At 66.3% G+C, this 56,571-nt stretch carries 50 protein-coding genes and 2 pseudogenes (2 of these 52 only partly in view); 32 read left to right on the top strand and 20 right to left on the bottom strand.

The window, feature by feature from the left end:
* The 3 genes in view from ACODSM_RS05200 to ACODSM_RS05190 are tightly spaced (each overlapping or abutting the next) and all read left to right on the top strand, a layout consistent with a single transcriptional unit that may run on beyond the window.
* Positions 1-228, top strand: partial view of an ABC transporter permease gene (locus tag ACODSM_RS05200; RefSeq protein ID WP_488804545.1) — the end only. It extends 624 nt beyond the left edge of the window; only the last 228 of its 852 coding nucleotides appear in the window; its start codon lies off the left edge, out of view; the stop codon is at positions 226-228.
* Positions 225-740 carry a hypothetical protein gene (locus ACODSM_RS05195; protein WP_488804544.1) on the top strand — a complete coding sequence of 172 codons (516 nt, stop codon included), beginning with the start codon at positions 225-227 and terminating at the stop codon, positions 738-740. The genes ACODSM_RS05200 and ACODSM_RS05195 overlap by 4 nt, the downstream gene beginning before the upstream one ends.
* Positions 737-2,089 carry a GAF domain-containing protein gene (locus ACODSM_RS05190; protein WP_488804543.1) on the top strand — a complete coding sequence of 451 codons (1,353 nt, stop codon included), beginning with the start codon at positions 737-739 and terminating at the stop codon, positions 2,087-2,089. The genes ACODSM_RS05195 and ACODSM_RS05190 overlap by 4 nt, the downstream gene beginning before the upstream one ends.
* A gap of 27 nt (positions 2,090-2,116) precedes the next feature.
* Here the strand turns inward: ACODSM_RS05190 and ACODSM_RS05185 are convergent, their stop codons facing one another.
* Complete coding sequence (locus tag ACODSM_RS05185; RefSeq protein WP_295944309.1) at positions 2,117-2,854, bottom strand: hemerythrin domain-containing protein; 738 nt, start codon at positions 2,852-2,854, stop codon at positions 2,117-2,119.
* Between the two features lie 188 nt (positions 2,855-3,042).
* Positions 3,043-4,632, bottom strand: coding sequence for a GMC family oxidoreductase (locus ACODSM_RS05180; protein ID WP_291442124.1), 1,590 nt, complete (start codon positions 4,630-4,632; stop codon positions 3,043-3,045).
* 129 nt (positions 4,633-4,761) lie between these two features.
* On the opposite strand from ACODSM_RS05180, the gene ACODSM_RS05175 reads away from it, so the two are divergent.
* The 11 genes and pseudogenes from ACODSM_RS05175 (at position 4,762) to ACODSM_RS05125 (ending at position 14,029) form a co-directional block, all read left to right on the top strand.
* Positions 4,762-5,610 carry a 3-hydroxybutyryl-CoA dehydrogenase gene (locus ACODSM_RS05175; RefSeq protein ID WP_015012375.1) on the top strand — a complete coding sequence of 283 codons (849 nt, stop codon included), beginning with the start codon at positions 4,762-4,764 and terminating at the stop codon, positions 5,608-5,610.
* Between the two features lie 81 nt (positions 5,611-5,691).
* Positions 5,692-6,510, top strand: coding sequence for a crotonase/enoyl-CoA hydratase family protein (locus ACODSM_RS05170; protein ID WP_488804542.1), 819 nt, complete (start codon positions 5,692-5,694; stop codon positions 6,508-6,510).
* Positions 6,511-6,778: 268 nt separating this feature from the next.
* Positions 6,779-7,243 (top strand): MarR family winged helix-turn-helix transcriptional regulator, encoded by a 465-nt coding sequence (locus tag ACODSM_RS05165; protein WP_488804541.1) that lies wholly within the window; start codon positions 6,779-6,781, stop codon positions 7,241-7,243.
* 82 nt (positions 7,244-7,325) lie between these two features.
* Positions 7,326-7,742, top strand: coding sequence for an organic hydroperoxide resistance protein (locus ACODSM_RS05160; protein ID WP_209816364.1), 417 nt, complete (start codon positions 7,326-7,328; stop codon positions 7,740-7,742).
* 3 nt (positions 7,743-7,745) lie between these two features.
* A pseudogene (locus ACODSM_RS05155) lies at positions 7,746-8,095 on the top strand (DUF1304 domain-containing protein).
* A gap of 138 nt (positions 8,096-8,233) precedes the next feature.
* A complete protein-coding gene (locus ACODSM_RS05150; RefSeq protein WP_488804540.1) occupies positions 8,234-8,992 on the top strand; it encodes a metallophosphoesterase family protein in 759 nt (252 codons plus the stop codon).
* A 1-nt stretch (position 8,993) separates the two neighbouring features.
* Complete coding sequence (locus tag ACODSM_RS05145; RefSeq protein ID WP_488804632.1) at positions 8,994-10,433, top strand: serine/threonine protein kinase; 1,440 nt, start codon at positions 8,994-8,996, stop codon at positions 10,431-10,433.
* 97 nt (positions 10,434-10,530) lie between these two features.
* Positions 10,531-11,625 (top strand): DUF2855 family protein, encoded by a 1,095-nt coding sequence (locus tag ACODSM_RS05140; protein WP_488804539.1) that lies wholly within the window; start codon positions 10,531-10,533, stop codon positions 11,623-11,625.
* A gap of 45 nt (positions 11,626-11,670) precedes the next feature.
* Entirely contained in the window at positions 11,671-12,729 is a 1,059-nt protein-coding gene (locus ACODSM_RS05135; RefSeq protein WP_488804538.1) for a serine/threonine protein kinase, read from the top strand.
* Between the two features lie 166 nt (positions 12,730-12,895).
* Positions 12,896-13,663, top strand: a complete 768-nt coding sequence (locus ACODSM_RS05130) for a response regulator transcription factor (protein WP_488804537.1) — start codon at positions 12,896-12,898, stop codon at positions 13,661-13,663.
* Between the two features lie 57 nt (positions 13,664-13,720).
* Positions 13,721-14,029, top strand: a complete 309-nt coding sequence (locus ACODSM_RS05125) for a hypothetical protein (protein WP_488804536.1) — start codon at positions 13,721-13,723, stop codon at positions 14,027-14,029.
* 186 nt (positions 14,030-14,215) lie between these two features.
* Here the strand turns inward: ACODSM_RS05125 and htpG are convergent, their stop codons facing one another.
* The 7 genes from htpG to ACODSM_RS05090 form a co-directional block, all read right to left on the bottom strand.
* Positions 14,216-16,195: a molecular chaperone HtpG gene (gene htpG, locus ACODSM_RS05120; protein WP_488804535.1), complete on the bottom strand. Its 1,980-nt coding sequence runs from the start codon at positions 16,193-16,195 to the stop codon at positions 14,216-14,218.
* A gap of 162 nt (positions 16,196-16,357) precedes the next feature.
* A complete protein-coding gene (locus tag ACODSM_RS05115) occupies positions 16,358-17,293 on the bottom strand; it encodes an exopolyphosphatase (protein ID WP_015012363.1) in 936 nt (311 codons plus the stop codon).
* Positions 17,294-17,408: 115 nt separating this feature from the next.
* Positions 17,409-18,722 (bottom strand): esterase/lipase family protein, encoded by a 1,314-nt coding sequence (locus ACODSM_RS05110; protein WP_488804534.1) that lies wholly within the window; start codon positions 18,720-18,722, stop codon positions 17,409-17,411.
* Between the two features lie 44 nt (positions 18,723-18,766).
* The gene (locus ACODSM_RS05105) at positions 18,767-19,663 is read right to left on the bottom strand and encodes a pseudouridine synthase (protein WP_476016615.1); all 897 of its coding nucleotides are present in this window, start codon (positions 19,661-19,663) and stop codon (positions 18,767-18,769) included.
* A gap of 282 nt (positions 19,664-19,945) precedes the next feature.
* On the bottom strand, positions 19,946-22,282 hold the full coding sequence (locus ACODSM_RS05100; RefSeq protein ID WP_488804533.1) for a putative bifunctional diguanylate cyclase/phosphodiesterase: 2,337 nt from the start codon (positions 22,280-22,282) through the stop codon (positions 19,946-19,948).
* Positions 22,279-22,923 (bottom strand): methylamine utilization protein, encoded by a 645-nt coding sequence (locus ACODSM_RS05095; RefSeq protein WP_488804532.1) that lies wholly within the window; start codon positions 22,921-22,923, stop codon positions 22,279-22,281. The genes ACODSM_RS05100 and ACODSM_RS05095 overlap by 4 nt, the downstream gene beginning before the upstream one ends.
* Positions 22,920-23,813, bottom strand: coding sequence for a DUF4394 domain-containing protein (locus ACODSM_RS05090; RefSeq protein ID WP_488804531.1), 894 nt, complete (start codon positions 23,811-23,813; stop codon positions 22,920-22,922). Before ACODSM_RS05090 ends, ACODSM_RS05095 begins: the two co-directional genes overlap by 4 nt.
* Positions 23,814-24,216: 403 nt before the next feature.
* On the opposite strand from ACODSM_RS05090, the gene ACODSM_RS05085 reads away from it, so the two are divergent.
* The gene (locus ACODSM_RS05085; RefSeq protein ID WP_488804530.1) at positions 24,217-25,932 is read left to right on the top strand and encodes a methyl-accepting chemotaxis protein; all 1,716 of its coding nucleotides are present in this window, start codon (positions 24,217-24,219) and stop codon (positions 25,930-25,932) included.
* A gap of 49 nt (positions 25,933-25,981) precedes the next feature.
* Here ACODSM_RS05085 and ACODSM_RS05080 read toward each other — a convergent pair whose 3' ends face one another.
* On the bottom strand, positions 25,982-26,707 hold the full coding sequence (locus tag ACODSM_RS05080; protein WP_015012356.1) for a Crp/Fnr family transcriptional regulator: 726 nt from the start codon (positions 26,705-26,707) through the stop codon (positions 25,982-25,984).
* 165 nt (positions 26,708-26,872) lie between these two features.
* Between ACODSM_RS05080 and ACODSM_RS05075 the strand changes: the two genes are divergently transcribed.
* Positions 26,873-28,084, top strand: coding sequence for an ABC transporter substrate-binding protein (locus tag ACODSM_RS05075; protein ID WP_209816377.1), 1,212 nt, complete (start codon positions 26,873-26,875; stop codon positions 28,082-28,084).
* Between the two features lie 133 nt (positions 28,085-28,217).
* Here the strand turns inward: ACODSM_RS05075 and ACODSM_RS05070 are convergent, their stop codons facing one another.
* Positions 28,218-29,027, bottom strand: a complete 810-nt coding sequence (locus tag ACODSM_RS05070) for a general secretion pathway protein GspB (RefSeq protein WP_110961602.1) — start codon at positions 29,025-29,027, stop codon at positions 28,218-28,220.
* A 5-nt stretch (positions 29,028-29,032) separates the two neighbouring features.
* The gene (locus ACODSM_RS05065; RefSeq protein ID WP_488804529.1) at positions 29,033-30,802 is read right to left on the bottom strand and encodes an ExeA family protein; all 1,770 of its coding nucleotides are present in this window, start codon (positions 30,800-30,802) and stop codon (positions 29,033-29,035) included.
* A gap of 181 nt (positions 30,803-30,983) precedes the next feature.
* Here ACODSM_RS05065 and ACODSM_RS05060 point away from each other — a divergent pair, with 181 nt between their 5' ends.
* The 9 genes from ACODSM_RS05060 to ACODSM_RS05020 all read left to right on the top strand — a co-directional run bounded on the left by ACODSM_RS05060 (position 30,984) and on the right by ACODSM_RS05020 (position 42,616).
* Positions 30,984-32,930 carry an AMP-dependent synthetase/ligase gene (locus ACODSM_RS05060; RefSeq protein WP_488804528.1) on the top strand — a complete coding sequence of 649 codons (1,947 nt, stop codon included), beginning with the start codon at positions 30,984-30,986 and terminating at the stop codon, positions 32,928-32,930.
* A gap of 35 nt (positions 32,931-32,965) precedes the next feature.
* A complete protein-coding gene (locus tag ACODSM_RS05055) occupies positions 32,966-33,751 on the top strand; it encodes an ABC transporter ATP-binding protein (RefSeq protein WP_015012351.1) in 786 nt (261 codons plus the stop codon).
* Positions 33,752-33,766: 15 nt separating this feature from the next.
* Positions 33,767-34,696 (top strand): branched-chain amino acid ABC transporter permease, encoded by a 930-nt coding sequence (locus ACODSM_RS05050; RefSeq protein ID WP_015012350.1) that lies wholly within the window; start codon positions 33,767-33,769, stop codon positions 34,694-34,696.
* A 153-nt stretch (positions 34,697-34,849) separates the two neighbouring features.
* The gene (locus tag ACODSM_RS05045; RefSeq protein WP_291442080.1) at positions 34,850-35,926 is read left to right on the top strand and encodes a branched-chain amino acid ABC transporter permease; all 1,077 of its coding nucleotides are present in this window, start codon (positions 34,850-34,852) and stop codon (positions 35,924-35,926) included.
* A 126-nt stretch (positions 35,927-36,052) separates the two neighbouring features.
* On the top strand, positions 36,053-37,381 hold the full coding sequence (locus ACODSM_RS05040) for an ABC transporter substrate-binding protein (protein WP_488804527.1): 1,329 nt from the start codon (positions 36,053-36,055) through the stop codon (positions 37,379-37,381).
* Positions 37,382-37,608: 227 nt separating this feature from the next.
* Complete coding sequence (locus ACODSM_RS05035) at positions 37,609-38,421, top strand: ABC transporter ATP-binding protein (RefSeq protein ID WP_488804526.1); 813 nt, start codon at positions 37,609-37,611, stop codon at positions 38,419-38,421.
* A 227-nt stretch (positions 38,422-38,648) separates the two neighbouring features.
* Complete coding sequence (locus ACODSM_RS05030; RefSeq protein WP_488804525.1) at positions 38,649-39,896, top strand: phenylacetate--CoA ligase family protein; 1,248 nt, start codon at positions 38,649-38,651, stop codon at positions 39,894-39,896.
* 391 nt (positions 39,897-40,287) lie between these two features.
* On the top strand, positions 40,288-41,274 hold the full coding sequence (locus tag ACODSM_RS05025; protein ID WP_060985056.1) for a tripartite tricarboxylate transporter substrate-binding protein: 987 nt from the start codon (positions 40,288-40,290) through the stop codon (positions 41,272-41,274).
* Between the two features lie 346 nt (positions 41,275-41,620).
* On the top strand, positions 41,621-42,616 hold the full coding sequence (locus tag ACODSM_RS05020; RefSeq protein WP_060985057.1) for a Bug family tripartite tricarboxylate transporter substrate binding protein: 996 nt from the start codon (positions 41,621-41,623) through the stop codon (positions 42,614-42,616).
* Between the two features lie 142 nt (positions 42,617-42,758).
* Here the strand turns inward: ACODSM_RS05020 and ACODSM_RS05015 are convergent, their stop codons facing one another.
* Complete coding sequence (locus ACODSM_RS05015; protein WP_238544102.1) at positions 42,759-43,031, bottom strand: DUF1840 family protein; 273 nt, start codon at positions 43,029-43,031, stop codon at positions 42,759-42,761.
* A 114-nt stretch (positions 43,032-43,145) separates the two neighbouring features.
* Positions 43,146-44,405, bottom strand: a pseudogene (locus ACODSM_RS05010) (class I SAM-dependent methyltransferase); the annotation flags it as partial.
* Positions 44,406-44,545: 140 nt separating this feature from the next.
* Between ACODSM_RS05010 and ACODSM_RS05005 the strand changes: the two are divergent.
* Genes ACODSM_RS05005 through ACODSM_RS04980 form a run of 6 tightly spaced genes read left to right on the top strand, consistent with a single transcriptional unit; the run spans position 44,546 to position 51,526 of the window.
* Positions 44,546-46,903, top strand: coding sequence for a bifunctional salicylyl-CoA 5-hydroxylase/oxidoreductase (locus ACODSM_RS05005; RefSeq protein WP_488804524.1), 2,358 nt, complete (start codon positions 44,546-44,548; stop codon positions 46,901-46,903).
* A gap of 6 nt (positions 46,904-46,909) precedes the next feature.
* Positions 46,910-47,401 (top strand): MarR family winged helix-turn-helix transcriptional regulator, encoded by a 492-nt coding sequence (locus tag ACODSM_RS05000; RefSeq protein ID WP_488804523.1) that lies wholly within the window; start codon positions 46,910-46,912, stop codon positions 47,399-47,401.
* Entirely contained in the window at positions 47,398-48,252 is an 855-nt protein-coding gene (locus ACODSM_RS04995; RefSeq protein WP_488804522.1) for an enoyl-CoA hydratase family protein, read from the top strand. Before ACODSM_RS05000 ends, ACODSM_RS04995 begins: the two co-directional genes overlap by 4 nt.
* Before the next feature lie 4 nt (positions 48,253-48,256).
* Positions 48,257-49,453, top strand: a complete 1,197-nt coding sequence (locus ACODSM_RS04990; RefSeq protein WP_488804521.1) for an acyl-CoA dehydrogenase family protein — start codon at positions 48,257-48,259, stop codon at positions 49,451-49,453.
* Between the two features lie 4 nt (positions 49,454-49,457).
* Positions 49,458-51,125 (top strand): AMP-binding protein, encoded by a 1,668-nt coding sequence (locus ACODSM_RS04985; RefSeq protein ID WP_488804520.1) that lies wholly within the window; start codon positions 49,458-49,460, stop codon positions 51,123-51,125.
* A 2-nt stretch (positions 51,126-51,127) separates the two neighbouring features.
* Complete coding sequence (locus ACODSM_RS04980; protein ID WP_015012337.1) at positions 51,128-51,526, top strand: RidA family protein; 399 nt, start codon at positions 51,128-51,130, stop codon at positions 51,524-51,526.
* On the opposite strand, the gene ACODSM_RS04975 is transcribed toward ACODSM_RS04980, so the two are convergent.
* Entirely contained in the window at positions 51,471-52,439 is a 969-nt protein-coding gene (locus ACODSM_RS04975) for an EamA family transporter (RefSeq protein ID WP_488804519.1), read from the bottom strand. The two genes, ACODSM_RS04980 and ACODSM_RS04975, sit on opposite strands and share 56 nt — an antisense overlap.
* Before the next feature lie 97 nt (positions 52,440-52,536).
* Between ACODSM_RS04975 and ACODSM_RS04970 the strand changes: the two genes are divergently transcribed.
* Complete coding sequence (locus tag ACODSM_RS04970) at positions 52,537-52,998, top strand: Lrp/AsnC family transcriptional regulator (RefSeq protein ID WP_056647474.1); 462 nt, start codon at positions 52,537-52,539, stop codon at positions 52,996-52,998.
* Between the two features lie 36 nt (positions 52,999-53,034).
* Here ACODSM_RS04970 and ACODSM_RS04965 read toward each other — a convergent pair whose 3' ends face one another.
* The 5 genes from ACODSM_RS04965 to ACODSM_RS04945 all read right to left on the bottom strand — a co-directional run.
* The gene (locus tag ACODSM_RS04965) at positions 53,035-53,619 is read right to left on the bottom strand and encodes a phosphonate degradation HD-domain oxygenase (protein ID WP_488804518.1); all 585 of its coding nucleotides are present in this window, start codon (positions 53,617-53,619) and stop codon (positions 53,035-53,037) included.
* Between the two features lie 12 nt (positions 53,620-53,631).
* Positions 53,632-54,438, bottom strand: a complete 807-nt coding sequence (gene phnE / locus ACODSM_RS04960) for a phosphonate ABC transporter, permease protein PhnE (RefSeq protein WP_488804517.1) — start codon at positions 54,436-54,438, stop codon at positions 53,632-53,634.
* 34 nt (positions 54,439-54,472) lie between these two features.
* On the bottom strand, positions 54,473-55,420 hold the full coding sequence (gene phnD, locus ACODSM_RS04955) for a phosphonate ABC transporter substrate-binding protein (protein ID WP_488804516.1): 948 nt from the start codon (positions 55,418-55,420) through the stop codon (positions 54,473-54,475).
* A gap of 45 nt (positions 55,421-55,465) precedes the next feature.
* Positions 55,466-56,326 carry a phosphonate ABC transporter ATP-binding protein gene (gene phnC / locus ACODSM_RS04950; RefSeq protein ID WP_488804515.1) on the bottom strand — a complete coding sequence of 287 codons (861 nt, stop codon included), beginning with the start codon at positions 56,324-56,326 and terminating at the stop codon, positions 55,466-55,468.
* A 216-nt stretch (positions 56,327-56,542) separates the two neighbouring features.
* On the bottom strand, positions 56,543-56,571 hold the final stretch of the coding sequence (locus ACODSM_RS04945) for an alpha-D-ribose 1-methylphosphonate 5-triphosphate diphosphatase (protein ID WP_488804514.1). It continues 1,126 nt past the right edge of the window; the window shows 29 of its 1,155 coding nt (coding positions 1,127-1,155); its start codon lies beyond the right edge, outside the window; its stop codon occupies positions 56,543-56,545.

The raw sequence follows: 56,571 nt of genomic DNA, 5'->3' as shown, positions 1-56,571 counted from the left end.
CCGATGATGTTCCTCTCGGGCGTGTTCTTCCCGCGCGAGCAGTTGCCCCCCATCGTGCGCGCCATCTCCGACTGGCTGCCGCTGACCAACGCGGTCGAGCTGGTGCGCCCGCTGTTCATGGACCAGTGGCCCGCCCACCCCCTGCGCCATGGCCTGGTGCTGGTGGTGACCACGGTGATGGCCTTCTGGGTGGCCCTGGCCCTGACCCGCAAGCGCTTCAAGGCATGACCGCCCTGCTCGGCCCCAGCCATATCGCCATGGTGGCCAAGGGCGTGTCGGCCATCGTGGCGTCCCGCGATGCGGCCCTGCGGCCGAGCATCATGCGGGCCGTGGGCAGCCATATCAGCGGTGATGGGCAGGAGGTCACGGTGTACCTGCGGCGCAGTCAGTCCGAACAGTTACTGCAGGACATTGCGCACACCGGCGAGATTGCCGTGGTGTTCAGCGTGCCGTCCACCCACCAGACGCTGCAGCTCAAAGCCCGCCGGGCCACGCAGCGCCCGGCCACTGATGGCGACCTGCCGGTGTTGCAGGCGTATCTGCAGTCCATGGTGCAGGAGGTGGGCCGGGTGGGTTATGGGCCGCAGTATGTGGGCGCCATGCTGGCAGCGCCGCTGCAGGATGTGGTGGCCGTGAGCTTTACGCCCACCAGCGCGTTCGACCAGACACCGGGACCGCGTGCCGGCGCGCAGTTGTGTCCGCCCCCCACATCACTTTCACCACCTACGCCGCAGCCATGAGCACCGCAGCGCCGTCCCTGCACAGCATCCGCCCCTGCCTGGAAGGGGCAATTCCCGCCATCATGGCCACCTGCGGCCCCGACGGCACACCCAACGTGGCCTACATCTCGCAGGTGGTGTATGTGGACGCGGCGCATGTGGCGCTGTCGTTCCAGTTCTTCAACAAGACCCGCCAGAACATCCTGCGCAACCCGCGCGCGTCGGTGCTGGTGCTGGACCCGCTCACCGCCCACTTCTACCGCCTGCACCTGCTGTACGAACGCACCGAGGACAGCGGCCCGGTGTTCGAGAGCATGCGCGCGCAGCTGGCGGGCATTGCGTCGCATTCGGGTATGGCCGAGGTGTTTGAGCTCAAGGGCGCCGACATCTACGCCGTGGAGCACATCGAATCGGTGGCGGGCGAAGGGCTGCCGGCACCCGCACCACGCTCCGGGCTGCTGCACGCGCTGCGCCTGTGCAGCGAAGGCATCGCGCGCTGCTCGGGGCTGGACGAATTGCTGCAAGGCGCGCTGCAGGGCCTGCAGGACAAGCTGGGCATCGAACACGCCATGGTGCTGATGCTGGACGCCAGCGCCCAGCAGCTCTACACAGTGGCCAGCTGCGGCTACGCCACCTCGGGCGTGGGCTCCGAGATCCGGCTGGGCCAAGGGGTGATCGGCATGGCCGCGCGCGAGCGCACCCCGGTGCGCATCAGCCACATGACCCATGCCGCCCTGTACAGCCACGCCATCCGCGAAAGCATGGACGCGCATGCCGCGCCCGATGCGCCCCCACTGCGCGGCATGGACATCCCTTACCCCGGCCTGCCCGAGCCGCACAGCCAGGTGGCAGTGCCGCTGCTGTCGGCCGGGCGCCTGCTGGGCGTGCTGTTTGCCGAGAGCCCCGAGGACATGCGCTTTGGCTTCGAGGATGAGGACCTGCTGGTGGCCATGGCGGGCCAGCTGGCGGCCGCCATCGACCTGCTGCAGGCCGCGCCCGATGCGCCCGAGCCGCTGCCTGCTCCGACAGCGGCACCGCCCGTGAGCGGCAGCGCGCTGCGGGTGCGCCACTTTGCGGCCAACGACAGCGTGTTCATCAACGACGACTACCTGATCAAGGGCGTGGCGGGCGCTATTGTGTGGAAGCTGCTGCGCGACCACCAGCACACCGGGCGCGTGGACTTCACCAACCGCGAGCTACGGCTGGACCCCGCCCTGCGCCTGCCCGATGTGGCCGACAACCTGGAGGCCCGCCTGCTGTTGCTGCAGCGCCGCCTGCAAGAGAACTGCCCACACATCCACATCGAAAAAACGGGGCGCGGGCGCTTTCGGCTATGCGTGCTGCGCCCTGTGGTGCTGGAAGACGCATGACGCCTTCACGGCACTGATTTCTCAAAGTCAGTGCACCAGACCCGGCACCACCGGAAGGCCCAGGCTGCGCATCAGCTTGGTCCACTCGGGCTGCGTGAGGTGCGGCTGCACTTGCGCCAGCACCGCGGCCAGCACAGGGGCAGGCGCATGCTGCTGCATGTCCGACAGCATGGCCGTGCGCTCGGCCGGCGACATGTAGGGCACCATCCAGCGGGCCACCACCATCATTTCCTGCGGCGGGATCGAGGCCACCAGCGCATCGTGCACGCCCGCCAGCTCCGCGTCGGTGTAGCACTGCCACAGCACACGGTTGTGGGCGGTTTCTTCCTCATGCATGTGCTCGAAGTTGTGCGCCACAAACAGTGCCAGCTGCCGGTACAGGGCCAGGGTGGCCGCCGGACGTGCGGGCTTGGCGCAGGCCATCAGGTGGTTCACCCCGTCGGCCAGGGCCGTGATGGCCTGTTCGTGCTCCAGATGTTCGCCCGCAATGTTCTGGCTGGAGCCGGGCTGGCGCGCCTCCATGGCGGCGTGCACAAACTGGTTCTCGTGGTGCAGGTGCGCGCGGCACAGGTCCAGCAGCTGCATCACGCGGTCGCAGGTCTGGGCAAACTCCAGGTCGTCGTCCACATCCATGCGCCCCAGGCCCAGCAGCGTGTCGGCCATGAAGGCGCGCAGCGCCTTGTGGATGCTGGCGTACATGTCCATGCGGGGGGCGGCGGGTTGGGCTTGGGTCAGTGCGGCAATTTCGCGGGCATCAATCTTCATCACGTTCTTTCATGGCCTCGTTGGGCTCTTTCAGCGCCTTTTTTGGGGCGCCGGGCCGGGTGCACCATGCACCCGCTTCCATGCCAAGAAGTCTAGAAATTTGCCGCGTTTTTGCCTGTTAAAAACTCCTTAAACAGACCCTTTGAAAACCTTAAAAATCGCGTTCCGCGCGCCAAACGTGAAATCGTTCACGGCGCGGCGCGCAGCAGGTCCACCGCCTTTTCCGCAATCATCACCGTGGGCGCATTGGTGTTGCCGCTCACAATGCGCGGCATGATGGACGCGTCCACCACACGCAGGCCTGCGAGGCCATGCACGCGCAGTTCGGCATCCACCACATCCATGGGCCCAGGCCCCATGCGGCACGTGCCCACGGGGTGATAGATGGTGTCGGCGTACTGGCGGATGAACTGCTCGATCTCCGCGTCGGTGCGCGCACTGGCCGAAGCCGCCAGCTCCTTGGCGCCGAACTTCGCGAGCGCCGGTTGCATCAGGATCTCGCGCGTGCGCTTGAAGCCACGCACCATGCGCGCCATGTCGTCGGGGTCCGCCAGGAAGTTCGGGTCCACCAGTGGCAAGGCCATGGGGTCGCGGCTGGCCAGCGTGACCGAGCCCCGGCTCTTGGGCTGCAGCAGGCACACATGGGCCGAGTAGCCGTGGCCGAACACCGTCTTGCGCCCGTGGTCCACCAGCTTGCCGATCACAAAGTGCAGTTGCAGATCGGGCGCAGCCTCTGACGGGTCGCTCTTGATAAAGCCGCCCGCCTCGGCAAAGTTGGTGGTCAGCATGCCGGTGCGGTGCTTGCGCCATTCGACGATGCCGCGCAGCGTCTGCGCCATGCCCGACAACGAGAGGCCGAACAGGTCCTTGAACTCAGGGGCGTCCAGCACCTGCACCACATCGGGGTGGTCGTGAAGATGCTGGCCCACGCCGGGCAGATCGTGCAGCACCGGGATGCCGTGTTGCTGCAAATGCGCGGCAGGCCCCACGCCCGACAGCATCAGCAGTTGCGGCGACAGCAGCGCGCCCGCACTCAGCAGCACTTCGCGCCCGGCGCGGACCTGCTTGATCGCGCCACCCTGGCGATATTCCACACCCACGGCGCGCGTGCCGTCGAACAGGATGCGCGTGGCATGCGCACCGGTGATGACCTGCAGGTTGGGCCGCGCCAGGTGCGGCGTGAGGTAGCCCTTGGCTGCGCTGTGGCGCTCGCCGTTCTTGTGCGTGACCTGGTACAGGCCCACGCCTTCCTGCGTGGCGCCGTTGAAGTCGGTGTTGTGCGGGTGCCCGGCCTGCACCCCTGCGTCGGTGAAATACTGGCTGAACCGGTTGGGTGCACGCAGGTCGGCCACGTTGAAGGGGCCGCCCCGGCCATGCCAAGCGTTGGCGCCGCGTTCGTTGTTCTCGGCGCGCAGAAAGTACGGCTTCACATCTTCCCAGCCCCAGCCCGGGTTGCCCTGCGCGGCCCAGTGGTCGTAGTCGGCGTGCTGGCCCCGGATGTAGACCATGGCGTTGATCGAGCTGGAGCCTCCCAGCACCTTGCCACGGGGCTGGTAGCCGCGCCGGTTGTTCAGCGCCGCCTGTGGTGTGGTGTTGAAGCCCCAGCCATTCAGCTCGAACTTGGCCATCACGGCCAGCCCGGCCGGGCAGTGGATGAGCACGCTGTTGTCGGCAGGCCCCGCCTCCAGCAGGCACACGCGCACTGCGGGGTTCTCAGTCAGGCGGCCAGCCAGCACGGAGCCTGCCGAGCCGCCGCCGATCACGATGTAGTCGAACATGTTGTGGTGTCTCCTCCGCCATGCTGCGCAGCGGCTTGTTGGTTCAGGTTTGACGCACGATAACCGAACGGTCGTGCGATTCCCCTTACCATTCCGTCCATCCGTTTCACTTTGAAGAGGGCTCTCTATATGACGATTCAGACCGTAGGCATCATCGGCGCAGGCACCATGGGCAACGGCATTGCACAGGCCTGTGCGGTGTCGGGCATCAACGTGGTGATGGTCGACATCTCGGATGCTGCAGTGCAAAAAGGCCTGGCCACCGTGGCCGGCAGCTTGGACCGCCTGATCAAGAAGGAAAAGATCAGCGAAGCCGACAAGGCGGCCGCCCTGGCGCGCATCAAGACTTCCACCAGCTACGACGACCTGAAGGCCGCGCAGCTCGTGATCGAGGCCGCCACCGAAAACTACGAACTCAAGCTCAAGATCCTCAAGCAGGTGGACGCCATCGTGGCGCCCGAGGTGATCATTGCCTCGAACACCTCTTCGATCTCCATCACCAAGCTGGCCGCCGCCACCAGCCGCGCAGACCGCTTCATCGGCATGCACTTCTTCAACCCCGTGCCCATGATGGCGCTGGTGGAGATCATCCGTGGCCTGCAGACCAGCGACGCGACCCACGACGCCGTGAAGGCGCTGGCCGAGGCGCTGGGCAAGAGCCCCATCACCGTGAAGAACGCGCCCGGCTTTGTGGTCAACCGCATCCTGGTGCCCATGATCAACGAGGCCTTCTTCGTGCTGGCCGAAGGTTTGGCCACGCCCGAGGACATCGACGCGGGCATGAAGCTGGGCTGCAACCAACCCATCGGCCCGCTGGCGCTGGCGGACATGATCGGCTTGGATGTGTGCCTGGCCGTGATGGACGTGTACCTGACCGAGTTTGGCGACAGCAAGTACCGCCCCTGCCCGCTGCTCAAGGAAATGGTGGCCGCCGGCCGCCTGGGCCGCAAGACCGGCCAGGGCGTCTACACCTACTGACGGCCTTCAGCGCGCTGTCCCTCGGGGGACGGCGCTCAGTTTCCATTGCGTTTTCAATCATGGGCCAGGAGACCTGCGCCCATGACAAACATTACCCCCACCACGCCCCCGCCCGAGGGCACCATCGACACCCAGGTCATCGGCCATGTGCTGCTGATCGGCATCAACCGCCCGGCCAAGCGCAATGGCTGGACGCCGCCCATGTTCCGCCAGCTGGCCGAGGCCTACACACGGCTTGACGACGACCCGCAGCTCCGCGTGGGCGTGCTGCATGCGTTTGGCGACCACTTCACCGCCGGGCTCGATCTGCCCGCCGTGAGCGCCTACATGCAGCGCGGCGAAAAAGCCATCCCTGAAGGCCTGGTGGAACCGCACGACTATGGCCTGCCCGGCTACCGGCGCCGCACCAAGCCCATGGTGGTGGCAGTCAAGGGCATCTGTTTCACCGTGGGCATCGAGCTGATGCTGGGCGCTGACATCGTGGTGGCGGCCGACAACTGCCGCTTCTCGCAGATGGAGGTGCAGCGCGGCATCATGGCCACGGGCGGCGCCACATTGCGCATGGCAGAGCGTGCGGGCACGGGCAATGCGCTGCTGCACCTGCTCACGGCCGATGAGTTCGGCAGCGCCGAGGCGTACCGGCTGAACTTTGTGCAGAAAGTGGTGCCCGCAGGCCAGGAGCTGCAGGAAGCGCTGCAGATTGCCCAGCGCATCGAAGCCCAGGCGCCGCTGGCCGTGGTGGCCACGCGGCTCAACGTGCTCAAGGCCATTGAGCAGGGGCAGGCGGCGGCGGTGGCAGATTTCATACCCGTGCAAAAGCAGCTGGCCAACAGCGAGGACGCGGCCGAAGGCGTGCGCGCGTTTGTCGAGCGGCGACCGGCGCAGTTCAGCGGGCGCTGAGCCCCTGGTGGTTCGTCGTCGCCAGAACTCCGCGCCAATTTTTAAGCCAAATCGATCGCTAGTGCATATGAATCATGCGTTAGCAGCTCTGTTATTGATAGCAATTTCCCGAGGGTGACGGGGGCACGGCGCCCCCGCCTGAGCAGGCGGGACGCGCGAATAGCACCGATGGCGCAGCGCTGCTCCAACGCCCACACAATCCCATCCACTAACAAAGTTTTTCACAATTCAATTGCACGCAATTGAATTTGCACTCACAATTCACCCCATGCCCAGCCACAGCACACCCCACACGCCCAGCCCCGCCATCCTGCGGCTGGACAACCAGGTTTGCTTTGCGCTGTATTCCGCGTCGCTCGCGATGACCAAGCTGTACAAGCCGCTGCTCGACCGCATCGGCCTGACCTACCCGCAGTACCTCGTGATGCTGGTGCTGTGGGAACAGGACGGCCTGACGGTATCCGAGCTGGGCGAGCGCCTGTTTCTCGACTCCGGCACGCTCACGCCGCTGCTCAAGCGCCTGGAGGCGCAAGGCCAGATCGCCCGGCTGCGCGATGTGCAGGACGAGCGCCGCGTGCGCATCACCCTCACGGCCGAGGGCCGCGCGCTGCGCGACCAGGCCGAGGCCATTCCGCAGTGTGTGCTGCAAAGCAGCCAGTGCTCGATTGCCGAGCTGACCGCCCTGACCACCGAACTCAAGCAGCTGCGGGACCGCCTCAGCGAGCAACGCTGACGGCCCGCAGAAACACGCAACGACATTGCAAGACCGATTCCCTCCACCGCCCACCGTGGGCAACAACCGCAAGGAAGACACCATGACCAAGCTCGAAAAAGTCCTGTACACCGCCAAGTCGCACGTGACCGGTGGCCGCGATGGCGCCGCCAAGACCGATGACGGCCGCCTGGACGTCAAGCTGTCCTCGCCCGGTACGTCCGGCACCGGCACCAACCCCGAGCAGCTGTTTGCCTCTGGCTACGCTGCCTGCTTCATCGGCGCGATGAAGGCTGTGGGCGGCAAGATCGGCATCCCCGTGCCGCAAGACGTGTCCATCGACGCCGAAGTGGACCTGGGCCCCATCCCGAACGCCTACGGCATCGCCGCCCGCCTGGCCATCAGCCTGCCCGGCCTGGACAAGGAAACCGCCCAGAAGCTGGTGGATGCCGCCCACCAGGTCTGCCCCTACTCCAACGCCACGCGCGGCAACATCGACGTGACAATCACGCTGGTGTAAGTGATGGGCCGCCAGCTGCTTCCCCGCATCGCGGTGGCCCTGGTGGCCATCGAGCATGTGTACATCCTCGTGCTCGAAATGTTCTTCTGGAACAAACCGCAGGGCAAAGGAGTCTGCTGGCGGCCCACCAGGGGCTGTACAACGGTTTTCTGGCAGCGGGCCTGTTCTTTGGGTTGTTCACCGGCAACCGGGTGTTCAAGATCTTCTTTCTGGCCTGCGTGATCATGGCCGGGGTGTTTGGCGCCGCCACCGCAGCGCCCAAGATCTTCTTCAGCCAGGCGCTGCCCGCGATCATTGCGCTGGGCGTGGTGCTGGCGCTGGACAAAGTACCCGCCGCACAGCGCAGCCTCTGAGCTACCAAAACCATAGCTGCCAGCGCTTGATCCACAAGCGCTGGCAGCTATTTTTGCTTTGAAACCACGCAGGCACCGCCTGCCTGCAAGCTGGCATTCAGCGACGCGCGCGATGATGGGGGGGTTGGAGACAACCCCATGAAAATCGCCCTGCTGTCCGACATCCACGCCAACCGACAGGCCCTGGACGCCTGCCTGCAACACGCCCGCGCCCACGGCGCCGAACAATTTGCGCTGCTGGGCGACCTGGTCGGCTACGGTGGCGAGCCCGTGGCCGTGGTGGAGCAAGTGCGTGACCTGGCCCAGCAAGGAGCCCTGTGTGTGCTGGGCAACCACGACGCCATGGCCCTGGCGCCGCCCGCCAACCCTCGCAACCGCAGCGAGCTGGGCGCGCAGTGGACGCACGACCAGCTCGGCAACAGCCACATCGCCTTTTTACAGACGCTGCCGCTCACCGCACGGCTGGGCACCAGCGCGCTGCTGGTGCACGCCAGTGCCGACATGCCCGCGCAGTGGCGGTATGTGGAAGACTCCAATGCGGCAGAGCGCAGCATGACGGCCGCCCAGGGCATCGACCCCGCCATCCGCTACGTGTTCTGCGGCCATGTGCATGAGCAAGTGCTGTACTTCCTCACGCCCACGGCCAAGCTGATGCGCTTTGCGCCCGAGCCCGGCGTGCCGGTACCCGTGCCAACACACCGCCAGTGGCTGGGCATAGTGGGCTCGGTGGGCCAGCCGCGCGACGGCGATGCACGCGCCATGTACGCGCTGTTCGACGACACCGCCAAGCAGATCACCTTCTACCGCGTGCCCTACGACCACTTGGCCGCCGCCGCCGCCATTCGCGCGGCAGGCCTGCCCGGCTTCTATGCCGACCGCTTGGAAAAAGGCCAGTGACATGAAGCTGCTGGAGTCCGGCACCGAGATCGACGGCTTCCGCGTGGTGGACTGCATCCACGCGGGTGGCATGGCCCACATCTACGCGGTGGAATACGCGCAGGCCGACCGCAGCCCCGGCTTTGCCATGGCGATGAAGATCCCGCGCATGACGGCGGGCGACGGGGCCGAGAACATCGTGAGCTTCGAGGTCGAGCTGCAGATCCTGCCCGTGCTCAGCGGCCCGCATGTGCCGCGTTTTGTGGCGGCGGGCGACCTGGTGCGGCTGCCTTACCTGGTGATGGAGTACATCCCCGGCCAGACACTGCAGCACTGGCTGGACGAAGCGCCCGGGCGCTGCGATATCGCAACCATAGCCCGCCTGGGCGCCGCCACGGCCCACGCGGCGCACAGCCTGCACCAGCAGAACGTGTGCCACCTGGACCTAAAGCCCGCCAACGTGCTCATCAAGGACGACGGCACGGCCGTGCTGCTGGACTTTGGCCTCTCGTGCCACGCCCACTACCCCGACCTGCTGGCCGAGGAGATGCGCCAGGCCGTGGGCTCGCCCGCCTGGATCGCGCCCGAACAGGTGGTGGGCGTGCGCGGCGACCCGCGCAGCGACATCTTTGCCATCGGCGTGATGCTGTACGAGCTGGCCACGGGCGAGCTGCCCTTTGGCGCCCCCACCACCAGCGGCGGCATGCGCCAGCGCCTGTGGATGACGCCCGCGCCGCCGCGCAAGCACCGCGCCGACATCCCGCCCTGGCTGCAAGAGGTCATCCTGCGCTGCCTTGAGCCTGAGGCCGCCAGCCGCTACCCCTCGGCCGCGCACCTGGCATTTGACCTGTCCAACCCCGAGCAGGTGCTCATCACCGAACGCGGCGAGCGCACCGAGCGCACACCGCTGCGCACCCACCTGCGCCGCTGGCTGCGCGCGGCGGGCATGCACTACACGCCCAGCCCCCTGCCCTCACAGCAGATCGAGGACACGCCCATCCTCATGGTGGCCGTGCCCCATGCCGACGTGACAGACGCCACGCTGTATTCGCTGCGCCAGGCCGTGGGTCGATCATTGGGAATCCGCCCCGGCGCCCGGCTGGCCTGCGTGACGGTGGTGTCGCCCGGCGCCAGCAGCACCAGCGACAGCGAGCGCAGCGAGACCACGCTGCACCGCCAGCACATGGCGCGCCTGCGCCAGTGGGCCCAGGGGCTGGACCTGACCGGCCATGCCGTGAGCTACCACGTGCTGGAAGCCAGCGATGTGGCCCAGGCGCTGGTGCGCTACGCGGCCAGCAACCACGTGAGCATGATGATCCTGGGCGCCGCCACCCACGGGCTGCAGACCCAGCGCTTTTTTGCCACCGTGCCCATGCGCGTTGCGCGCGATGCGCCCTGCACCGTCATCCTGGTCAAGCAGGCGCTGCCTTTCGAGCAACTGGCGCAGCCCACGGCGGACTGAGCCCGTCAGCAATCTGGCGCACCGACACGCCGCGCACCTGTCGCCCAGGCGGCGCGCCCCGCTTGAGCGCGCGCACGCTTTGGTTTAGCGTCGCGGCATGAGCACCACCACCCTCCTCGTGCGCCAGGACCAGCTGACCACCACCCGCCTGACCACCACCGACGACACCCCTCTGGCCGAGGGCCAGGTCCGCGTGCGGGTCGAGTCGTTTGCCCTCACGGCCAACAACATCACCTACGCCGCGCTGGGCGACATGCTGAACTACTGGCAGTTTTTCCCCACCGGCGAGGCCGGCTGGGGCATCGTGCCCGTGTGGGGCTTTGGCACCGTGGTGCAGTCGCTGCACCCGGCTGTGGCTGTGGGCGAGCGGCTGTATGGCTACTGGCCCATGGCCAGCCAGGCCGTGCTGTCGCCAGAGCGCGTCAACCCCACGGGCTTCAGCGACGGCGCCGCCCACCGCGCCGGCCTGCATGCGGTCTACAACCACTACCTGCGCACCAGCACCGACGGGCTGTACCGCGCCGACAACGAAGACGTGCAGGCGCTGCTGCGGCCACTGTTCATCACCTCGTGGCTCATCGACGACTTTCTGGCCGACCAGCAGTTCTTTGGCGCCAAGCGCATGCTGCTGTCCAGCGCGTCGAGCAAGACCGCCTACGGCACGGCCTTCCAGCTTGCACAGCGGGAGGGCATCGAGGTCATCGGCCTCACCTCGCCTGGCAATGTGGCGTTTTGCGAGAGCCTGGGCTGCTACCACCGCGTGGTCACCTACGACGCACTGGACACCCTCGACGGCGCCCCGCCCAGCGTCTACATCGACTTTGCGGGCAGCGTGGGCCTGCGCCAACGCATCCACGCCCACTTCACCGGCTTGACCTACAGCTGCTCGGTGGGTGCCAGCCACGTGCAGGACCTGGGTGGCGCAGGCCAGTTGCCCGGTCCGCGCCCGGTGATGTTCTTTGCGCCCGCCCAGGTCAAGAAGCGCCACGCCGACTGGGGCGCCCAGGGCCTGAACGAGCGCCTGGTGGCGGCGTGGAACCAGTTCAGCGCCGCCGTGTCGGCAGGGCCGCAGCCCTGGCTGGTGGTGCAGCACCACGCGGGGCCCCAGGCCACGCAGGCGCTGTTTGCCAGCGTGCTGGCAGGCAGCGGCGACCCACGCGCCGGGCATATCGCCACCATGCTGCCGAGCTGACGCACCTCGCGCAACCGTCGGCAGGGCGGGCAGCGACAATGGGGCATGACCCCATTGCCCCCCGATACCGCTGCCAACGCCTCGAACGACCAACACCCCTACGCCCGCCTCACCCCCGACCAGGTGCTGGACGCGCTGGCCAGTGTGGGCCTGTATGGCGACGGCCGTCTCATGGCCCTGTCTTCCTACGAAAACCGGGTGTACCAGGCCACGCTGGAAGACGGCCAGCGCGTGGTGGCCAAGTTCTACCGCCCGGGCCGCTGGAGCGAAGCGCAGATCCTCGAAGAACACGCCTTTGCCGCCGAGCTGATGGCCGCCGAGGTCCCCGCCGTGGGCCCGCTGGTGCTGAAAGGCGCCACCCTGCACCAGCACGATGGCTTTGCCTTTTCCGTCAGCCCCTGGCGCGGCGGGCGCCAGCCCGAGCTGGACGACTTTGAAGTGCTGGAATGGATCGGCCGCTTTCTGGCCCGCATCCACACCGTGGGCGCCGCCCAGCCCTTTGCACACCGGCCCACGCTGGACCTGGCCACCTTTGGCACGGCATCGCGCGACTGGCTGTTGATGAACGAGATCATCCCGCTCGACATGCAAGCCGCCTGGAAGACCCAGTGCGACAAAGCTCTTGATTTGATAGCTGCCAGCGCATATTCCACTAGCGCTACAGGCACATTTGGCTTGAACAATGCCACCCAGATCCGCCTGCACGGCGACTGCCACCCCGGCAACATCCTCTGGACCCCGCTGGATGAATGGGGCCGCGGCGGCCCGCACTTTGTGGACCTGGACGACGCGCGCATGGGTCCGGCCGTGCAGGATCTGTGGATGCTGCTGTCGGGCGACCGCCGCCAGCGCACCCACCAGCTCGGCGCGTTGATCGACGGCTACGAGCAGTTCCGCAGCTTCGACCGCCGCGAGCTGGCGCTCATCGAGCCGCTGCGCACCTTGCGCCTCATCCACTACAGCGCCTGGCTGGCGCGCCGCTGGCAGGACCCGATCTTCCCCGCGAACTTTCCGTGGTTTGGCAGCAGCGACTACTGGCGCGGGCAGGTGGACATGCTGATCGAGCAGATCGAGGCCATGCAGGAAGAGCCGCTGGTGGCCTGACAAGGCGGGCCGGGCGGGGACAAGCCCCATCAGCGCAGGCCCGGCCATTGCAAACGATTGTCAACCCGCGCGCACGGCGGGCAGATGTGGGGCAACATCGAAGCGCTCCCCAATTGAGGGTGTTTTGTTGATCCCAACGGGGTGCCAACCCCCAGAGCCCATCCCCATGCGCATCGCAGTCCTTGACGACGACCCGCTCCTGCTGGAGCAGATCAAGGGCACCCTGGAATGCCACCAGCACGTGTGCCACACCTTCGCCGACGGCACCAGCCTGCTGCAGGCGCTGCGCCAAGAAACCTTCGACCTCCTGCTGGTGGACTGGCACCTGCCCGACATGGAAGGGACGGACGTGGTGCAGACCGTGCGTAACACCCACGGCATGCTGCCGCCCATCCTGTTCATCACCCGCCGCAGCGATGAACGCGATGTGGTCGAGGCCCTGTCGCGCGGCGCCGACGACTTCATGAGCAAGCCCCTGCGCATGGGCGAGCTGGTGGCCCGCGCCACCGCCCTGCTGCGCCGGGCCTACCCCCAGTCCATGGGCGCGCGGCTGGGCTTTGGTGCGTACCGTTTTGACGCGAAACAACGCACCCTGCAACTCCACGGCGAAGCCATCGGGCTCAAGCACCGCGAATACGAACTCGCGCTGTTCCTGTTCCGCAACGCAGGCCGCCTGCTGTCCCGCACCCATCTGCGCGAGGCCGTGTGGGGCGATGCCACCGACGCCCCCTCGCGCTCCCTGGACACCCACATGTCCCGGCTGCGCAGCAAGCTGGAGTTGACCGAGGCCAACGGCTACACGATCACCGCAGTGTATGGGGTGGGGTACCGGCTGGATGCGGTGCCGCGGCAGCCGCCGCAGGGGGCTGGGGCGCACGGTACCGAGCGCGTTACAGAGCGAAGCGACCTCCAGCCGCAACTGGAAACAAGCTGATGGCGTTGCGGGCGGCGCTGGGCTATGCTGCCGCCATCCACCCTTTGCACTGCCCCCATGAAAGACTGGATTCGCAACGCCCTGTCCATCCGCCAGCACCGCCGCCCTGCCCCGGTGGGCTCGCTGCCTCCGGTGGGGGCACTCATCATGCGGGGGCCGGTCAAGATGCTGGTCACGCACCCGCTGCCCGCTGAGCTGTGGGACTGGCTGGTGCTGTCGGGCTGGCGGAACATGCCGGTCAAGGACGACCGGCGCAAGGGCATGCAACTGCCCGAAGGCGCGCTGAAGGCCCTGATCGATGCCGACCCGGCTGAGCGCAACCAGGTCCACGCACGCATCCTGGAGCTGGCAGAGCCCGAGGTGTAAGGGGTCGTCACGGACCTCCGAACGCCCCCTGCAGGACGAGAAAACCGGATAACAGCACACGCCAGCCTCCACTCCCCATAAAGAAACCCCGATGGCGCCAGGCACCACCGGGGTTTCTTATTTTGATAGCAGTCAGCGCTTATGGCACTGGCACTTGCGGTCGTTTTTACTCAAAAAGTACCCCACTCAGGCCAGCAAGGCATTCACCCGCTTGACGTAGGCTGCCGGGTCTTCTGGCAGGCCGCCTTCGGCCAGCAGGGCCTGGTCGAACAGGATGTGCGCCAGGTCGTGAAAGTGCACGCTGCCGTCCAGCTTCTTGACCAGCGCGTGTTCGGCGTTCACCTCCAGCACGGGCTTGGTGGCGGGGGCCTGCTGGCCGGCCTGCTTGAGCAGGCGGGCCAGCTGCGTGCTCATGCCGTCGTCCTGCACCACCAGGCACGCGGGGGAGTCGACCAGGCGGGTGGTCACGCGCACGTCTTCGGCCTTGTCCTTGAGCGCTTCTTTCAGCTTGGCCAGCACGGGCTTGAAGGCCTCGGCAGCCTCTTCAGCGGCCTTCTTCTCGGCCTCGTCCTGCAGCTTGCCCAGGTCCACGGCACCCTTGGCCACGCTTTGCAGTGGCGTACCGTCAAACTCGTGCAGGTAGTTCAGCGCCCACTCGTCCACGCGGTCAGTCATCAAGAGCACTTCGATGCCCTTCTTCTTGAAGACTTCGAGCTGCGGGCTGTTCTTGGCGGCGGCGAGCGTTTCGGCCGTGATGTAGTAGATGGCCTCCTGGCCTTCCTTCATGCGGGCCTTGTAGTCGGCAAAGGAGACTGTCACGGCATCGCTCTGCGTGGAGGCAAAACGCAGCAGCTTGGCCAGGCGCTCGCGGTTGGCAAAGTCCTCACCCAGGCCTTCCTTCAGCACCGCGCCAAACTCGGCGTAGAACGCGGTGTACTTGCCTTCCTTGGCCTTGTCTTCCTCGCTCACCACGTCGGTCACGCCATCGGCGCCCTCAGCCGCTGCGGCTTCGTGCTTGTCGTGTTTGGCCAGGTCTTCCAGCATGCTCAGCACGCGCTTGGTCGAGCCTTCGCGGATGGAGCGCACGTCGCGGCTTTCCTGCAGCAGCTCGCGGCTCACGTTCAGCGGCAGGTCGGCGGAGTCGATCACGCCCTTGACGAAGCGCAGGTAGGTGGGCATCAGCGCTTCGGCGTCGTCCATGATGAAGACGCGCTTGACGTACAGCTTAACGCCCGCCTTCTTGTCGCGGTTCCACAGGTCGAACGGGGCCTTGGCGGGGATGTACAGCAGCTGCGTGTACTCGGTATTGCCCTCGACGCGGTTGTGCGCCCAGGTCAGCGGGGCCTCGTGGTCGTGGCTGATGGTCTTGTAGAACTCGGCGTATTGTTCCTCGGTGATGTCCTTCTTGGGGCGCGTCCACAGGGCGCTGGCCTTGTTGATGGTTTCCCACTCACCGGTCTTGACCATGCCGCCGGGCTGGCGGCCGCCGTTTTCGTCATTGGGGTTGATCAGCTCGCCGTCTTTCCACTCTTCCTTTTCCATCAGGATGGGCAGGCTGATGTGGTCGGAGTATTTGGCGATGACCTGCTTGAGCTTCCAGGCGTTGAGATATTGCTCGGCATCGTCGCGCAGGTGCAGGATGATGCTGGTTCCGCGCTGGGCGCGGGTGATGGTTTCGACCTCGAAGTCGCCAGTGCCGCCGCTGATCCAGCGCACGCCTTCTTCGGGCTTGAGGCCGGCGCGGCGCGACTCCACGGTGATCTTGTCGGCCACGATGAAGCCCGAGTAGAAGCCCACGCCGAACTGGCCGATGAGCTGCGCGTCTTGCTTCTGGTCGCCGCTGAGCTTGCCCATGAAGTCCTTGGTGCCGCTCTTGGCGATGGTGCCCAGGTGGTCGATGGCTTCTTGCTGGCTCATGCCGATGCCGTTGTCGGTGATGGTCAGCGTCTTGGCGGCCTTGTCGAAGGTCACGCGCACTTCGAGGTTGGGGGCGTCTTCAAACAGGGCCGCGTTGTTCAGGCCCTCAAAACGCAGCTTGTCGCAGGCGTCCGACGCGTTGGAGATCAGCTCACGCAGGAAGATTTCCTGGTTGGAGTACAGCGAATGGGTGACCAGGTGCAGCAGCTGGGCTACTTCCGCCTGGAAGGACAGGGTTTGCTTGCTCATGGAGGGGTTCTCTCTCTATGGAAATCGGTCTGAACGAATGCGAATGGAATCGGCACAAAAAATCACGCCTGCCGAACCAGCAGGCGTGATGTAGGGGCATGCGCCCGGTTTTCAAGGGCCCCGCGTGGGCGGCGCACCGCCACCCCGCCGGGAGCGACGGCTTCAACCGTCGGTGGTGATGCGCTCGATCAGCGTCTTGAGCATGGCGTCGGCCTTGTCGTTGGCGACCTGACAGGTGCCTGCCGCCGCATGGCCGCCGCCGCCAAACTCCAGCATCAGGTTGCCCACATGGGTCTTGCTGCTGCGGTCCAGAATGGACTTGCCGGTGGCAAACACCGTGTTCTGCTTTTGCAGTCCCCACATCACATGGATGGAGATGTTGCATTGGGGGAACAGCGCGTAGATCATGAACCGGTTGGTGGCCCAGATCGTTTCCTCATCGCGCAGATCCAGCACCACCAGGTTGGCAATGCGGATGGCGCAGCTTTGCAGCTGTGCCTGGGCCTTGGGGGCGTGCTCGCGGTAGAGCTGCACGCGCTCCTGCACATCGGGCAGGGCCAGGATCTCGTCGATGGTGTGGTCGCGGCAGTACTGGATCAGGTCCATCATCAACGCATAGTTGCTGATGCGGAACTCCCGAAAACGCCCCAGGCCCGTGCGCGAGTCCATGAGGTAGTTCAGCAGCACCCAGCCCTGGGGGTTGAGGATGTCCTCGCGCGAGTACTGGGCCGAGTCGGCCTGGTCCACGGCGGCCATCATCTCGTCGGTGATGCGGGGGAAGGCCGCCTTGCCACCGTAGTAGTTGTAAACCACCCGCGCGGCCGAGGGGGCATGGGCCTCGATGATGTGGTTCTCGTCGCGGCGGCCCGAGTTGCGGATGGTTTCGGACTCGTGGTGGTCGAACACCAGGTGCGCACCCGGCACATAGGGCAGGTTGGTGGTGATATCGCGGCTGGTGATGGGCACCTTGCCGTCCTGCATGTCCTTGGGATGGACGAAGGTGATCTCGTCGATCAGGTTCAGCTCATTGAGCAGCACCGCGCAGACCAGGCCGTCAAAGTCACTGCGGGTCACCAGGCGGTATTTCGCATCACTCACTCAATTCTCCTTGTTATGTGGCGCACCGCGACATGGTAGCCGCGCCCGGGCCCCTGGCAAGCACCGCTTGCGTCAAAAAGCAGGCCGCCGGGGTACTCTTTGAACAGCCTCTTGGTCAATGGTCCTGCATCCAGTCCTGCAGTTGCCGGGCCACGCCCGCATCTGCCAGCAGGTCCAGGTGGCCCAGGCGGTAAAACACCGCCTGCCGGGCCTTGGCAAACCCCAGCGTCCTGGCAGGATCATCGTGGATGCCCAGCGCGCTGTGCAAGGGCACCAACCCGTCCCCCACCAACCGCTCGCCCACCGGGCTGCGCCGCGCAGCCAGGGTGGCCGCCACCGCGTGGCATGCCACTCCGGCAGGCAGCGGCACCTGGGTGCGCTGGTCGGGGCTTTTGCGAAAGCGGTCCCGCCCCAGCCAGTCGGACTCCAGCACATGGCCGTAGCGCAGGTCGGTGATGCCCGCGCTACGCAGCTGGCCCAGGCGCGCAAACGGGCGCGAATAGGCATTACTGCCCAGCAGCACGTCCACCCAGTGCCCCGCACGCTCCAAAGGGGCGCCGTGGTGCGGGGTGCCCAGAAAGACCAGGTGGCGCAGCAGGGGTAGCCACCCGCTGGCGCCCGCAGTTGCCTGGGCTGCCTGGGCTGCATGGTGGCAGGCGCTGCGCGCCACCAGCCCGCCCATGCTGTGGGCCAGGATGGACAGCTCCGTCACCGGCACGGGCCACGAAGCCACCAGAGATGTGAGCAGCGCCGACAGCTCGGCCCCGTTGGTGGAGGTGTGCTGGCCCGTGTTGTAGCGGAGGTAGACAGGGGTGTAGCCCAGGGCCTCGGCCAGATGGGCGCCATGGTCATGGCCGTGGCGCAGCCACTGCAGGTCGTTCATGCACAGGCCATGCACCAGCACCAGCAGCTTGCCGGTGGCGGCGCCCGGGGCGGCCAGCGCGTGCAAGTCCAGGGGCAGACCGTGCTGGTACCAGCCCATCCGCGTGCACAGCGGGTTGCCGTCGCGCTGCAGGCGGTCGCCCATCACGCCGTTGAGCGCGGCAATGACCGCCTCGCGCTCCCAGTGCACCTCACCGGCCGACGTGGCCGGGGCAAAAAACGGCTCCAGCCGCGCCAGCCCCGCCTGCAGGCCCGCATCCACCAGCTGCGTCACCCCGCGAATGCTTTGGTACACCAGCCCCGTCAGCCCCCGCGTGCGACCCGGCTCGGCACCGCCCGGCAGCCCCAGCGTGCCCAGCACCGACTGGTGCAATCCCTCGGCCACCCGGGTGATGCCGGTGGTGGCCTGCGTGGCCAGGCGCGCCACAGCGCGCAGGTCGGAGGCTCGCAACTGGCGCAGCGGGTTGGCCGTCGCCGCCTTGGCGCCGTCGCCCGCAGGGGTAGAAGCAGCAGGCTTGCGCGGCCGAGGTGCGGAAGGAAGGGGCATGAGAGGGGCTCCGTTTAAAAATGCTTGCAAGGAGCCCGGGGCTCTCAGAACCGCTCGTTGGGCGACAGGTAACGCCACTGGCCCACGGGCAGGTTGCCCAAGGTCACGCGGCCGATGCGGATGCGCTTGAGGCCCACCACCTTGAGCCCCACCAGTTCGCACATGCGGCGGATCTGGCGCTTTTTGCCCTCGGTGAGCACAAAACGCAGTTGCTCGGGGTTCTGCCAATCGACCTTGGCGGGCTTGAGCGGCTCGCCGTCCAGGCTCAGGCCGTGGCGCAGACGCTCCAGCAGCTCTTTGGGAAACACCGCCTGCACATTGGTGCTGACGGGGTCACGCTCGTTGATTTCCTGCAGTGGCGCGGAGCGCTCCCCGGGGTGATGGGGCGCCGCCTGGCCCGGGGCCTGGTAGACCACGCGCACCAGGTACTCCTTTTCCATCACGGAGTCCTCGCCAATGATCTGCCGGGCCACACGGCCGTCCTGGGTCAGCACCAAAAGGCCCACCGAGTCGATATCGAGCCGCCCACAGGGCGCCAGGCCCCGCAGCTGCGGCGGGGAGAAGCGGTTGCGGCTGGGGTCCTCGCGCCAGTGGGTACGGGGGTTGATCAGAGCCACGGCGGGCGTGTGGCCGTCTTCGGCCTGGCCGCTCACATAGCCAATGGGTTTGTTCAGCAGGATGGTGACGCGCTGCTCCTGGAAACCCTGGGCAATCTTGTCCACCTCGATGCGATCGGCCGCCGTGACCTGCTGGCCCATGGTGGCCACCACGCCATTGACCTTGACCCAGCCCTGCTCCACCCAGTCGTCGGCCTCGCGGCGCGAGCACAGGCCCAGCTCGGCCATGCGCTTGTTCAGGCGCGAGGTGGGCAAGCCGCCCACGGTGCCCGTCGCCGGCGCAGGCACCTGGCGCACCGGGGCCACAAAAGCGCCCGAGGCCACGCGGTAGTTGGAGGGTGCAGGGGCGCGGGACGGCCGTGGGGCCCGGGGCGGCGGCGCGGGCCGTGCAGAAGCAGGCCGAGCAGGGGCGGGCTTGGCCGTCAGGGTCGGGCGGCGCAGCACGGGCCGACCGGCGGCTGGCGCAGAAGACGATGGGCCGCCAACGTCGGAGGCGGGAGCGGCGGCAGGGCCCGCAGGCGGGCGAGAGGAGGAGGAAGACATTGCGGGTATTTTCGCCTGTGGACTGCTTAGCCCCCAAACAGAGAGGCGGCGGCCTGCTGCCAGCTACTCCTGGCGCGCCTGCCAGGCGAGGAAATCATCCACCGGCAGGGGCCGCGCGATGTGGTACCCCTGCGCCTCGTCGCAGGCCAGCGCACGCAGGCGATCCTGGATGGCGGCAGTCTCCACGCCTTCGGCCACCACCGTGAGCCCCAGGTTGTGCGCGAGGTCGATGGTGGAGCGCACGATCATCGCGTCGTCCTCACCCGTTTCCATGCCCATCACAAACGACTTGTCGATCTTGAGTTCATCCACCGGCAGGCGCTTGAGGTAGGCGAGCGACGAGTAGCCGGTGCCGAAATCGTCGATGGACAGCTTGAAGCCCTGCTCCGACAGGCGGTTGAGCATGGCCTCGGCGCGCTGGGGGTCGTCCATGATCGCGCTTTCAGTGATCTCCAGGCAGAAAGCACTGGCCGCCACCCCATGGCGCACCAGAATGTCGGCCAGCCGGTGGCTCAGCTCGGGGTCGAGCAGGTCGCGCGTGGAGAGGTTGACCGACACCCTGAGCGGCAGGCCCTGGGTGCGTGGGTCGGCCAGCAGGCGCGCTACTTCTTCAAACATCCACAGCGTGAGGTGGCGCACAAACCCGGTCTGCTCGGCAAACGGGATGAACTGCATGGGCGGCACCAGACCGCGGTGCGGGTGCTGCCAGCGCACCAGCGCCTCGGCCGCCAAGCCCGGCTGCCCGTGCAGGGGCACCTTGGGCTGCAGGTACAGGCGCAGCTCATGGTGCTCCACGGCGTGGCGCAGCTCGGTCAGCAGCGACAGGGTCTGCGCGCTGGACGAGTCAAACGCCGCGTCGTACTGCAGGGCCCCGCTGAGCTGGCGCTTGGCGGCGTACATGGCAATTTCAGAACGGCTGAGCAGCGTGTCGGCGTCGCCCGCATCGCCCGGCCAGCAGGCAAAGCCAATGCCTGCGCTCAGGTCCACCGTCTGGTCCTCAAAGGCCAGCGGTAGCTCGAACGACTGGTTGATGCGCTGGGCCACGTCGTGCGCGTCCGCCGCATCGGCGCGCTGCAGCAGGATGGCGAACTCATTGCCGCCCAGGCGCGCCACCATGTCGTCGGGCGAGCGCACCTGCTGGCTCAGGCGCTCGGCCACGGCCTGCAGCAGGCGATCGCCAAAGGCATAGCCCAGCACATCGTTCACATGCTTGAAGCGGTCCAGGTCCAGCGTGAGCACGGCCAGGGGCTGCGGCTTGCTGGCATTGCCAGCAATCGCCTGCACCACGGCGTCGCGAAAACGCTCCCGGTTGGGCAGGCCCGTCAGGCGGTCCCAGTAGGCCAGGCGGCGGATCTCGGTCTGCTGGGCGCCAATGTCCACGCGCATGTGGTCGAACGAGCGCGCCAGGTTGCCGATTTCGTCCGTGCGGTCGGTGTGCTCCAAAGGTACGTCGTATTCACCACGCGACAGCCGCTGCGTGGCTGCGAGCAAGGAGCGCAGCGGCGTGGCGAGCCGTTGCGCCACCAGGCCCGTACCCACGGCAAACAGCAGCACACCCGCCACGGTGATGATGGCCAGCAGCACCTGCAACTGCCGATAGGGGGCTACCACCTCGTCCACCGACCGCAGCAGCAGCGAGTGCACCTCGCCCCCCACGCTGTCGAGCGGGCTGGAGCGCGCCAGCAAGGTGCCCTCGGCCGTCTGCAGCTCGCCCGCCGCGCCGCCGCTGGCCAGCAGCAAGGCCTGTGCGTCCTTGGGCAGGGTGCTGACCGGCAGGGTCATTGCGCCCCCGGGGGCCTTGACCATCAGGGCCACATGCACCGACAGGAGCTGGCGCATTTCGTCGGCACGCGACTGGTCGATGCGAAAGCCCATCAACACCCAACCAATGACCACCGGCGCCCGCATGGGCACCATCACGAACTGGTAGGGAATGCCTTCCATCACCGCGATCTGGCTGCCCTGGGGCTGCTGCGCGAGGCGCGGCACCACCTGCTGCAGCGTGGCCGGAAACTGGTCCATGCTGCCCGTGAGGCTGACCGCACGCAGCGTGAGGTCGGTGCTCAGCAGCGCCGTCACGGCCGCGCCGATGCGGCTGCCGTGGTTTTCGAGCACCGACTGGATGGTTTCCTCGTCGCCCGAGTTGACCGCCGAACGAAACCCGTAGTCCGCCGCCAGCAGGGCCGAGCCCTGGCGCAGTTGCTCCGCGTTCTGGTCCAGCAGGCGGCGCCAGATGTTTTCATCCAGGTCCAGGGCGCGCGCGATCTGGGCACGTGCATTGCGGTCGATGGAGGCCCGCACCACGGCGAACCCCGCCGCCTGCACGATGAGCAGCAGCAGCAACGACAACCCCACCAACCGCAGGATCAGGCTGCGCCGGGCTAGGCGCAGCCGCGTCAAGGCTGCAACCCCGTCATGCGCACCGACGCCGTGGCCGCTCCCGTGGCCGGCACGGTCAGTGCCTGCTCCAGGGCCGGGGCGCCCACCGGCAGGCGGGCGTGCCAGGTGCGCAGCGTATAGGTGCCAGGCGGCACGTTGTCGAGTTGCGCCTTGCCCGTGGCCGCAGGGGTGCGGGCGTAGTACGGTGTGTCCACCACCAGCACCCACCCCACCATCTGGTCGTGGATGTTGCAGCCCAGCGTGACCACGCCAGACTTGTCAAACAGCACAGGGTTGGACGGCGTGCCGCTGTAGAGCTTGAGTTCGAACTTCTTGGCGGGCGAGAACGAGTACACGTGGTGCCGCACGGTATCGTGGTTGGGAAACCGCACCTCGGTGCCCACCGGCACCACCAGCACACCGGGCACGAACTGCCGCTTCTCCTGCGCCATCTCCACGCCAGCGAGCGGCTTGACCTGCTTGCGGGCCTCGGCCGAATCCAGAAAGACCACGGCATCGGCCAGCGGCTTGCCCGCAGCGTCGGACACATCGACCTGCACCGTGCCCGCCTGCGCGCCGCCAGCCAGCAGTACCAGCGCAGCAAGCGCTGCCCACCGGGCCAACCTGGCGGGCTGCAGCGTCGGCGGGCCGGCCGGCCTCATGGTTCGATCGCCAGGCCCACCAGGGGCGCGCCATCGCCCACCACGCCCAGAGGGCGGGTGGCGCCAGTGGCCAGGTCCACCTGGTGCAGGCGGGTCTGGGTGTCGGCGGCTGTGCGCACGGCAATGAGGGCGGTGTTGCCCACGTCGGCAATGTCAAAGCTCACATCCGTGAGCGGCCCGAGCCCCAGCGGGCCCACGGTGCGCAGCTGCCCGGCGTTGGGCGACACCACCGGCTGGGTGCCCTCGCGCGAGCCCTGCATCACCAGCACGCCCAGCGCGCGGTCGATCGCGTAGTTGGTGGTGATCTTGCTGTCGTTGGGGTTGTAGGTATAGGCAGCACCGGCAATGTCGGGCCTGCGGCGCGCGTTCACATCGCCCCAGGCGTAGCGCAGGCTGGGATCAGGCTGCACACCTTCGACGGTGGCATCGCCATCGACCACCGCCCCGGTGTCGGGGTGCAGGCGCAGGTTCTGGCCCGTGTTGGACACCACCCGGATTCGGTCGGCCGCCGGGTTGAAATCAAAGCCGAACACCGTGCCCTGAAGCGCCAGCGCAGCAGGCCCGGGCCCGACAGGGCGCAGCGCACCGGTGGGGATGTCGAGCGTGTACAGGCGGCCCGCTTGCGACAGCGCATAGAGCACGCCCTTGGCCACGCGGAAGTCGATGCCCACCAGCCGCTCGCCGGGCGCCAGGCCCGTCACAGGGCGCCGCTCCAGGATGCGCTCGGGCTGCGCAGCCTGGAAGGTGATGAGTTCGTGCGATGCCGTCACGGCCACCAGCGTTTCGCGCAAGCCGATATCGGGCCGGGGCGCCGCACAGCCAGCCAGCACGGCCAACGCCACTGCAGCAAGCGCCGCACGCAGCGTGGAGGAGGGAAAAAACGGATGCATGGGACGCCTCGCAAGTGTTACAGGTTTATACCTGATCGGCTGCACTCGCGGCGGGGACAAGGGCAAACCCCGAGCCTCCACACACTATGTTTTTAATAGCACCCAAGGCATGAATTATTTGCGCCTATAGCGTTTTTACCAATGATTTCACTGGTATCTTCTGTTGCACTTTGACGCCAGTGCACCAAGGCTGTGCACCGCTGCATTTGTAACAAAACGGCTATGCAGATCGGGCATGGGAGCATCCTCAACACTCATGACACATTTTGTTGTTATTGCCTACACTGCACCGACCTCGGCCCCACCCATCGGGCGCCATGAGGCCGGTGGGCACCGTTATTGCTTTTGCACCAAAGCCCCCGCTTGATCACGCTTTGATCCTTTTCGATACCCAAGGACTCCCATGTCGGCTGCTTCCACCCTCAAATCCCTGTCGATCTCCAGCCGGTTGAGCCTGGGGTTTGGCTGCATGCTGGTGCTGCTGGTGGCCGTGGCAGCAGTGGGGCAGCTTTCCGTGGGCAAGGTGCACGATCAGATGACCCAGATCACCGGCGTGGGCGCCAACAAGGCCAAGCTGGTCAACGGCATGCTGGAGAGCGTGAGCGCCATCGGCATCCAGAGCCGCTCCGCCGCCATGCTCAACGACATCGACCCCAAGCAGGCGCGCGAGCAGATCGTGGCCGTGGGCAAGACGCTCAAGGAATACGCCGCGCAAGAAGCCGCTCTGTCCGAGCTGCTCACGCCCGCCAAGGCCACCCCCGCAGAGCTCAAGCTGCTGGGCGAGGTGCAGGCCCTGGGCGGCAAGACCCGCCCCGAACTCGACAGCGCCATCAAGGCCGCTGACGACGGCGACACCGTGAGCGCCACGCTGGCGCTGATGACCCGCGTGGCCCCCGCAGAAACCGCCTGGCGCGCCAAGCTGCGCGAGCTGATCGAGCTGCAAAACACCCTGAATGCTGAAGCCACAAGCTCGGCAGAACAAACCCAGAGCAGCGCCCGCGTGGTGGGCGGGCTGCTGGTGTTGCTGGCCATTGGCCTGGGCGCTCTGATCGCCTGGCGCATCACGGCCAGCATCACCGCCCCCATTGGCCGTGCGGTGGTGGTGGCCGAGCGCATTGCGCGCGGCGACCTCACCTCGCAGGTCGAAGTGCGTATCCACGACGAAACCGGCCGACTGCTCGAAGCCATTGCCGCCATGCAGGAGCGCCTGCGCACCCTGGTGGGCGAAATCGGGCAGACCGCCGACTCCATCCTGGTGGCCAGCTCCGAGGTGGCCTCGGGCAACCTGGACCTGAGCCAGCGCACCGAGCAGACCTCGCACAACCTGCAAAGCGCGGCCAGTTCGCTGGTGGACCTGACCGGCACGGTGTCGCAGAGCGCCGACTCGGCCCGTCAGGCCAACCAGCTCGCGTCCACCGCGTCCGATGCGGCCACACGCGGCGGCGAAGTGGTGGGCCAGGTGGTGCGCACCATGGACACCATCAGCGCCAGCTCGCGCAAGATCGCCGACATCATCAGCGTGATCGATGGCATCGCGTTCCAGACCAACATCCTGGCGCTGAACGCCGCCGTGGAGGCCGCCCGCGCCGGCGAGCAGGGCCGGGGCTTTGCGGTGGTGGCGGGCGAGGTGCGCAACCTCGCGGGCCGCTCGGCCCAGGCGGCGCGCGAGATCAAGGCCCTGATCGGCACCAGCGTGGACCAGGTGCAAGAAGGCAGCACACTCGTCAACCACGCCGGCAAGACCATTGAAGAACTGGTGCAGTCGGTGCGCCGCGTGTCCGACATCATGGGCGAGATCACGGCCGCCACGCAGGAGCAAAGCCAGCGCATCGGCCATGTGAGCCAGTCGGTGGGCGCACTGGAAGAAATGACCCAGCAGAACGCCGCACTGGTGGAAGAAGGCGCGGCGGCTGCCGACAGCCTCAAGGACCAGGCCGGGCGCCTGACGCAGATGGTGGGCACCTTCCGCCTCTCGCGCAACGACGGCGGCGACGAGGACAGCTGGGGTACCGCCAGCCCCGCCGCAGCACCGGCGGCGGTGCCGGCGCCCGCACGCACTGCAGCCCCGCGCCCACTGGCCTCGGCCGCATCACGCGCTCCTGCCCTGCCGCGCAGCTGACGGGACTTTCCCACGGGCGTACGCTCCCGGAGGGAATGCGCACAGCGCCTCAGGGGGCGGTCACGCTGGACCGAAGCGCCGCCAGGTCCAGCACGCGCAGGCCGCCGTACTCCACACGGATCGCGCCTTGCGCCTCCAGCGCAGACAGCGCCTCGTTCACCCGCTGGCGTGACAGCCCCACCAGGTAGGCCAGCTCTTGTTGCGTGATGCGCAGCACCTCGCCCACGCCCGGGTACAGCACCGGGTTGAACAGCGAGGCGAGGCTGCGGGCCACGCGCACATCGGGGTTGTTCAGGCGGTCGATTTCGCGGGCTGCGATGAACTGGCCCAGGCGCTCGTTCAGCTGGTTCATCACGAAGCGGTTGAAGCCGATGGAGTGGTCCAGCAGCCAGTGAAAGCTGTCGATGGGCAGCCCCGCCACCACGCTCTTGCGCAGGGCCTGGATGTTGTAGCGGTAGGGCTCGCGCTTGATGGTCGTGCCCTCGCCAAACCATCCGCCGGGCGGCAGGCCTGCATAGGTCATGGTCTGCCCCTGGGCGTTGTCGGTGCTCATCTTGAGCAGGCCCTCCACCACACCAAACCAGTAGGTCACCGGGCGCCCGACGCGGCACACATAGTCGCCCGGCTTGGCGTCACCCACCAGCAGCGAGGCCACCGCGCGCTCCCGCTCGGCGGGCAGCAGCAGAGGGAGCCAGGGAATGCCTTCCAGCTCCTGCGGCGTGGGCGAACGGCGCCGCTGGTGCAGCGACAAGTCCTGGTGGGTGCGTGGGTCCATGGCGCAAAGGTTCTCACGAAAAAGGGCGCCCCGCAGCCGCCTGGGCATGCGGGAATACCACGACCCCAATTGTCGTCAGACCGACAAAAAAATGCCAATCGTGACGGGATGATGTCGCCTCGCGCCCCTGCCACCTACGGAGGGCGCCCCGAGGAGACCAGCACCATGACCCAACCATCTTCCACCACCGCACGCCCCCTCCACCCCGCGCCCACCACGCCGCGCCCCCTGGCCCGCCGCCAGGTGCTGGCTGCCGCTGCCGCCACCGCAGCGGCCGTGGGCCTGCCCGGGCTGGGCTGGAGCGGCGCAGCCCGCGCGCAGGAGGGCGCCATCAAGATCGCACAGTCCACCGCCCTCACCGGCCCGCTGGGCGATCTGGGCTCGGCCATGCACCAGGGCGCCAAGGCCGCGTTTGCGGGCATCAACGCGCGCGGCGGCGTGCACGGCAAGGCCATTGAACTCGTCACCCAGGACGACACCTACGACGTGCCCAAGGCGCTGGCCAATGTGGAGCAGTTCCTGGCCGACCCTGGGTACTTTGCGCTGTTCAACTGCATGGGCACACCCATGATCGACGCCATGCTGCCCAAGGTGATCGAAAGCGGCATCCCGTTTTTTGCGCCCTTCACCGGCGCGCAGCTCAGCCGCACCAAGAACGCCCGCAACGTGTTCAACATCCGCGCCAGCTATGCCGACGAGGCCGAGAAGCTGGTGCAGCACCTGTCCACCATCGGCATCCAGCGCATCGGCATCGTCTACCAGAACAACTCGTTCGGCAAAGAGGTGTTCAACGCCGCCAAGCAGTCGATGGACCGGCTCAAGCTGCCCGAAGCCGTCACGGTGACCGTGGAGAACAATGCCTCGGACGCGGGCAGCGCCGCCGCCAAGCTGGCCGGCGGCAACCTGGAGGCCATCGTGATCGGCCTCGCGGGCAAGCCCACGCTGGAGTTTGTGAAGGCGTTCCGCGCGCTCAAGCGGGGCGTGACGCTGTACGCGCTGTCGGTCATGGGCACCCCGGCCACCGTCAAGGCCCTGGGCGCAGACGCCACGGGCATGGCGATCTCGCAGGTGGTGCCTCTGCCCTCCAACGTGGTGATGCCCGTGGTGCGCGAGTTCCAGGCCGCCTGGAAGGCCTCGGGCGCCACGGCCGAGCCTTCGCATCTGGCGCTGGAGGGCTACATCAACGCCCGCGTGTTTGCCGAGGCCTTGCAGCGCGCAGGCCGCAACCCCACCCGCGCAGCCTTCATCGACGCCACCTGGAACCTGAAAAAGTGGGACCTGGGCGGGTTCGAGATCAGCGCCAGCACCCCGGACCGCAACGCCTCGCGCTTTGTCGAACTCACGCTGGTGGGACGCGATGGGCGGTTCCTGCGATAGCCCGAAGGGCCCGCCGGTGGCACGCTGATGACAGGGGCGCGCTGCGGCGGGGCCGCCCATGCAATTGCTATAAATCAGATAGCTATCAGCGCATATTGCACTAGCGCTACCGGCCGATTTCGCCCAAATACTGCTATTGCGACGCCAGCCCGTACCGGTAGCCCTTGAACGACCAGATGGTGCGGCCGGGCTCGATCTTCTCCAGCAACAGGCCCGGCCCGGCCGGGTCTCCTTCGTGCAGCACCTGGCCGTTGACGATGGCCATGCGGTACACCGGGTTGCTGGAATAGGTGACCCCAGAAATCTTGAGTGACGGCAGCTGCGCCCGCACGGCCTCGGGTAGATCGGCTTGCGCAAACACGGTGCCGGTCGCGGCCGGGGATGCAGCAGGAGCGGGGTTGGCCAAGGCTACGTCTGCAGCACGCGGCGCGGGGGCTGCGGACGTGCGCTCGCGCGGGGCGGGCGCAGCAGGGCGCGGCCGCTCGGGGTCGGCGGCAGGGGAACGCGGCGCTACGGAGGGGCTGGGCGCGGGCGCGGGCGCAGGCCGCTCCCGCTGCGGTGCCGCCGCGCGCGGCGCGGGTGCCGGAGGGGGCGTTACCGCTGGCGCCACGGCAGGGGCCGGTTCCGGGGAGGCCACGGCAGCGGGTGGCGCCGTGGACGCTACCGCCGGCATGGACGGAGCCACGGCCGCAGGAGTAGCAGGCGCTGCAGCCACCACGACGGCACCCGCAGGCACCGGCCGCTGCAAGACCCACCAAGTGCCGCCAGCCGCTACGGCGGCCACAGCAACCACCGCCACAGCCACCAGCACCGGGCTGATGAATGACCGCCCGGCCACCGGCACGGCACCCGGCACAGGCACCGCCGGGGTATGGATGCCGGGCACGGCGCCACGGCCCCGTTCGGCTTCTGCGCGCCGCAGCGCGTCAAGGATGTAAGACACTGGGTTCAGCCTCCGGTGCGCAAGCGCGGTTCGCTCACGCCGTTGACACGGTTGAGCAGCATGAGGGTCAAGGGCCCCGCCCGGCCGTCCGGGGTCACACCCTGGGCCAGCTGGAAGCGCTGGATGCGTGCCTGGCGCTGGGCCGGCGTGGTCGTACGGCCCGCAGCCGGTGCGCCAACGCGCGAGCCACCGGCCGCAGTCGTCGCCAGCTGCTGGTCCAGCCAGGCGGCGCCGGCAGCGGTCTCCGCCAGGTCGCCCTTGTCGGGCATGTCGGGCGGCGTGCGCCACAGCGTGGCCATGTCGCCACGCCACACCTGCGCCAGCTCGGCCACCGGCACGCGCACCGCACGGCCCGCGCCTTCGAGCGTGGCCATGTCGCCGTCCAGACGGCGCAGCACGGCCGAGACGGCCACATCGCCCTCTTCGGACGGAAACAGCGTGAGCAGCACCGGGCGATCGATCTGCCGCACCAGGTTCAGGCCCGCGCGGCGGTTGCGGTAGCAACGCAGGCCGTCGCGCGGCAAGGTGGCGCAGGCATCGGCCCCGTCGGCCACGCTGGCCCCCCAGGCCGAGGCCAGCGCCTGCCAGGCCGCGTTGTCGCTGGCGGGCAGTGCGGCCACAAACTGCTGCAGGTCCGACATGGCCACCGGCGCCGCGACGCGCGGGGCCGAAGCCCCTGCCGCGGGCGCCGTGGGTGTTGTAACCGCTGCAGTGCTGGCAGCACTGCTGGGCGGGGTACTGGGCGGGGCGCTGGATGGCGCGCTGGCAGATGTTTGGCTGGCCGTGGCGCCCGCAGGCGCGGTGGATGACACGACGCCCTGCCGAGACCATTGCGGCCAGGTCCCCAGGGCCCAGCCGCCCGCCACCAGCGCGGCACCCGCCGCCACGCCCAGGCCCGCCATCGCCCAGCGGGGCCACTGGCCCCGGGCGCTGCGTGCAGCAGCGGCCGACGCGGGTGCATCAAACACCTCAGCCGCCGCACGCTGGACGATGCGGGCACTGACTTCGCGCACCCCGGCCGCGTAGGCGCCCAGCAGCGCCCGGTCGCACAGCAGGTTGATGCGCCGGGGAATGCCGCGCGACAGCGCATGCACCCGTCGCAGGGCGCTGCGGCTGAAGGGCAGCGGCCCTTGCAGGCCTGCCACGGCCAGGCGGTGGGCGATGTATTGCTGGGTCTCCTGCGCGCTCAGCGCATCGAGGTGAAAGCGCGCAATCACGCGCTGCGCCAGTTGCTCCAGCGCGGGGCTGGCCACCATGGTGCGCAGCTCGGGCTGGCCGATGAGGATGATCTGCAGCAGCTTGCGTTCGCTGGTTTCCAGGTTGGTCAAGAGGCGCAGCTGCTCCAGCACGTCGGCCGACAGGTTCTGCGCCTCGTCAATGATCAGCACCGTGTTGCGCCCGGCGCCATGCGCCGCGAGCAGCGAGGCATTGAGCGGGTCGATGTAATCCTTGACCGTTTCCACCCCGGCCACCGAGGGCTGGTGCGGCACGCCAAATTCGTCGCAAATGGACCGCAGCAGCTCGCCCACCGTGAGCTTGGGGTTGAAGATGTAGGCCACGTTGCAGTGCGACGGGATCTGCTCCAGAAAGCAGCGGCAGACCGTGGTCTTGCCCGCACCCACCTCGCCCGTCAGCAGCACAAAACCGCCGCCCGCATCCAGGCCGTACAGCAGGTGCGCCAGCGCCTCGCGGTGCCGCTCGCTCATGAACAGGTAGCGGGGGTCAGGGGCAATGGAGAACGGCGGGTGCTGAAGGCCGAAGAACGGGGCGTACATGCCCCGGAGGATACCGCCCGCCCGTGGGCAGGGTTTTACCCACCCGGGAGTTACCCCTAAATTGTCGTCGACAAGACAAGATGGCGTCAAAGTGGGTCCTAGCATTCCCCCATCGCGCAATCACAAGCTTGCGCGCCCGGCAGTCACCGGGCTGACACCTTCTCACTTTCAGGAACCTGCAATGTTGACCACGTTCCCGCAACTGCTGCTCAAGCACGCCGCCGAGCGCCCCGAGGCCCCGGCCCTGCGCGAAAAAGAATATGGCATCTGGCAAACCCACAGCTGGGCAGACCTGGTGCGCCTGGTGGAACAGGTGGCCGCCGGCCTGCACCTGGCGGGCCTGAAGCGCCACGAGCACATGGTGGTGGTGGGAGCCAACCGCCCCCGCCTGTACGCCACCATGCTGGCCGCGCAGTCGCTGGGTGCCATCCCCGTGCCGCTGTACCAGGACGCGGTGGCAGCCGAATGCATCTTCCCGCTGAACAACGCCGAGGTGCGCTTTTGCCTGGTGGAAGATCAGGAGCAGGTGGACAAGCTGCTCGAAATCCGCGAGCAGTGCCCGCAGATTTCCAACATCTACTTTGACGACCCGCGCGGCCTGCGCAACTACTCGGAGCCCGGCCTGGCCTCGCTGGACGCCCTGATCGAGTCCGGCAAGGCCTTTGCGGCAAAGAACCCCGGCTGGTTCAAGGCCGAGGTGGCCAAGGCCCAGCCCGGCGACGTGGCCGCGATGTTCTTCACCTCGGGCACCACGGGCAACCCCAAGGGCGTGGTGCACACCCACAGCACGTTGCTGGACCGCGCCAGCGCGGGCGCCGAATTTGACAAGCTCACCAGCAGCGAAGAAGTGCTGGCCTACCTGCCACCCGCCTGGATCGGCCAGAACATCTTCAGCTACGCCCAGTGGCTGGCTTGCGGCTACGTGGTCAACTGCCCCGAGTCGGCCAGCACCGTGACCATCGACCTCAAGGAAGTAGGCCCCACCTACTACTTTGCGCCGCCGCGCATTTTTGAAGGCCTGCTCACCAGCGTGATGATCCGCATGGAAGACGCAGGCGCCTTGAAGCGCAAGATGTTCGAGGCCTGCATGCGCGTGGCCAAGCGCGTGGGCCCAGCCCTGATGGACGGCGAGCCCGTGGGGACGCTGGACCGCATCAAGTACGCGCTGGGCAATGTGCTGGTGTACGGCCCGCTGCGCAACAACCTGGGTTTCAGCCGCGTGCGGGTGGCCTACACGGCGGGCGAGGCCATTGGCCCGGACCTGTTCACCTTCTACCGCTCCATCGGCATCAACCTCAAGCAGCTGTACGGCTCCACCGAAACCGCTGTGTTCGTGTGCCTGCAGCCCGACAACCAGGCCCGCGCCGACACGGTGGGCGTGCCGATTCGTGGCGTGCAGATCAAGGTGGCCGACAACGGCGAGATCATGGTCAAGTCGGCCGGGCTCCTCAAGGAGTACTACAAGAACCCCGCCGCCACGGCCGAGGTGCTGACGGCCGACGGCTGGTACCACACCAGCGACGCAGGCTTTCTGGATGCGCACGGCCACCTCAAGATCATCGACCGCGTCAAGGACGTGGGCCGCATCATGGGCGGTGCCAACGACGGTGCCATGTTTGCGCCCAAGTATGTGGAGAACAAGCTCAAGTTCTTCCCGCACATCAAGGAAGTGGTAGCCCTGGGCGACAAGCGCGAGAAGGTGTGCGTGATGGTCAACATCGACTTTGACGCCGTGGGCAACTGGGCCGAGCGCCGCAACCTGCCCTACGCCGGCTACACCGACCTGGCGCAAAAGCCCGAGGTGTACGAACTGATCCGCGAATGCATCGAGAAGGTGAACGCCGACCTGGCGGGCGACAGCATGCTGGCCGGCAGCCAGGTGAGCCGCTTCCTGGTGCTGCACAAGGAGCTGGACGCCGACGACGGCGAACTCACCCGCACCAACAAGGTCCGCCGGGGCTTCATCGCCGACAAGTACGGCGTGCTCGTCGATGCGCTGTACGCAGGCCGCACCGAGCAGTACATCGAGACCCAGGTCAAGTTCGAGGACGGCCGCACCGGCAGCGTGAGCGCCACGCTCAAGATCTCGGACGCCAAGACCTTCACACCCGTCAAGACCGCCGCATGAAACCCGCGCTCTACCCGCTGGAGAAGCCCCCCACCATGACCACCAAAAAGATCGGCGACGTCATCCTCGACGTCAAGAACATCAGCCTCCGGTTTGGCGGGGTGAAGGCACTCACCGACATCTCTTTCAATGTGAAAGAGCACGAGATCCGCGCCATCATCGGCCCCAATGGTGCGGGCAAAAGCTCCATGCTCAACTGCATCAACGGCGTGTACACACCGTCCGAAGGCTCCATCACCTTCCGGGGCAAGACGTTTGACCACATGAACTCGCGCCAGGTGGCAGAGATGGGCGTGGCGCGCACGTTCCAGAACCTGGCGCTGTTCAAGGGCATGAGCGTGATCGACAACATCATGACCGGCCGCAACCTCAAGATCAAAAGCAACCTGCTGATGCAGGCGCTGCGCATCGGCCCGGCCGAGCGCGAGGAAATCCGCCACCGCGAATACGTCGAACACATCATCGACTTCCTCGAAATACAGGCCTACCGCAAGACCCCCGTGGGCCAGCTGCCCTACGGCCTGCAAAAGCGCGTGGACCTGGGCCGCGCCCTGGCCATGGAGCCACAGGTGCTGCTGCTCGATGAACCCATGGCCGGCATGAACGTGGAAGAGAAGCAGGACATGTGCCGCTTCATCCTGGACGTGAACGACGAGTTCGGCACCACCATCGTGCTCATCGAGCACGACATGGGCGTGGTGATGGACATCAGCGACCGCGTGGTGGTGCTGGACTACGGCAAGAAGATCGGCGACGGCACGCCCGACGAAGTGCGCAGCAACGAAGACGTGATCAGTGCCTACCTCGGCACCTCGCACTGATCAGGAGAACAACTCATGGCATTCTTTCTCGAAACACTGATCGGCGGCCTCATGGCCGGCATGCTGTATTCGCTGGTGGCGCTGGGCTTTGTGCTGATCTACAAGGCCTCGGGCGTGTTCAACTTTGCGCAGGGCGCCATGGTGCTGTTCGCAGCCCTGGCCATGGCCCGCTTTGCCGAGTGGATTCCGCAGTGGACCGGCATCACGAACCCCATCGTGGCCAACCTGGCCGCCTTTGTGATTGCCGGCGCCATCATGTTTGTGGTGGCCTGGCTGATTGAGAAGCTGGTGCTGCGCCATCTGGTGAATCAGGAGGGCGCCACGCTGCTCATGGCCACGCTGGGCATCACCTACTTCATGGAAGGCCTGGGCCAGACGCTGTTCGGCAGCAACATCTACAAGATCGACGTGGGCATGCCCAAGGACCCGATCTTTGCGCTGGAGTCCATGTTCCAGGGCGGCATCCTGATCAACAAGGAAGACGTGATTGCCGCCGCCATCGCCGCCGCGCTGGTGGCCCTGCTGTCGGTGTTTTTCCAGAAGACCTCCACCGGCCGCGCCCTGCGCGCCGTGGCCGACGACCACCAGGCAGCCCAGTCCATCGGCATCCCGCTCAACCGCATCTGGGTGATCGTGTGGTGCGTGGCGGGTGTCGTGGCCCTGGTGGCCGGGATGATCTGGGGCAGCAAGCTGGGCGTGCAGTTCTCGCTGACCACCGTGGCGCTGCGCGCGCTGCCGGTGGTGATCCTGGGCGGCCTGACATCGGTGCCCGGCGCCATCATCGGCGGGCTGATCATCGGTGTGGGCGAGAAGCTGTCGGAGGTGTACCTGGGCCCTTATGTGGGCGGGGGCATCGAAATCTGGTTTGCGTATGTGCTGGCGCTGGTGTTCCTTCTCTTCAGGCCTCAGGGCTTGTTTGGGGAAAAAATTATTGATCGCGTATGAAATACGAGACCAATAATTTTTCGAAGGAGGCACAACGCGCGCAGCGCGTTGTCAGCGGTGCCGCAGGCTCCGCGTGGCACCGCAGGTGCGCCCCCGTGCAAAAGATCCTTGATCGCACTTAACCCATAACAACAAGAACACAGGAGACACACCATGCTCTACCGCGAAAACGGCCAGTTCAAGACCAGCTACCGCGCCGACCAGCAGATATTCCCGATCGCACAGGACCGCATTGCCATCGGCATCATCCTGGCCATCGCCTTCATCGCCGTGCCCATGCTGGCCAGCGACTACATCTTCCGCGCCATCCTGATCCCCTTCGTCATCATGGCGCTGGCGGCCCTGGGGGTGAACATCCTCGTGGGCTACTGCGGCCAGATCTCGCTGGGTTCGGGCGCCTTCATGGCCGTAGGGGCCTATGGAGCCTACAACTTCTTCGTTCGCTTTCCGGGCATGCCGCTGATTCCGGCGCTCATCCTGGGCGGGCTGTGCGCCACGTTCTTTGGCATCCTGTTCGGGCTGCCCAGTCTGCGCGTCAAGGGCCTGTACCTGGCGGTGGCCACGCTGGCCGCGCAGTTCTTCAGCGACTGGATGTTCCTGCGCATCAAGTGGTTCACCAACAACTCCGACTCGGGCTCGGTGTCGGTGACCAACCTGCAGGTGCTGGGCATGCCCATCGAAAGCGCCACCAGCAAATACCTCTTCTGCCTGGCCATTCTGGTGGTGGTGGCCCTGCTGGCCAAGAACCTGGTCCGCGGCGCGATTGGCCGCGAGTGGATGGCCATCCGCGACATGGACGTGGCCGCCGCCGTCATCGGCATCCGCCCCATGTACGCCAAGCTCAGCGCGTTTGCCGTCAGCTCCTTCATCGTGGGCATGGCCGGTGCGCTGTGGGCCTTTGTGCACCTGGGCGCCTGGGAGCCCGCGGCGTTCTCGGTGGAAGTGTCCTTCCGCCTGCTGTTCATGGTGATCATCGGCGGGCTGGGCTCCATCATGGGCGGCTTCTTTGGCGCGGCCTTCATCGTGGTGCTGCCCATCGTGCTCAACCAGTTCCTGCCCGCCTTCATGGGGCTGTTTGGCATCGAGGTGTCCACGGCGGGCGTGTCGCATGCCGAGCTGATGATCTTCGGTGCGCTGATCGTGTGGTTCCTGATCGTGGAGCCCCATGGCCTGGCCAAGCTCTGGTCCACCGCCAAGCAGAAGCTGCGCCTGTGGCCCTTCCCGCACTGATCAGACCGCGCTGCAGGAAACCCCTTACTCGCAAGTCCCGATACGAGCCTGTTGCATTGCCGCGTTAACTGTCTGTCTGTCGTGTTTTTTCCCGTGCTTCAACACATTCATCCAAAGGAGACATCCATGAAGCTTTCGAAAATCGTGATCGCCGCTGCGGTGGTTGCTGCCGGTGCCTCGTCCATCGCGACGAACGCCTTCGCACAAGCCAAGGAGCAGTTCTTCCCGCTGCTGTCGTACCGCACGGGCCCCTATGCCCCCAACGGTGTGCCATGGGCCAACGGCAAGCAGGACTACATCAAGATGATCAACGCCCGCGACGGCGGCATCAACGGTGTGAAGCTGACTTTTGAAGAATGCGAAACGGGCTACGCCACCGACCGTGGCGTGGAGTGCTACGAGCGCCTGAAGAGCCGCCCCGGCGTCTCGCTGTTCGACCCCCAGGCCACCGGCATCACGTTTGCGCTGACCGAAAAAGCCCCCGTGGACAAGATCCCGCTGATGACGCTGGGCTACGGCCTGTCGGTGGCGCAGGACGGTCAGGCCTTCAAGTGGAACTTCCCGTTCATGGGCAGCTACTGGACGGGCGCTGACATCCTGATCCAGCACCTGGGCAAAGCCAATGGCGGTCTGGACAAGCTCAAGGGCAAGAAGATTGCGCTGGTCTACCACGACAGCCCCTTCGGCAAGGAGCCCATCCCCGTGCTGCAAGAGCGCGCCAAGATGCACGGCTTTGAGCTGCAGATGCTGCCCGTGACCGCGCCCGGTGTGGAACAGAAAGCCACTTGGCTGCAAGTGCGCCAGAGCCGCCCTGACTATGTGCTGCTGTGGGGCTGGGGCGTGATGAACTCCACCGCCCTGAAGGAAGCCCAGGCCACTGGCTATCCCCGCGACAAGATGTATGGCGTGTGGTGGGCCGGTGCCGAGCCCGATGTGCGTGACGTGGGCGAAGGCGCCAAGGGCTACAACGCGCTGGCTCTGAACGGCTACGGCACCCAGTCCAAAGTAATCCAGGACATCCTGAAGCACGTGCACGACAAGGGCCAGGGCACGGGTCCCAAGGACGAAGTGGGCTCGGTGCTTTACACCCGCGGCGTGATCATCCAGATGCTGGCTGTGGAAGCCGTGCGCCGCGCGCAAGAGCGTTTTGGCAAGGGCAAGGTCATGACCGGAGAGCAAGTGCGCTGGGGCATGGAAAACCTGGCCCTGGACCAGAAGAAGCTGGACGCTTTGGGCTTCAAGGACGTGATGCGCCCCCTGTCTACCAGCTGCGCCGACCACATGGGCTCCACCTGGTCGCGCGTGCACACCTGGGACGGCAAGAAGTGGAACTTCTCGTCTGACTGGTACCAGGCCGACGAGCAGATCCTGAAGCCCATGGTCAAGGCCGGTGCGGACAAGTACCTGGCCGACAAGAAGATGACGCGCCGGGATGCGGCGGATTGCCAGAGCTAAGCACATCCCCCTGAGCGGCTTTGCCGCTTCCCCCTTCTCTCTCCTCGCTGTGCGAGTCGGGAAGGGGGACGCCACCAGCGCGGCGGGGCGGCCCTTGCAAGGCGGCACTGGTATTTCAGGCTGCGACCGTTTCAACGGCCAGTGATTCGCGGTTGCGCTCTCGAGAGCAGCCGCCAATCCAAAGGGTTGACCCACAGCCTTTTGGATTGGTACAGGAAGGCAAGACCATGGACTCCAACAGCAACATCGTTCTCAACGTCAACGGCATCGAAGTCATTTACAACCACGTGATCCTGGTGCTCAAGGGCGTCTCGCTGCAGGTGCGCGAGGGCTCCATCGTGGCCATCCTGGGGGGCAACGGAGCTGGCAAGACGACCACGCTGCGCGCGATCTCCAACCTGCTCAAGGGCGAACGGGGCGAGGTGACAAAGGGCAGCATCGAACTGCGCGGCGAACGCATCGAGAACCTCTCGCCCGCCGACCTGGTGCAGCGCGGTGTGGTGCAGGTGATGGAGGGACGACACTGCTTTGCCCACCTGACCATTGAAGAGAACCTGATGACCGGCAGCTACACCCGCACCAGCAAGGCCGAGATCGCGGCCAACCTCGAGAAGGTCTACAACTACTTCCCACGCCTCAAGACGCGCCGCACCTCGCAGGCCGCCTATACCTCGGGCGGCGAGCAGCAGATGTGCGCCATCGGCCGCGCACTCATGGCCAACCCCAGCATGGTGTTGCTGGACGAGCCTTCGATGGGCCTCGCGCCTCAGATCGTGGAAGAGGTGTTCAACATCGTGAAGGACCTGAACACCAAGGAGAAGGTCACCTTCCTGCTGGCTGAGCAGAACACCAACATGGCCCTGAAGTACGCGGACTACGGCTACATCATGGAAAGTGGCCGCGTGGTGATGGACGGCGCCGCCAGCGACCTGGCCAACAACGAGGACGTGAAGGAGTTCTACCTGGGCGTGGGCGGCGGCGAGCGCAAGAGTTTCAAGGACGTAAAGAGCTACAAGCGGCGCAAGCGCTGGCTTGCTTAGGGTGCCCCCTGAGGCGCTGACGCGCCTTCCCCCTCAGGGGGACGCACCCGGTGGCCTGGCAAAGCCAGTTCCACGGGTGCGCTGACCTTCGGCAGTGCGGGCGACCAGGGCCGTAATCCTTTTCAGACGCCGAACGAATTCACTCTTAATTTGATAGCTTATTGTGCTTTCTGAATAAGCGCTACAGGCCAATTTCACCTTCAACCACCTCACAAGGAAACCCAGGCATGAGCACGTTCTATGACGCCCTGGAAACGCGCAGCCCCGCCGAGCGCGAAGCGGCCTTGATGGCGGCGCTGCCGCAGCAGATCGCCCATGCCCAGAAGGCGTCGCCCGCCTTTGCCAGCATCCTGGCGGGCGTGGATGCATCGACTGTCACCAGCCGCGCGGCGCTGGCACAACTGCCCGTCACGCGCAAGTACGAGCTGCTGGAGCGGCAGCAGGCGGGCCGCGCGGCCAATGTGTTTGGCGGCTTCAGCGCGCTGAACTTCGGACCCGGCATGACCCGCGTGTTCGCCAGCCCCGGCACCATCTACGAGCCCGAGGGCACCCGGCGTGACTACTGGCGCATGGCGCGCGCGATCCACGCAGCGGGCTTTCGCAGCGGAGAGCTGATCCACAACAGCTTCAGCTACCACTTTGTACCTGCGGGTTCGATGATGGAGACCGGCGCCCACGCGCTGGGCTGCACCGTGTTCCCCGGTGGCACCGGCCAGACCGAGCAGCAGGTGCAGGCCATGGCCGAGCTGAAACCGGCGGGCTACATCGGCACGCCCAGCTTTCTGAAAATCATTGTCGAGAAGGCCGCCGAGATGGGCGTGGCCCTGCCCACCGTCACCAAAGCGCTGGTGTCGGGCGAGGCGTTTCCGCCCTCGCTGCGCGACTGGTTTGCCGAGCGCGGCATCGCGGGCTACCAGTGCTATGCCACGGCAGACCTGGGCCTGATTGCCTATGAAACCTCGGCACGCGAAGGCCTGGTGCTGGACGAAGGCGTGATTGTCGAGATCGTGCGTCCCGGCACCGGCGACCCGGTGCCCGAGGGCGAGGTGGGCGAGCTGGTCATCACCACGCTCAACCCCGACTATCCGCTGGTCCGCTTTGGCACCGGCGACCTGTCCGCCGTGCTGCCAGGCCAGTGCCCCACCGGTCGCACCAACACCCGCATCAAGGGCTGGATGGGCCGGGCCGACCAGACGACCAAGGTGCGTGGCATGTTTGTGCACCCTGGGCAGATCGCCACCATTGCGCGTCGCTTTCCGCAGGTTCAGCGCGCCCGGCTTGTGGTCAGCGGCGAAATGGCCAATGACCAGATGGTGCTGCAGGTCGAAACCACCGAGACCGCCGAGGGCCTGGCCCACCAGCTCGGCGACGCGATCCGCGAAGTGACCAAGCTGCGCGGCGAGGTGCAGATGGTGCCGCCCGGCACACTGCCCAACGATGGCAAGGTGATCGAAGACGCACGCAGCTACAAATAGCTCTTTCAGCAGTTGCGCCCGCCTGCCAGTGCGCACGCGCGCAATGGCAGGCGACCTGGGCGCCTGTTGAAGATCTCGCTGCGCAGGCCAAGGCGCCACGCTGGACTGCGAAGGCGGAGTGCGTGCGGCATGCAAAAGATGTGTATGCACATCAATCGATCAGACAGGGCATCCGGCCTTGCGACAGCGCAAAACAAGGCCATTTCGCACACGGGGGCACCGCAGTGTTTACCCTAACATTTGCTATTCATTAAATAGCATTCAAGACAATAAATACCAGCGCTACCGGGCCATTTGGCTTAAAGACCATGCGGCCTGTGTGCTACGTACTATCCGCAATGTTGGCAGAAATGCCCCTCGCTATCATGGCCCGTCATTTACAGGAGCACCCATGAAAACAATGCTGAAACTCGCCCTCGTCGCTGCCGCTGCAGTGCTTGCCTTTGGCGCCCACGCGCAGGACTTCCCCGCCAAGGACAAGACGGTCACCATCGTGGTGCCCTTCGCCGCCGGTGGCCCCACCGACCGCGTGGCCCGCGACCTGGCCGAAGCGCTGCGCAAGCCTTTGGGCGCCACCGTGGTGGTGGACAACACCGCCGGTGCCGGCAGCTCCATTGGCGCCGCCCGCGTGGCCCGTGCAACGCCCGATGGCTACACACTGCTGCTCAACCACATCGGCATGTCCACCATGCCCGCGCTGTACCGCAAGCTGTCGTTCAGCGTGCCCAACGACTTTGAATACCTGGGCATGGTCAACGAAGTGCCCATGACGCTGATAGCTCGCCCCACCATGCCAGCCAACAACTTCAAGGAGTTGACGGCCTGGATTCAGCAGAACAAGGGCAAGATCAACCTGGGCAACGCCGGCCTGGGCGCTGCCTCGCACCTGTGCGGCCTGATGTTCAAGGCAGCGCTGCAGACCGATATGACCGATGTGCCCTACAAAGGCACGGCCCCTGCCATCACCGACCTGATCGGCGGCCAGATCGACCTGCTGTGCGACCAGACCACCAACACCACCAGCCAGATCGAAGGCAAGAAGGTCAAGGCCTATGCCGTGACCACCTCCAAGCGCCTGACCACCCCTGCGCTCAAAGACCTTCCCACCCTGGCGGAATCGGGTCTGAAGGACTTCAACGTGAGCATCTGGCACGGCCTGTACGCCCCCAAGGGCACACCCGCCGATGTGCAAAAGAAGATCAACGAAGCGCTCAAGGCCGCTCTGAAGGACCCAGAGTTCATCAAGAAGCAGGAAGCCCTGGGCGCCGTGGTCATCACCGACAAGCGCATTGAAGGCCCTGAGCACAAGAAGTTCGTGGCCGCCGAGATCGACAAGTGGGGCGCCGTCATCAAGGCCGCAGGCACCTACGCGGACTGATCCTCTCGCACCCGGTAGGGCTCTGAACGCAGCCCTGCCAGCACCTCCCCAAAGCCGCCACGTCGCACGACGTGTTGCGGCTTTTTTCATGGGCGCGGTTGGGCTGTTGAACGGACCGTGCGCGCGATATTGCGGGCTGCAGATGCCCTGCGCCACCAGGATTGGGGTTATCCATCTGCCCCCACTGCGCCAACGCGCGTAGAACCCCAGCAGACCTTTCTCTTCTCCCCGACATCAAGGATTGATCTCCATGGCACGCACTCCCCTCCACGCACCCACTCGCTCATCCGGCTCATCGGATGCCGCAACCGCTGCGCATCCACTCCACGCGCGCCGTCGCCAGGTGATGGCCCTGGCCGCCAGCACCGTTGCGCTGGCCTGCGCGGCGGCGCTGCTGCCCACCATGGCGCGCGCCCAGGGCGCATGGCCCACCAAGCCGGTACGCATCGTGGTGCCCTTTGCGCCCGGTGGCACCACCGACATCCTGGCCCGCGCCATGGCGCCCGAGCTGTCCAAAGCGTTCGGGCAGCAGTTCATCGTGGACAACCGCGCGGGCGCGGGCGGCAACGTGGGTGCAGAGTTGGTAGCCAAGTCTCCCGGCGACGGCTACACGCTGCTGATGGGCACCGTGGGCACCCACGGCATCAACCGCGCGCTGTACGCCAAGCTGCCCTACGACCCCATCAAGGACTTTGTACCTATCACGCTGGTGGCGGCCGTGCCCAACGTGATGGTGATGAACGCCGACAAGGCCAAGGCCCAGGGCATTCACAACGTGCAGGACTTCATCCGCGTGGCCAAGGCCAACCCCGGCAAGATGAACATGGCCTCCAGCGGCAACGGCACGTCGATCCACCTGGCTGGCGAGCTGTTCAAGAGCATGACCGGTACCTTCATGCTGCACCTGCCCTACCGGGGCTCCGGCCCGGCACTGATGGACATGGTGGCGGGCAACGCGGACGTGATGTTCGACAACCTGCCCTCGTCCATGGCGCAGATCAAGGCCGGCAAACTCACCGCGCTGGCCGTGACCAGCTCCGAGCGCTCGGGCGCCTTGCCCGATGTGCCTACGGTGGAACAGGCAGGCGGCCCCACGCTCAAGGGCTACGAGGCCAGTTCGTGGTTCGGCCTGCTGGCCCCAGCGGGTACGCCCCCCGACATCGTGAACCGCATTCAGCAGGAAGTCGCCAAGTCACTGGCCACCCCTGCCATGAAGGAGCGGCTGCTGGCCCAGGGTGCGATCCCCGGCGGCAACACGCCCGCAGAATTTGCCAAGCACATCGACAACGAACACAAGAAGTGGGCGCAGGTGGTAAAGACCTCGGGCGCCAAGGTGGACTGACGGCGGACACCACTACAACGGCGAAGATCGCAGCGTGGCCTGCGACGGATTGCTGAGGGTGGGTGGATGGGACTGGCAACGCACTTTCGTCGCGAAGTGCGCATTGCGCGTTGTGTGAGTTGCGAACCCGCCTGCCCTCAGGTCATACACCCCACACCACGTCCACATCTGCCGCCGCACTGCGCTTGAGCATTTCAATGAAGGGCGCTGCGCGCTGGCGCAGGCGCACCACGTCGTGGCGCTCCTCAGCGGCGGATTCATCGTTTTCCTGGGCTTCGGGCTGGGCCTCGTCGGCGATGACGGCGGCCTCCAGCGCAGCGATGGCGGCAGGGATTTGCGCAGCGGTCACGATGCCGCTGGTGCCGGGGGTCTTGCCGATGAGGGTCACGATCTGGCGCCCCTGGGGTTCGAGCATGATGAGGTCGGCAGTGGCGCGGGATTTGAACTTGTAGAGCATGGTCAAAGGCCTGTCAGAAAGGTTGTCAGAGAGGGTTTTAGAGAGAGTTTCAAAGCGGGTCTTACGGGCCGCGTACATATGGTCGCGGGTGAAGGGATAACTCGATTGTGCGCCGGGTACAGCGCCCTTGGCGGTATCGCCATCCGGCTTGATGGCCAGCATCTGGTGCAGCGCCATCCAGCCCCGTTCAAAGCCGAGAGCACTGCCCGCGAGGTACAAGCGGTAGGCACGCAAGACCTTATCCGCCTGCTCGGCGCCCGCTTGAGCGGACAGCACCCCACGGGCTGCCGGCAGTCGGGCTTCGAGGCCATCGGACCATGCCCACAGCGTGCGCGCGTAATGCGGGCGCAGGTTCTCGGTATCCACCATCTCCAGGCCCGCGCGGGCCAGGTCCTGCAGCACCGTGCTCACATGCAGTAGCTCACCGCCCGGGAAGATGTACTGCTCGATGAAGTCGCCCATGCCGGCGCCCAGCTGCGCGTTGTCCACGCCCCCGGCGGTGATGCCATGGTTCAGCACCAGTCCGCCCGGGAGCAGCAGGCGCGCCACGGTGTTGAAGTAGCGGCCCATCTGCGCACGCCCCACGTGCTCGAACATGCCCACCGAGGCGATCTTGTCAAAGGGCTGGTCCACGTGCAACTCGCGATAGTCCACCAACTGCATGCGCACCCGTCCCTCTAGCCCTCGCTCGTGGATGAGCCGCGGCACATGCGCATGCTGGTTGCGCGATAACGTGATGCCGGTTGCATCCACCCCGTAGTGTTCGGCCGCCCACAGCAGCAGGCCGCCCCAGCCCGCCCCAATGTCCAGAAACCGGTCGCCCGGCTGCAGCTGCAGCTTGCGGCAGATGTGGTCGAGCTTGGCCTCCTGCGCCTGGGCCAGGGTAAGTTCGGGTGACCGGTAGTAGGCGCACGAATACACGCGGCGCGGGTCCAGCCACAGCGCATAGAAGTCATCCGACAGGTCGTAGTGGAACTGCACCTGCCGCGCGTCATGCGCCAGCGTGTGTGCTGCCATGGACCGCGCGCGCCCCAGCACCCTGCGCCACCAGCCATGGTGCTGGTCGCGTGCGGGGTCGCGCGTCAGCAGGCCTGTGGCTGCTGCCATCAGATCACGCATGCCGCCCTCCAGCGCCACGCGGCCCTCGACGATGGCGGCCCCGACATGACCGATATCGCCAGAGGCCAGCGCGACCAGCGCCATGCGGTCCCGAAAGCGCAGCACCACCGCCGGGTCGGGCGCGCCCAGGTGCTGACCCGCCGGCAGCTCCACCGCCATGGGCACGGGCAGGGTCGCCAGCCGCCCCTCCAGGGTATGCAGCAAGTGCTTCATACCAAGGATTCTTGAAGTCATGCTGCAGCGCGTCAACACGCAGCCCGGCTTTTCAGAGTCTGTCCTACAGCGGCGGCACGCTCTGGCGGCAGGGAGCAACCCCATTGACAGCATTTTGTTTAGGTCTAAACTATTTTGACATGAACATCCTCTGCATTGGCGGCGGGCCCGCCGGTCTCTATTTCGCCCTGCTGATGAAGCAGCAGAACCCCGCCCACCGCATCACGGTGGTCGAGCGCAACCGACCGTTCGACACCTTCGGCTGGGGCGTGGTGCTGTCGGACCAGACGCTGGCCAATCTGCAGGCGGCCGACGCGCCCACGGCCGCACTCATCGGCGATGCGTTCAACCACTGGGACGACATCGAGGTGTTCTTCAAGGGCCGCAGCGTGCGCTCCACCGGCCACGGCTTTTGCGGCATTGGCCGCAAGCGGCTGCTCAACATCCTGCAGGACCGGTGCCTGGCGGTCGGTGTGGAGCTGGTGTTCGAGACCGACGTGGCCGACGACCAGGCGCTCGCCGCGCAGTACCACGCCGACCTGGTCATCGCCAGCGACGGCCTCAACAGCCGCATCCGCACCCGTTACGCCAGCGTTTACCAACCCGACATCGACCTGCGCCAGTGCCGCTTCGTGTGGCTGGGCACCAAGAAGAAGTTCGATGCCTTCACCTTCGCGTTCGAACAGACTGAGCATGGCTGGTTCCAAGCCCACGCCTACCAGTTCGACGCCGACACATCCACCTTCATTGTCGAGACGCCCGAGGCCGTGTGGAAGGCCCATGGCCTGGACGCCATGGAGCAGCCCGAGGCGATTGCGTTTTGCGAAAAGCTCTTCGCGAAGTACCTGGACGGCAACGCCCTCATCAGCAACGCCACCCACCTGCGCGGCTCGGCCAACTGGATTCGCTTTCCACGCGTGATCTGCAACACCTGGGTGCACCGCGAGAGCGTTGGGGGCAAGCAGGTGCCCATCGTGCTGATGGGCGACGCCGCGCACACGGCGCATTTCTCCATCGGCAGCGGCACCAAGCTGGCGCTGGAAGATGCCATCGACCTGGCCAATGAGTTTGCGACCGGCTTGCCCATCGATGAGGTGCTGCAGCACTACGAGGCGCGCCGCAGCGTGGAGGTGCTCAAGATCCAGAACGCCGCACGCAACAGCACCGAATGGTTTGAAAACGTGGCGCGCTACACCGGCATGCCCATTGAGCAGTTCACGTATTCGCTGCTCACGCGCAGCCAGCGCATCAGCCACGAGAACCTGCGGCTGCGCGATGCGGCATGGCTGGAGGGCTACGAGGCCTGGCTCGCAGGCGGCAAGGCGGCGATTCCGCCCATGCTCACGCCTTTCACCCTGAAAGACCTCACGCTCAAGAACCGCATCGTCGTCTCGCCCATGGCCACCTACAGCGCGGTCGAGGGCGTGCCACAGGACTTCCACCTGGTGCACCTGGGTGCGCGCGCCCTGGGTGGCGCTGCGCTGGTGATGGTGGAGATGACCAGCCCCACACCCGAAGGCCGCATCACACCCGCCTGCCCGGGGCTGTGGAACGACGCCCAGCAAGCCGCCTTCGCGCGCATCGTGAACTTTGTGCACGGCAGCAGCACAGCCAAGATCGGCCTGCAGTTGGGCCACAGCGGCCCCAAGGGCTCCACGCGCGTGGGCTGGGAAGGCACGGACGAGCCGCTGGAGACGGGCAACTGGCCGCTGCTGGCCGCCAGCCCCATCGCCTATGGTGCACAGAACCAGACACCTGCCGCCATGACCCGCGCCGACATGGACCGCGTGACCGCCGCGTTTGTGGACAGCGCTCGCCGGGCCGTGGCCTGCGGCTTTGACTGGCTGGAGCTGCACTGCGCGCACGGCTACCTGTTGGCCAGCTTCCTCAGCCCCGCTACCAACCAGCGCACCGATGAATACGGCGGTAGCCTGGAGAACCGCTGCCGCTACCCGCTGGAAGTGTTCACCGCGCTGCGCGCCGTGTGGCCCGCCGACAAACCGCTCTCCGTGCGCATCTCGGCGCACGACTGGCTGCAGGAAGGCCAAGGCAACACCGCCGACGACGCCATTGCCATCGCGCGCCTGTTCAAGGCCGCTGGCACGGACCTGATCGACGTGTCCTCAGGCCAGACCACGCGCGACTCCCGCCCGGTGTACGGCCGCATGTACCAGACGCCGTTTGCCGACCGCATCCGCAACGAGGTGGGTATTGCCGCCATGGCCGTGGGCGCGATCACCGAGGCGGACCACGCCAACAGCATCATCGCGGCGGGCCGAGCGGACCTGTGTGCCATCGCCCGACCCCACCTGGCCGACCCGGCCTGGACGCTGCACGCCGCCGCGCAATTGAGCCCCGTGGCCGCAGCGCACACGGACTGGCCGGTGCAATACCACAGCGGCCGCGACCAAATGCTGCGCGAGATTGCCAAGCAAAAGCAGATGGCTGCACTGGCCGCACCGGCGCAGGAATCCAGCAAACCCGCAGCCATCGAGTAAACCCCCATGGACCTCGAAGCCCGCCTGCACGGCGCCGCCCCCAGCGAACACCCAGAAGCCCTGCGCCTGTGGCTGCGCCTGCTCACCTGCACCCAGCTCATCGAGAAGCAGGTGCGCAGCCACCTGCGCGCGCAGTTCGACACCACCTTGCCGCGTTTTGACCTGATGGCGCAGCTGGAGCGTGCGCCCGAGGGCATGAAGATGAAGGAACTCTCGCGCCGCATGATGGTGACGAGCGGCAACATCACCGGTATCACCGACCAGCTGGTGGCTGAAGGGCTGGTTGAGCGTATGGACGTGGAGGGCGACCGCCGTGCGTACCTGGTGCGCCTTACACCCCAGGGCCGCGAGCAGTTCAACACCATGGCGCGACAGCACGAGCAATGGATCGTCGAGGCCTTCGCCACGCTGGGCGAGCGCGACATCGCCACCTTGTACCGCCTGCTGGGCAAGGTCAAAGAACACACACAAAACAACTCTTTGGAGACAACCGAATGAAGCACTACATCGGGGCGAGCAACCCCATGCGCGAGCAGTTCAACCCGCAGGCCAGCTACCTGGCTGAGCACTTCGCATGGAGCTTTGCCGATGGCGTGGGCACTGTCACACTCAACCGGCCGGACCGCAAGAACCCGCTGACTTTCCAGAGCTATGCCGAGCTGCGCGACTTTTTCTACGCGCTGCGGTTCGCCACCGACGTGAAGGCCATCGTGGTCACCGGCGCGGGTGGCAACTTCTGCTCGGGCGGCGACGTGCACGAGATCATCGGCCCGCTGACCACCATGACCATGCCCGAGCTGCTGGAGTTCACGCGCATGACGGGTGACCTGGTCAAGGCCATGCGCGCCTGCCCGCAGCCCGTGCTGGGCGCCATCGACGGCATCTGCGCTGGTGCAGGCGCCATGATGGCGCTGGCCTGCGACATGCGCTACGGCACCGAGGCCACCAAGACCGCGTTCCTGTTCACCCGCGTGGGCCTGGCCGGGGCCGACATGGGCGCCTGCGCGCTGCTGCCCCGCATGATCGGCCAGGGTCGCGCCAGCGAGCTGCTTTTCACTGGCCGCGCGATGACCGCGCACGAAGGCCTGGCCTGGGGCTTCTTCAACGACCTGTATGAAAGCGCCGACCTGCTGGCCAACGTGCAGGCCACCGCGCGCGCGCTGGCCGACGGCCCCACCTTTGCCCACGGCATGACCAAGACCATGCTGAGCCAGGAGTGGAGCATGACCATTGAGCAGGCCATCGAGGCCGAGGCCCAGGCCCAGGCCATCTGCATGCAGACCGAAGACTTCCGCCGTGCCTACGAAGCCTTCGCCGCCAAGCAAAAGCCCGTGTTCCAGGGAGATTGATCCCATGCACGTCGCAACGCCCCCCGCCCCCCGCCCGCCATCGACGGCGCACCTGGCCCTGCCCTTTTTTGACGACGCCCACCGCGCGCTGGCCGAGGGCCTGGTGCCCTGGGCGGCTGCACAGCAGGTCGATGAAACCGACGACCGCGCCGCCTGCCGCGACTGGGTGCAGCGCCTGGGCGCGGGCGGCTGGCTGCGCTACTGCGTGCCCGCCGCGCACGGCGGCGCGCTGCCTGCACTGGACTCGCGCGCGCTGGTGCTGCTGCGCGAGACACTGGCCTACCACTCGCCGCTGGCGGACTTTGCGTTTGCGATGCAAGGACTGGGCAGCGGCGCGATCACGCTGGCGGGCAGCCCCGCGCAGCAGGCGCACTACCTGCAAAGCGTGGCGCGCGGCGAACTGATTGCGGCGTTTGCGCTGAGCGAGCCCGAGGCGGGGTCAGATGTGGGTGCTATGCAAACCATAGCTGCCAGCACAGATTCGACTAGCGCTATAGGCACTTTTTGCTTGAACGGCACCAAAACCTGGATCAGCAACGGCGGCATCGCCGACTTCTACTGCGTGTTCGCCAAGACCGACCCGAGCGGCGGCACGCGCGGCATCAGCGCCTTCATCGTCGATGCGAACACGCCGGGCCTCGATACCTCGCGCCACATCCATGTGATGGCGCCCCACCCGCTGGCCACACTGCAGTTCACCAACTGCAACGTGCCCGCCACCGCGCTGCTGGGCGACGAGAACGGCGGCTTCAAGCTGGCCATGCGCACGCTCGACATCTTCCGCGCATCGGTGGCCGCTGCCGCCCTCGGCATGGCGCGCCGCGCACTGGCCGAGGCCGTGCACCACGCCCGCCAGCGCCGCATGTTCGGCCAGACGCTGGCGGACTTTCAGCTCACGCAGGCCAAGATCGGCGAGATGGCCGCGCTGGTGGACAGCGCCGCGCTGCTCACCTACCGCGCGGCCTGGCTGCGCGACACGGGCCAGGCGCGCGTGACTGCCGAAGCGGCGATGGCCAAGATGACCGCCACTGAAAACGCCCAGCGCGTCATCGACATGGCGCTGCAGCTGCACGGCGGGCGCGGCGTGGAAGTGGGCAGCAAGGTCGAATCGCTGTACCGCGACATCCGCTCGCTGCGCATCTACGAAGGCGCGACCGAGGTGCAGCAACTGATCATCGGCAAGGCCGTTCTGCAGGAGTAAACGCATGAAAGCCCCCTCCGCCCAGCCCGACCATTTCGTGCACGACCGCCTGCCACCGCCCGAGGCCTGGCCCACGCTGCGCTACGACCTGCCGGAGCTGCAGATCGCAGACCAGGCCAATCTGGTGCAAGCGCTGTTCGACCAGGCCGAGCGCGCTGGCCACATCGACCGCCCCCTGCTGCGCGGCCCGCACCGCACCTACACCTACCGCGACGCCCGCGCCGAGGCCGCGCGCATTGCCGAGGTGCTGACGCAGGACCATGGTCTGGTGCCCGGCAACCGCGTGCTGCTGCGCGGCGGCAACACGGTGGAGATGGCGCTGGCCTGGCTGGGCACCGTCTACGCCGGGCTGATTGCCGTGGCCACTATGCCGCTGCTGCGCGCGGGCGAACTGGGCAGCATCATCGACCGCGCCCAGCCCACGCTGGCGCTGTGCGACGGCCGCCTGCTTGCGGAGCTGCAGACGGCACAAGCACAGCACCCGGTGCTGGCCACCATCGTGCCGTTCCACACCGCGCCCGATGCGGCCGACCTGCTGCAGCGCGCACAGGCCAAGCCCGGCACCACGCCGCCCTGCCCCACGTCGGCTGACGATATTGCGCTGATGGCCTTCACCTCCGGCACCACGGGCGCGCCCAAGGCCGCCGTGCACACCCACCGCGATGTGCTGGCGGGCTGCGAGGCCTGGCCGCGCCACGTGCTGCGCGCTACGCCCGAAGACATCGTGGCGGGCTCGCCACCGCTGGCGTTCACCTTTGGCCTCGGCGGCTTGCTGGTGTTTCCGATGTGGGCCGGGGCCAGCGTGTACTTCCCCGATCAGCCCTACACGCCCGAAACCATGGTGCGCCTGATGCGCGAAGCGGGCGTGACCATCTGCTACACCGCCCCCACGTTCTACCGGCAGATGGCGCCGTTCGCCAGGCAGATCGGCCTGCCCCAACTGCGCACCAGCGTGAGCGCAGGCGAAGGGCTTCCGGATGCCACACGCCAGCTGTGGAAGGAGGCGACCGGCCTCGACATGACAGACGGCATTGGCGCCACCGAGATGTTCCACATTTTCATCTCCTCCCCCGGCGGCGAAAGTCGGCGCGGCGCCATCGGCAAGGTCGTGCCTGGCTACACCGCCAAGGTGGTGGACGACGATGGCAACGAGCTGCCGCGCGGCACCGTGGGCAAGCTCGCAGTGATAGGCCCCACGGGCTGCAAGTACCTCGACGACCCGCGCCAGGCCAAGTACGTGAAGGACGGCTGGAACTACCCCGGCGATGCGTTCACGCAGGACGCGGACGGCTACTTCTTCTACCAGGCGCGCGACGACGACATGATCATCACCGCCGGCTACAACGTGGGCGGCCCCGAGGTCGAAGACGCCCTGCTGCGCCACCCGGCCGTGGCCGAGTGCGGGGTGATCGGCGTGCCCGACGAAGAGCGCGGCATGGTGGTCAAGGCCATCTGCGTCTTGAAGCCCGGGCACACGGGCGACGCCGCCATGGTCAAGACGCTGCAGGACCATGTGAAGGCCACCATCGCTCCGTTCAAATACCCACGCGTGGTGGAGTTTGTGACCGCACTGCCCCGCACCGAAACCGGCAAGCTGCAGCGCTTCAAGCTGCGCCAGGGTGCGGGCGCATCACCCTCCGCCGCATCGCCCACTTCCACAAAAACAACATGACGATGAAAAACACCCTTTTGCAGCCCGAAGGCTGGGTCACCCCCAAGGGCTACGCCAACGGCGTGGCCGCACGCGGCACCATGGTCTTTACCGGCGGCCAGATCGGCTGGAACGCGCAGCAGCAGTTTGAGAGCGACGACTTCATTGCCCAGACCAAGCAGACGCTGCTGAACGTGCGGGCGGTGCTGGAAGCCGGTGGCGCAGGCCCCGAACACCTGGTGCGGCTGACCTGGTACGTGACCGACCGCAACGAATACAACAGCCGCCTGAAGGAGCTGGGCGCGGTCTACCGCGAGGTGCTGGGCAAGAACTTTCCGGCCATGGCCTGCGTGCAAGTGGCGGGGCTCATGGAAGAGCGCGCGAAGATCGAGATTGAAGCAACCGCTGTAATCCCGGACTGAGCTTTTCCAGCCACCGCTGCAGCGCCTGCCCATACAGAATGAACGCCAGGGCCGCCCCAATCAACGGCAGTGCGGCAAACACCCAGCCCGTCAGCAATTCGCCCCCCAGCGCCACGCCCACCAGCAAAGCCACCGCAGGGTTGACGAACGAATAGCTGCCTGCCAGCGCTGCGGAAGTGTTCTGCAGCAGCCACAGGTACGCATTGAGCGCTACCAGCGTGCCAAACACCAACAGATAGACCCACGCCGCCCACGACTTGGCAGTGACCTGGCCCAGGGCGCTCAAAGGCTCGAACCACAACGCCACCACCAGCCCCATGGCGCCCCCCGCAAACCACTGCGCGGCCGATGCCATGGCGGGCGCGGGCAGCGACAGCTTGCGCGAGGCATACGAACCGACACTCCAGGCCAGCGGCGCACCAAAGGCCAGCAGCGCACCCAGCCAGGTGGCGGAGAAGTCACCTTCCAGCGCCAGCAGCAGCGCGCCCACCACGCCCAGCGCCAGGCCGATCCAGCTGGTGACCGGCACACGCTCGCCGCCCCAGCGCGACCACAGCGCCAGCCACATGGGCATGGTGGTCACCACTGTGGCCATCAGGCCCGAGCCAATGCCAAGCTTTTGTGCAAACCCGATGAAATTCATGGCCAAGAACACCATCAGCCCGCCCACCAGGGCCGAGTTGCGCCACTGCGCACGGGTGGGCAGTGCGTGCCCTTGTGCCAGCGCAATCACCAGCATCACCGCACCTGCGCACAGAAAGCGGATAGCGTTCATGAGCAAGGGTGGCATGCTCTGGAGCGCAATCCCAATCGCGAAATAGGTGGTGCCCCACACCACGTAGACCAGCAGCAGCGCCACCGCTACCGCCCAGGTCCGCTGGGACCGCACTTGCGCATTGAAAATTGTCGGCATATTCTTCACCTAACCGAATAATTTATGGAAACCGCGAGGTTTTCGTAATTTTTACCAAAAATTAGCGGCTATGCAAGCAAATATTCAGACAGATGACATGGACGCCAGAATTATTTCGGCACTGGGCGCGGATGGCCGACGTTCGTATGCCGACGTAGGGGCTGAAGTGGGGCTGTCCACCGCCGCTGTGCACGAGCGCGTGAAGAAGTTGCTGGACAAGGGGGTGATCCGCCGCTTCTCGATCAGCGTGGACCCAGAGCGTGTAGGGCTGAACTTCACCGCGTTTGTGGCCATCCGAAACGACGGCGGCATCCACTGCCGGGATGTGGCGCCCCGCCTGCGCGCCATGCCCCAAGTCGAAGAGCTGCACAGCGTGGCAGGCGAATACGACTTTCTGGCCAAGATCCGCACCACGCACGCACGCGCGCTGGAAGACGTGATTTACGAGATCAAGGCCATCGCGGGCGTGGCCCGCACCACCAGCACGGTGGTGCTGAACACCGAGTTCGAGGACCGCCCGCTGGACCTGGGCTGGGTGAATGGCGATAAAGGTGGTTGACGGGGGCCGGAAGTCCCGGCCCCACCACGCCGCTGTTTACGCGGCTACCGGAGCGTGGTCCACCGCAACCGCAACGACCGCCGGGGCTTGCACTAGGCGCTGCACCAGCGCCATGTAGTAACCCAGCGGTGGCGTGACCAGCCCCGGCACCTTGGCATGGTCGTCATAGCGGCGCAGGCGGATGGCCTCTTGTGCAAACGGCTGGGCCGCAAACTGCATCGCCTCTTTGGGCGTAAAGGGCCCGCCCTGCGGCACCAGGCTGTGCTGCGATGCGGGTGACAGCGTCTCCCAGTACCCCGGCTCCATGGTGCACAGGTAGCGCTTGGCATCCACGTGCAGGCGGATGGGTTCCAGCACCGCGTCGGGCATCAGGCCCCGCAGGAACGGGATGGCCATGTACTGGTGCAGGTCGTCCTGCTCGGTCGTGTCGCCACCGGGTGCCAGCAGGTGGCCCAGGTCGTGCAGCAAAGCCGCTGCGACCGTCGCGGGGGTCTCGCCCGACTTTTCTGCCCACTGCGCGCACTGCAAGGCATGCTCCAGCTGGCTGACCGCCTCGCGGCCATATTGATTCACGCCCCGGGTGGCGAGCAGGTGGGCAATGTCTTCCAGGCTCAATGCCATCGTCTTTCCTTGTCAGACCAACGCTTTACGAATACGCGCAGAGACCAGGTCAATCACGCTCACCGTCACCACGATGATGAGCATCACCGCGCAGGTCTCGGCGTATTGAAAGCCGCGAATGATTTCCCACAGCACTACGCCAATGCCACCTGCCCCCACCATGCCCACGACCGAGGCCGAACGCACGTTGGCTTCAAAGCGGGAGAGCGTGTACGAGATCCACAGCGGCATCACCTGCGGGATCACGCCGTAGATGATCTCGTGCAGCGCGCTCGCGCCGGTGGAGCGGATGCCCTCCACGGGCTGCGGGTCGATGGCTTCCACGGCTTCAGAGAACAGCTTGGCCAGCGTGCCCGAGGTGTGGATCCACAGCGCCAGCACGCCCGCAAACGGCCCCAGGCCCACGGCCACCACGAACAGCATGGCAAACACCATTTCGTTGATGGCGCGGCACGCGTCCAGCACGCGGCGCACCGGCTGATACACCCACCAGGGCACGATGTTGGACGAGGCCAGCAGCGCCAGCGGCACGGCGGTGATCACGGCGAGTGCCGTGCCCCACAGCGCGATCTGCAGCGTGACCAGCATCTCCTGCACATAGATTTGCCACTGCGCAAAATTGGGCGGAAAGAACTCCGCCGCGTAGCTGACCATGTTGCCCGAGTCGTTCCACAGGGCCAGCGGGCGCATGTCGGCACCTTGCCAGGACGCGGCCAGCAACACCAGCAGGATGCCCCACGACAGATACCAGGCCAGGCTGCGCTTGGGCGACGTGGTGCGGGCCAGCGTGGCCAGAGAAGGATTCAATGTTGAGGACATGGGGACACCCGGGCCAGAACCACCAAGCGGCGGATTACTTGAGCGACGCCAGCTGCTGGTCGATCTCGGCCAGGCGGGTCTTCTTGTCGGCATCGGCCAAGGTGGCGTCGGCCTCGATCTTGTTGCGCTTGCCGAACAGGTCGAGCTGGCGGATGGGCGTGAGCTGGGCGTTGGTCGAGGGCTTGAAGCCCGACAGCTTGGAGATCTTCATCACGATCTCCTTCTCACGCGCATCGGTCTTGGCGTAGTTGTAGAAGAAGTTGCGGATCTTGGTCTTGGTGGCATCGGGCAGGTCCTTGCGCATGACCAGCGGGTCCAGCGGAATCAGCGGCGAAGTCCAGACGATCTTGATGTCCTTGAACTTCTCGGGCTGGCGTTCCTTGATCTTTTCCAGGTTCTCGCTGTTGTTGGTGGCCACATCCACCTGCTTGTTGGCCACGGCCAGCGCATTGGTCTCGTGGTTGGCGCTGCGGGTGATCTTGAAGTGCGTCTTCGCATCGATCTTGTTCTGCGCAAACGCGTAGTAGCCGGGCACCAGGAAGCCCGAGGTGGAGTTGGGGTCGCCATTGCCAAAGCTCAGCGACTTGCCGTTCTTGAGCACGTCATCCAGGCTGGCCAGGGGGCTGTCCTTGTGCACGATGAGGTGCGAGTAGTAGCCCTGGGTGCCGTCGGCATTCACCATCTGTGCAAAGACTTCGCCGTTGGCGCGGTCCACGGCTTCCATGGCCGACTTGTTGCCCAGCCAGGCCACCTGCATCTTGTTGAAGCGCATGGCTTCGATCAGGCCCGCGTAGTCGGACGCAAAGAAGGCGTTGATCTTCAGGCCCGTCTGCTTGGCCATGTCGTCCAGCAGGGGCTGCCAGTCGGCCTTGAGGTTTTGCGTGGCTTCGGTCGAGATCATGCCGAAGTTGATGTCCTGGGCCAACGCGCCCGTGGTCAATCCCAGCCCGAGTGTCAGGGCAGCACACAGTTTCTTGAACATGTTGAAAGCTCCAGAGAAAGGAAATGAAAGGAACCGAAAGGCCGTTCAGGCGGCCTGCACCATGACGGGCGACCACTGCGGCGCAGGCATGGGGGCATTCGCAGATGCAGGGTGGGCGCTGGATGCATCCGAGAGGATTTCATCGGCCTGCACGCCATACAGGCCACGCAGCAACGCAGGCGTAAGGGCCGCCGAAGGGCCGTCATACACCACCTGCCCATGGTGCAGAGCCACCACGCGCGGGCAATACTTGATGGCCACATCCACCTGGTGCAACGACACGATGACGGTGCAACGGTCTTCGCGGTTGATGCGAGCCAGGATGTCCATGACCTTGCGCGACGATTCCGGGTCGAGCGACGCAATGGGCTCGTCGGCCAGCACCACCTTGGCGCCCTGCACCAGCGTGCGGGCAATGGCGGCACGCTGCTGCTGCCCGCCTGATAGGGTGGACGCGCGCTGCGCATGGCACTCGGCAATGCCCACGCGGTGCAACGCTTCGAGCGCCAGCGCGCGCTCCTGCGGCTTGAACATGCGCAGCCAGCCGCGCCACCAGGGCGTGCGGTGCAGCAGGCCCACCAGCACGTTCATCAGCACGGGCAAGCGGTCCACCAGGTTGAACTGCTGAAACACAAAGCCCACCTGCGAACGCACCTTGCGGATGTCACTGTGAATGCGCCCCGCCTGCTGCACGCAGCGGCCATCCACCTCGATCAGCGAATCGCTGGACGCATCGGCCACCACCAGGCCCGCCACATGACGCAGCAGGGTGGACTTTCCCGAGCCCGAGGCACCAATCAGCGCCACCATCTCGCCGCGCTGCACGGTGAGGTTGATGTCGCGCAGGGCGTGTTTGCCGTTGGCGAAATGCTTGTTCAGTTGGTGGATGTGCAGTGCGGCAGTCATGGCAGCCTCCTGGAGGGTTAAGTCGTCTAGACAACCGAAGTTTGGTTGCGGGGCGTGACAGTGCTTTGACAGTTGGGAGAAGTTTGGATGTCAGACGCCGATTTAGAGCGGCTAACAAAACTCAGCGAAGCGGCCCTGGCTAGGCGTTTCGCCGCAGACAGTACAAGTAGTACGACAAGGCGAGACAACGACGCCAGGGGAGTTTTTTAGCCGCTCTTACAGCACGCGCTGCCCTTCGCGCCACA

Source organism: Acidovorax sp. FG42 (genome assembly GCF_057809195.1).
Note: the sequence above shows the minus strand (reverse complement) of the source record. Positions and strands in the feature narration are given on the sequence as shown.

Excerpts from the sequence above, each read along its gene's own strand:
- ACODSM_RS05195 (WP_488804544.1), top strand. The coding sequence starts at position 225 with ATGACCGCCCTGCTCGGCCCCAGCCATATCGCCATGGTGGCCAAGGGC.
- ACODSM_RS05190 (WP_488804543.1), top strand. The coding sequence starts at position 737 with ATGAGCACCGCAGCGCCGTCCCTGCACAGCATCCGCCCCTGCCTGGAA.
- ACODSM_RS05185 (WP_295944309.1), bottom strand. The coding sequence starts at position 2,854 with ATGAAGATTGATGCCCGCGAAATTGCCGCACTGACCCAAGCCCAACCC.
- ACODSM_RS05180 (WP_291442124.1), bottom strand. The coding sequence starts at position 4,632 with ATGTTCGACTACATCGTGATCGGCGGCGGCTCGGCAGGCTCCGTGCTG.
- ACODSM_RS05175 (WP_015012375.1), top strand. The coding sequence starts at position 4,762 with ATGACGATTCAGACCGTAGGCATCATCGGCGCAGGCACCATGGGCAAC.
- ACODSM_RS05170 (WP_488804542.1), top strand. The coding sequence starts at position 5,692 with ATGACAAACATTACCCCCACCACGCCCCCGCCCGAGGGCACCATCGAC.
- ACODSM_RS05165 (WP_488804541.1), top strand. The coding sequence starts at position 6,779 with ATGCCCAGCCACAGCACACCCCACACGCCCAGCCCCGCCATCCTGCGG.
- ACODSM_RS05160 (WP_209816364.1), top strand. The coding sequence starts at position 7,326 with ATGACCAAGCTCGAAAAAGTCCTGTACACCGCCAAGTCGCACGTGACC.
- ACODSM_RS05150 (WP_488804540.1), top strand. The coding sequence starts at position 8,234 with ATGAAAATCGCCCTGCTGTCCGACATCCACGCCAACCGACAGGCCCTG.
- ACODSM_RS05145 (WP_488804632.1), top strand. The coding sequence starts at position 8,994 with ATGAAGCTGCTGGAGTCCGGCACCGAGATCGACGGCTTCCGCGTGGTG.
- ACODSM_RS05140 (WP_488804539.1), top strand. The coding sequence starts at position 10,531 with ATGAGCACCACCACCCTCCTCGTGCGCCAGGACCAGCTGACCACCACC.
- ACODSM_RS05135 (WP_488804538.1), top strand. The coding sequence starts at position 11,671 with ATGACCCCATTGCCCCCCGATACCGCTGCCAACGCCTCGAACGACCAA.
- ACODSM_RS05130 (WP_488804537.1), top strand. The coding sequence starts at position 12,896 with ATGCGCATCGCAGTCCTTGACGACGACCCGCTCCTGCTGGAGCAGATC.
- ACODSM_RS05125 (WP_488804536.1), top strand. The coding sequence starts at position 13,721 with ATGAAAGACTGGATTCGCAACGCCCTGTCCATCCGCCAGCACCGCCGC.
- htpG (WP_488804535.1), bottom strand. The coding sequence starts at position 16,195 with ATGAGCAAGCAAACCCTGTCCTTCCAGGCGGAAGTAGCCCAGCTGCTG.
- ACODSM_RS05110 (WP_488804534.1), bottom strand. The coding sequence starts at position 18,722 with ATGCCCCTTCCTTCCGCACCTCGGCCGCGCAAGCCTGCTGCTTCTACC.
- ACODSM_RS05095 (WP_488804532.1), bottom strand. The coding sequence starts at position 22,923 with ATGAGGCCGGCCGGCCCGCCGACGCTGCAGCCCGCCAGGTTGGCCCGG.
- ACODSM_RS05090 (WP_488804531.1), bottom strand. The coding sequence starts at position 23,813 with ATGCATCCGTTTTTTCCCTCCTCCACGCTGCGTGCGGCGCTTGCTGCA.
- ACODSM_RS05085 (WP_488804530.1), top strand. The coding sequence starts at position 24,217 with ATGTCGGCTGCTTCCACCCTCAAATCCCTGTCGATCTCCAGCCGGTTG.
- ACODSM_RS05080 (WP_015012356.1), bottom strand. The coding sequence starts at position 26,707 with ATGGACCCACGCACCCACCAGGACTTGTCGCTGCACCAGCGGCGCCGT.
- ACODSM_RS05075 (WP_209816377.1), top strand. The coding sequence starts at position 26,873 with ATGACCCAACCATCTTCCACCACCGCACGCCCCCTCCACCCCGCGCCC.
- ACODSM_RS05065 (WP_488804529.1), bottom strand. The coding sequence starts at position 30,802 with ATGTACGCCCCGTTCTTCGGCCTTCAGCACCCGCCGTTCTCCATTGCC.
- ACODSM_RS05060 (WP_488804528.1), top strand. The coding sequence starts at position 30,984 with ATGTTGACCACGTTCCCGCAACTGCTGCTCAAGCACGCCGCCGAGCGC.
- ACODSM_RS05055 (WP_015012351.1), top strand. The coding sequence starts at position 32,966 with ATGACCACCAAAAAGATCGGCGACGTCATCCTCGACGTCAAGAACATC.
- ACODSM_RS05050 (WP_015012350.1), top strand. The coding sequence starts at position 33,767 with ATGGCATTCTTTCTCGAAACACTGATCGGCGGCCTCATGGCCGGCATG.
- ACODSM_RS05045 (WP_291442080.1), top strand. The coding sequence starts at position 34,850 with ATGCTCTACCGCGAAAACGGCCAGTTCAAGACCAGCTACCGCGCCGAC.
- ACODSM_RS05040 (WP_488804527.1), top strand. The coding sequence starts at position 36,053 with ATGAAGCTTTCGAAAATCGTGATCGCCGCTGCGGTGGTTGCTGCCGGT.
- ACODSM_RS05035 (WP_488804526.1), top strand. The coding sequence starts at position 37,609 with ATGGACTCCAACAGCAACATCGTTCTCAACGTCAACGGCATCGAAGTC.
- ACODSM_RS05030 (WP_488804525.1), top strand. The coding sequence starts at position 38,649 with ATGAGCACGTTCTATGACGCCCTGGAAACGCGCAGCCCCGCCGAGCGC.
- ACODSM_RS05025 (WP_060985056.1), top strand. The coding sequence starts at position 40,288 with ATGAAAACAATGCTGAAACTCGCCCTCGTCGCTGCCGCTGCAGTGCTT.
- ACODSM_RS05020 (WP_060985057.1), top strand. The coding sequence starts at position 41,621 with ATGGCCCTGGCCGCCAGCACCGTTGCGCTGGCCTGCGCGGCGGCGCTG.
- ACODSM_RS05015 (WP_238544102.1), bottom strand. The coding sequence starts at position 43,031 with ATGCTCGAACCCCAGGGGCGCCAGATCGTGACCCTCATCGGCAAGACC.
- ACODSM_RS05005 (WP_488804524.1), top strand. The coding sequence starts at position 44,546 with ATGAACATCCTCTGCATTGGCGGCGGGCCCGCCGGTCTCTATTTCGCC.
- ACODSM_RS05000 (WP_488804523.1), top strand. The coding sequence starts at position 46,910 with ATGGACCTCGAAGCCCGCCTGCACGGCGCCGCCCCCAGCGAACACCCA.
- ACODSM_RS04995 (WP_488804522.1), top strand. The coding sequence starts at position 47,398 with ATGAAGCACTACATCGGGGCGAGCAACCCCATGCGCGAGCAGTTCAAC.
- ACODSM_RS04990 (WP_488804521.1), top strand. The coding sequence starts at position 48,257 with ATGCACGTCGCAACGCCCCCCGCCCCCCGCCCGCCATCGACGGCGCAC.
- ACODSM_RS04985 (WP_488804520.1), top strand. The coding sequence starts at position 49,458 with ATGAAAGCCCCCTCCGCCCAGCCCGACCATTTCGTGCACGACCGCCTG.
- ACODSM_RS04980 (WP_015012337.1), top strand. The coding sequence starts at position 51,128 with ATGAAAAACACCCTTTTGCAGCCCGAAGGCTGGGTCACCCCCAAGGGC.
- ACODSM_RS04975 (WP_488804519.1), bottom strand. The coding sequence starts at position 52,439 with ATGCCGACAATTTTCAATGCGCAAGTGCGGTCCCAGCGGACCTGGGCG.
- ACODSM_RS04970 (WP_056647474.1), top strand. The coding sequence starts at position 52,537 with ATGGACGCCAGAATTATTTCGGCACTGGGCGCGGATGGCCGACGTTCG.
- ACODSM_RS04965 (WP_488804518.1), bottom strand. The coding sequence starts at position 53,619 with ATGGCATTGAGCCTGGAAGACATTGCCCACCTGCTCGCCACCCGGGGC.
- phnE (WP_488804517.1), bottom strand. The coding sequence starts at position 54,438 with ATGTCCTCAACATTGAATCCTTCTCTGGCCACGCTGGCCCGCACCACG.
- phnD (WP_488804516.1), bottom strand. The coding sequence starts at position 55,420 with ATGTTCAAGAAACTGTGTGCTGCCCTGACACTCGGGCTGGGATTGACC.
- phnC (WP_488804515.1), bottom strand. The coding sequence starts at position 56,326 with ATGACTGCCGCACTGCACATCCACCAACTGAACAAGCATTTCGCCAAC.